Source organism: Streptomyces sp. NPDC002853 (genome assembly GCF_053591915.1).
Map to the genome: position 1 here is coordinate 57,672 of NZ_JBSFUS010000006.1, position 57,671 is coordinate 115,342.

General features: G+C 70.0%; 44 protein-coding genes (2 of these 44 cut by a window edge). 29 read left to right on the forward strand and 15 right to left on the reverse strand.

Going from position 1 to position 57,671, the window contains the following annotated elements:
- On the forward strand, positions 1 to 1,038 hold the 3' portion of the coding sequence (locus ACWD02_RS17515) for a M1 family metallopeptidase (protein WP_451210969.1). The gene continues 450 nt to the left of window position 1, outside the view; only the last 1,038 of its 1,488 coding nucleotides appear in the window; the start codon falls outside the window, past its left edge; it ends in the stop codon at positions 1,036 to 1,038.
- 170 nt (positions 1,039 to 1,208) lie between these two features.
- Positions 1,209 to 2,708, forward strand: a complete 1,500-nt coding sequence (gene hflX / locus ACWD02_RS17520; protein ID WP_451210972.1) for a GTPase HflX — start codon at positions 1,209 to 1,211, stop codon at positions 2,706 to 2,708.
- A gap of 117 nt (positions 2,709 to 2,825) precedes the next feature.
- Here the strand turns inward: hflX and ACWD02_RS17525 are convergent, their stop codons facing one another.
- Positions 2,826 to 4,046 carry a trypsin-like serine peptidase gene (locus tag ACWD02_RS17525; protein ID WP_451210975.1) on the reverse strand — a complete coding sequence of 407 codons (1,221 nt, stop codon included), beginning with the start codon at positions 4,044 to 4,046 and terminating at the stop codon, positions 2,826 to 2,828.
- Between the two features lie 228 nt (positions 4,047 to 4,274).
- Positions 4,275 to 5,510, reverse strand: a complete 1,236-nt coding sequence (locus tag ACWD02_RS17530; protein ID WP_451210978.1) for a trypsin-like serine peptidase — start codon at positions 5,508 to 5,510, stop codon at positions 4,275 to 4,277.
- Positions 5,511 to 5,840: 330 nt separating this feature from the next.
- Between ACWD02_RS17530 and ACWD02_RS17535 the strand changes: the two genes are divergently transcribed.
- The 5 genes from ACWD02_RS17535 to ACWD02_RS17555 all read left to right on the forward strand — a co-directional run bounded on the left by ACWD02_RS17535 (position 5,841) and on the right by ACWD02_RS17555 (position 14,511).
- A complete protein-coding gene (locus ACWD02_RS17535; protein WP_451210980.1) occupies positions 5,841 to 7,310 on the forward strand; it encodes a diaminobutyrate--2-oxoglutarate transaminase family protein in 1,470 nt (489 codons plus the stop codon).
- 98 nt (positions 7,311 to 7,408) lie between these two features.
- Positions 7,409 to 9,490: an IucA/IucC family protein gene (locus ACWD02_RS17540; protein ID WP_451210983.1), complete on the forward strand. Its 2,082-nt coding sequence runs from the start codon at positions 7,409 to 7,411 to the stop codon at positions 9,488 to 9,490.
- A gap of 36 nt (positions 9,491 to 9,526) precedes the next feature.
- A complete protein-coding gene (locus tag ACWD02_RS17545; protein WP_451210986.1) occupies positions 9,527 to 10,360 on the forward strand; it encodes a GNAT family N-acetyltransferase in 834 nt (277 codons plus the stop codon).
- Positions 10,361 to 10,418: 58 nt separating this feature from the next.
- Positions 10,419 to 12,428, forward strand: coding sequence for an IucA/IucC family protein (locus ACWD02_RS17550; RefSeq protein WP_451210989.1), 2,010 nt, complete (start codon positions 10,419 to 10,421; stop codon positions 12,426 to 12,428).
- Between the two features lie 40 nt (positions 12,429 to 12,468).
- Positions 12,469 to 14,511, forward strand: coding sequence for an ATP-dependent DNA helicase (locus ACWD02_RS17555; protein ID WP_451210992.1), 2,043 nt, complete (start codon positions 12,469 to 12,471; stop codon positions 14,509 to 14,511).
- A 123-nt stretch (positions 14,512 to 14,634) separates the two neighbouring features.
- On the opposite strand, the gene lexA is transcribed toward ACWD02_RS17555, so the two are convergent.
- Positions 14,635 to 15,417: a transcriptional repressor LexA gene (gene lexA / locus ACWD02_RS17560; RefSeq protein ID WP_363209982.1), complete on the reverse strand. Its 783-nt coding sequence runs from the start codon at positions 15,415 to 15,417 to the stop codon at positions 14,635 to 14,637.
- A 494-nt stretch (positions 15,418 to 15,911) separates the two neighbouring features.
- Between lexA and nrdR the strand changes: the two genes are divergently transcribed.
- Positions 15,912 to 16,466, forward strand: a complete 555-nt coding sequence (gene nrdR / locus ACWD02_RS17565) for a transcriptional regulator NrdR (protein ID WP_451210996.1) — start codon at positions 15,912 to 15,914, stop codon at positions 16,464 to 16,466.
- A gap of 133 nt (positions 16,467 to 16,599) precedes the next feature.
- On the forward strand, positions 16,600 to 19,497 hold the full coding sequence (locus tag ACWD02_RS17570; protein WP_451210999.1) for a vitamin B12-dependent ribonucleotide reductase: 2,898 nt from the start codon (positions 16,600 to 16,602) through the stop codon (positions 19,495 to 19,497).
- 111 nt (positions 19,498 to 19,608) lie between these two features.
- Here the strand turns inward: ACWD02_RS17570 and ACWD02_RS17575 are convergent, their stop codons facing one another.
- Positions 19,609 to 20,136: a TerD family protein gene (locus ACWD02_RS17575; RefSeq protein ID WP_451211002.1), complete on the reverse strand. Its 528-nt coding sequence runs from the start codon at positions 20,134 to 20,136 to the stop codon at positions 19,609 to 19,611.
- A gap of 193 nt (positions 20,137 to 20,329) precedes the next feature.
- Between ACWD02_RS17575 and ACWD02_RS17580 the strand changes: the two genes are divergently transcribed.
- The 5 genes from ACWD02_RS17580 (at position 20,330) to ACWD02_RS17600 (ending at position 25,453) form a co-directional block, all read left to right on the forward strand.
- The gene (locus tag ACWD02_RS17580; RefSeq protein ID WP_451211005.1) at positions 20,330 to 21,163 is read left to right on the forward strand and encodes an arylamine N-acetyltransferase family protein; all 834 of its coding nucleotides are present in this window, start codon (positions 20,330 to 20,332) and stop codon (positions 21,161 to 21,163) included.
- A 33-nt stretch (positions 21,164 to 21,196) separates the two neighbouring features.
- Entirely contained in the window at positions 21,197 to 21,802 is a 606-nt protein-coding gene (locus ACWD02_RS17585) for a YdbC family protein (RefSeq protein ID WP_451211008.1), read from the forward strand.
- A gap of 130 nt (positions 21,803 to 21,932) precedes the next feature.
- Positions 21,933 to 22,592, forward strand: coding sequence for a histidine phosphatase family protein (locus ACWD02_RS17590; RefSeq protein WP_451211011.1), 660 nt, complete (start codon positions 21,933 to 21,935; stop codon positions 22,590 to 22,592).
- Between the two features lie 12 nt (positions 22,593 to 22,604).
- Complete coding sequence (locus tag ACWD02_RS17595; protein ID WP_451211014.1) at positions 22,605 to 23,513, forward strand: ADP-ribosylglycohydrolase family protein; 909 nt, start codon at positions 22,605 to 22,607, stop codon at positions 23,511 to 23,513.
- Positions 23,514 to 23,683: 170 nt separating this feature from the next.
- Positions 23,684 to 25,453 carry a DUF4153 domain-containing protein gene (locus ACWD02_RS17600; RefSeq protein ID WP_451212017.1) on the forward strand — a complete coding sequence of 590 codons (1,770 nt, stop codon included), beginning with the start codon at positions 23,684 to 23,686 and terminating at the stop codon, positions 25,451 to 25,453.
- A 178-nt stretch (positions 25,454 to 25,631) separates the two neighbouring features.
- On the opposite strand, the gene ACWD02_RS17605 is transcribed toward ACWD02_RS17600, so the two are convergent.
- A complete protein-coding gene (locus ACWD02_RS17605; RefSeq protein WP_451211017.1) occupies positions 25,632 to 27,188 on the reverse strand; it encodes an MFS transporter in 1,557 nt (518 codons plus the stop codon).
- Positions 27,189 to 27,312: 124 nt separating this feature from the next.
- On the opposite strand from ACWD02_RS17605, the gene ACWD02_RS17610 reads away from it, so the two are divergent.
- From ACWD02_RS17610 to ACWD02_RS17620, 3 genes are all read left to right on the forward strand, one after another.
- Positions 27,313 to 27,927, forward strand: coding sequence for a TetR/AcrR family transcriptional regulator (locus ACWD02_RS17610; RefSeq protein WP_451211019.1), 615 nt, complete (start codon positions 27,313 to 27,315; stop codon positions 27,925 to 27,927).
- A gap of 47 nt (positions 27,928 to 27,974) precedes the next feature.
- Positions 27,975 to 28,676 carry a ribonuclease HII gene (locus ACWD02_RS17615; RefSeq protein WP_451211022.1) on the forward strand — a complete coding sequence of 234 codons (702 nt, stop codon included), beginning with the start codon at positions 27,975 to 27,977 and terminating at the stop codon, positions 28,674 to 28,676.
- A gap of 77 nt (positions 28,677 to 28,753) precedes the next feature.
- Positions 28,754 to 29,428 (forward strand): hypothetical protein, encoded by a 675-nt coding sequence (locus ACWD02_RS17620; protein WP_451211025.1) that lies wholly within the window; start codon positions 28,754 to 28,756, stop codon positions 29,426 to 29,428.
- Between the two features lie 206 nt (positions 29,429 to 29,634).
- Here the strand turns inward: ACWD02_RS17620 and ACWD02_RS17625 are convergent, their stop codons facing one another.
- Both ACWD02_RS17625 and ACWD02_RS17630 read right to left on the reverse strand, forming a co-directional pair.
- Entirely contained in the window at positions 29,635 to 30,273 is a 639-nt protein-coding gene (locus tag ACWD02_RS17625) for a hypothetical protein (protein ID WP_451211028.1), read from the reverse strand.
- A gap of 214 nt (positions 30,274 to 30,487) precedes the next feature.
- Positions 30,488 to 32,677 (reverse strand): RecQ family ATP-dependent DNA helicase, encoded by a 2,190-nt coding sequence (locus tag ACWD02_RS17630; protein ID WP_451211031.1) that lies wholly within the window; start codon positions 32,675 to 32,677, stop codon positions 30,488 to 30,490.
- Positions 32,678 to 32,810: 133 nt separating this feature from the next.
- Between ACWD02_RS17630 and ACWD02_RS17635 the strand changes: the two genes are divergently transcribed.
- The 7 genes from ACWD02_RS17635 to ACWD02_RS17665 all read left to right on the forward strand — a co-directional run bounded on the left by ACWD02_RS17635 (position 32,811) and on the right by ACWD02_RS17665 (position 43,650).
- Positions 32,811 to 34,259 carry a DUF4192 domain-containing protein gene (locus ACWD02_RS17635; RefSeq protein WP_451211034.1) on the forward strand — a complete coding sequence of 483 codons (1,449 nt, stop codon included), beginning with the start codon at positions 32,811 to 32,813 and terminating at the stop codon, positions 34,257 to 34,259.
- Positions 34,260 to 34,562: 303 nt separating this feature from the next.
- Positions 34,563 to 36,536 (forward strand): glycogen debranching N-terminal domain-containing protein, encoded by a 1,974-nt coding sequence (locus tag ACWD02_RS17640; protein WP_451211037.1) that lies wholly within the window; start codon positions 34,563 to 34,565, stop codon positions 36,534 to 36,536.
- A gap of 178 nt (positions 36,537 to 36,714) precedes the next feature.
- Positions 36,715 to 37,476, forward strand: coding sequence for an NUDIX hydrolase (locus ACWD02_RS17645; RefSeq protein ID WP_363209966.1), 762 nt, complete (start codon positions 36,715 to 36,717; stop codon positions 37,474 to 37,476).
- 225 nt (positions 37,477 to 37,701) lie between these two features.
- Positions 37,702 to 39,633 (forward strand): ABC transporter ATP-binding protein, encoded by a 1,932-nt coding sequence (locus ACWD02_RS17650; protein ID WP_451211041.1) that lies wholly within the window; start codon positions 37,702 to 37,704, stop codon positions 39,631 to 39,633.
- Between the two features lie 162 nt (positions 39,634 to 39,795).
- On the forward strand, positions 39,796 to 40,683 hold the full coding sequence (locus ACWD02_RS17655; RefSeq protein ID WP_451211044.1) for a FadR/GntR family transcriptional regulator: 888 nt from the start codon (positions 39,796 to 39,798) through the stop codon (positions 40,681 to 40,683).
- A 419-nt stretch (positions 40,684 to 41,102) separates the two neighbouring features.
- Positions 41,103 to 42,647, forward strand: coding sequence for an RNA polymerase sigma factor (locus ACWD02_RS17660; protein WP_451211047.1), 1,545 nt, complete (start codon positions 41,103 to 41,105; stop codon positions 42,645 to 42,647).
- A gap of 172 nt (positions 42,648 to 42,819) precedes the next feature.
- Positions 42,820 to 43,650: a serine protease gene (locus ACWD02_RS17665; RefSeq protein WP_451211049.1), complete on the forward strand. Its 831-nt coding sequence runs from the start codon at positions 42,820 to 42,822 to the stop codon at positions 43,648 to 43,650.
- A 169-nt stretch (positions 43,651 to 43,819) separates the two neighbouring features.
- Here ACWD02_RS17665 and ACWD02_RS17670 read toward each other — a convergent pair whose 3' ends face one another.
- Positions 43,820 to 44,047: a DUF7455 domain-containing protein gene (locus tag ACWD02_RS17670; protein ID WP_160507629.1), complete on the reverse strand. Its 228-nt coding sequence runs from the start codon at positions 44,045 to 44,047 to the stop codon at positions 43,820 to 43,822.
- A 440-nt stretch (positions 44,048 to 44,487) separates the two neighbouring features.
- Here ACWD02_RS17670 and ACWD02_RS17675 point away from each other — a divergent pair, with 440 nt between their 5' ends.
- The 3 genes from ACWD02_RS17675 (at position 44,488) to ACWD02_RS17685 (ending at position 48,937) form a co-directional block, all read left to right on the forward strand.
- Positions 44,488 to 46,611, forward strand: coding sequence for a DNA gyrase/topoisomerase IV subunit B (locus ACWD02_RS17675; RefSeq protein WP_451211052.1), 2,124 nt, complete (start codon positions 44,488 to 44,490; stop codon positions 46,609 to 46,611).
- A gap of 215 nt (positions 46,612 to 46,826) precedes the next feature.
- Complete coding sequence (locus ACWD02_RS17680; RefSeq protein WP_451211055.1) at positions 46,827 to 47,348, forward strand: DUF485 domain-containing protein; 522 nt, start codon at positions 46,827 to 46,829, stop codon at positions 47,346 to 47,348.
- Positions 47,345 to 48,937 carry a solute symporter family protein gene (locus ACWD02_RS17685; RefSeq protein ID WP_451211057.1) on the forward strand — a complete coding sequence of 531 codons (1,593 nt, stop codon included), beginning with the start codon at positions 47,345 to 47,347 and terminating at the stop codon, positions 48,935 to 48,937. Before ACWD02_RS17680 ends, ACWD02_RS17685 begins: the two co-directional genes overlap by 4 nt.
- Positions 48,938 to 48,954: 17 nt before the next feature.
- On the opposite strand, the gene ACWD02_RS17690 is transcribed toward ACWD02_RS17685, so the two are convergent.
- Genes ACWD02_RS17690 through ACWD02_RS17705 form a run of 4 tightly spaced genes read right to left on the reverse strand, consistent with a single transcriptional unit; the run spans position 48,955 to position 53,601 of the window.
- Positions 48,955 to 49,635 (reverse strand): response regulator, encoded by a 681-nt coding sequence (locus tag ACWD02_RS17690; protein WP_451211059.1) that lies wholly within the window; start codon positions 49,633 to 49,635, stop codon positions 48,955 to 48,957.
- Positions 49,632 to 51,326, reverse strand: a complete 1,695-nt coding sequence (locus tag ACWD02_RS17695; protein WP_451211061.1) for a sensor histidine kinase — start codon at positions 51,324 to 51,326, stop codon at positions 49,632 to 49,634. The genes ACWD02_RS17690 and ACWD02_RS17695 overlap by 4 nt, the downstream gene beginning before the upstream one ends.
- A gap of 28 nt (positions 51,327 to 51,354) precedes the next feature.
- A complete protein-coding gene (locus ACWD02_RS17700; RefSeq protein ID WP_451211064.1) occupies positions 51,355 to 52,302 on the reverse strand; it encodes a sucrase ferredoxin in 948 nt (315 codons plus the stop codon).
- A gap of 36 nt (positions 52,303 to 52,338) precedes the next feature.
- The gene (locus tag ACWD02_RS17705; RefSeq protein WP_451211066.1) at positions 52,339 to 53,601 is read right to left on the reverse strand and encodes a citrate synthase family protein; all 1,263 of its coding nucleotides are present in this window, start codon (positions 53,599 to 53,601) and stop codon (positions 52,339 to 52,341) included.
- 108 nt (positions 53,602 to 53,709) lie between these two features.
- Here ACWD02_RS17705 and ACWD02_RS17710 point away from each other — a divergent pair, with 108 nt between their 5' ends.
- Positions 53,710 to 54,894: a citrate synthase/methylcitrate synthase gene (locus ACWD02_RS17710; RefSeq protein ID WP_451211068.1), complete on the forward strand. Its 1,185-nt coding sequence runs from the start codon at positions 53,710 to 53,712 to the stop codon at positions 54,892 to 54,894.
- A gap of 223 nt (positions 54,895 to 55,117) precedes the next feature.
- Here the strand turns inward: ACWD02_RS17710 and ACWD02_RS17715 are convergent, their stop codons facing one another.
- Together ACWD02_RS17715 and ACWD02_RS17720 are read right to left on the reverse strand one after the other, a co-directional pair.
- Positions 55,118 to 55,354 (reverse strand): hypothetical protein, encoded by a 237-nt coding sequence (locus tag ACWD02_RS17715; RefSeq protein ID WP_451211070.1) that lies wholly within the window; start codon positions 55,352 to 55,354, stop codon positions 55,118 to 55,120.
- A 130-nt stretch (positions 55,355 to 55,484) separates the two neighbouring features.
- Complete coding sequence (locus tag ACWD02_RS17720) at positions 55,485 to 55,967, reverse strand: DUF6082 family protein (protein WP_451211072.1); 483 nt, start codon at positions 55,965 to 55,967, stop codon at positions 55,485 to 55,487.
- A gap of 385 nt (positions 55,968 to 56,352) precedes the next feature.
- On the opposite strand from ACWD02_RS17720, the gene ACWD02_RS17725 reads away from it, so the two are divergent.
- Positions 56,353 to 57,414 carry a CobW family GTP-binding protein gene (locus ACWD02_RS17725; RefSeq protein WP_451211074.1) on the forward strand — a complete coding sequence of 354 codons (1,062 nt, stop codon included), beginning with the start codon at positions 56,353 to 56,355 and terminating at the stop codon, positions 57,412 to 57,414.
- A 4-nt stretch (positions 57,415 to 57,418) separates the two neighbouring features.
- On the opposite strand, the gene ACWD02_RS17730 is transcribed toward ACWD02_RS17725, so the two are convergent.
- Positions 57,419 to 57,671, reverse strand: partial view of a DNA gyrase/topoisomerase IV subunit A gene (locus ACWD02_RS17730; RefSeq protein WP_451211076.1) — the final stretch only. 2,201 nt of this gene lie beyond the right edge of the window; the window shows 253 of its 2,454 coding nt (coding positions 2,202-2,454); its start codon lies off the right edge, out of view; its stop codon occupies positions 57,419 to 57,421.

Genomic DNA, 57,671 nt, shown 5'->3' on the forward strand with positions numbered 1-57,671 from the left:
CAGGACGGCGGCTGGGTGCCCACCGCCGACGGGCTCGCCATGGCCAATCAGGCCGACGCCGGGCACCGTGTGTTCCCGTGCAACGACCACCCCGCCGACAAGGCGATCTTCACGTTCCGTGTGACCACCCCGAAGGGGCTCACCGCCGTCGCCAACGGCCTGCCTGTCGCCACGGCGCACACGGGGCCCACCACGACCCGGGTCTTCCGCACCCACCACCCCATGGCGACGGAACTGGCGCAGGTGTCCATCGGCCGCTCCACCGTGGTCCACCGCTCCGGGCCGCACGGCCTCCTCGTACGCGATGTGGTGCCCACCAAGGACCGCAAGGCGATGGAGCGCTGGCTGAAGAAGACGCCGGACCAGATCCGCTGGATGGAGGAGAAGGTCGGCCGCTACCCCTTCGAGGCGTACGGCGTGCTGATGGCGCAGGCACGGACCGGCTTCGAACTCGAGACGCAGACGCTCTCCCTCTTCGAGAGCGACCTGTTCAAGCGGCCCGAGTTCCCCGAGTGGTACGTGGACTCGATCATGGTGCATGAGCTGGCGCACCAGTGGTTCGGCGACAGCGTGAGCCCGCGTTCCTGGTCCGATCTCTGGCTCAACGAAGGGCACGCCACCTGGTACGAGGCACTCTTCGCCGAGGAGAAGTCGAAGAAGCCCCTCCAGAAGCGGATGCGTGAGGCCTACCGGCAGTCGGACGGCTGGCGCGCGGCGGGCGGACCGCCGGCCGCGCCGAAGGGGCCCGCACCGGGCCAGAAGATCAGCATCTTCCGGCCGGTGGTGTACGACGGCAGTGCGCTGGTGCTCTACGCGCTGCGGCAGGAGATCGGGCAGGAGAACTTCGACCGCCTGGAGCGCGATTTCGTGCGCACCTACCGGGACGGGAACGCGACGACCGCGGACTTCGTCCGGCTCGCCTCGTCGACCGCGGGCCGCGATCTGAGCGGCTTCTTCGACGCCTGGCTGTACGGCGCGAAGACGCCGCCGATGCCGGGCCACCCGGACTGGCGTAAGGCGGCTCCGGCAGGGAAATAACCCGGGTGACGAGACGGGCCGTTCCGTGCAACCATCTTCAGGTCGGCGCCGCTGCGGCTCCGGGAAAACCCTTCGGGGGGATCTCAGGGACCGCACCGGCCGGCCCGGGGAATCTCGGGGCGGCCCCGAGCGTTGACCCCAATGAAGAATCCCATCGACGTAAGGATCCAATGACCTCCTCTTCTTCCCCTTCCCAGGACGCGCAGAGCCTCGCGCAGAACTACCCCGAAGGTCTTCGGGCCGATGCCCTGATGGAAGAGGACGTCGCCTGGAGCCACGAGATCGACGGAGAGCGGGACGGCGAACAGTTCGACCGCTCCGAGCGTGCGGCCCTGCGCCGCGTCGCCGGACTCTCCACCGAGCTCGAGGACGTCACCGAGGTCGAGTACCGACAGCTCCGTCTGGAGCGAGTGGTGCTCGTCGGGGTGTGGACCTCGGGCACAGTGCAGGACGCGGAGAACTCGGTCGCCGAGCTGGCCGCTCTCGCCGAGACGGCGGGCGCGCTCGTGCTCGACGGCGTCATCCAGCGCCGCGACAAGCCCGACCCGGCGACGTACATCGGATCCGGCAAGGCCCAGGAGCTGCGCGACATCGTCCTCGAGACCGGGGCGGACACCGTCGTGTGTGACGGTGAGCTCAGCCCTGGCCAGCTGATTCACCTGGAAGACGTCGTCAAGGTCAAGGTGGTCGACAGGACCGCCCTGATCCTCGACATCTTCGCCCAGCACGCCAAGTCCCGAGAGGGCAAGGCGCAGGTCGCCCTTGCCCAGATGCAGTACATGCTCCCGCGCCTCCGTGGCTGGGGTCAGTCGCTCTCCCGTCAGATGGGCGGCGGCGGATCCAGTGGCGGCGGCGGCATGGCGACCCGTGGTCCCGGTGAGACCAAGATCGAGACGGACCGCCGTCGGATCCGCGAGAAGATGGCGAAGATGCGCCGGGAGATCGCGGACATGAAGACGGGCCGCGAGATCAAGCGCCAGGAGCGCAAGCGCAACAAGGTGCCGTCGGTCGCGATCGCCGGTTACACGAACGCGGGCAAGTCCTCCCTGCTCAACCGCCTCACTGGCGCGGGCGTCCTGGTGGAGAACTCCCTGTTCGCCACCCTGGACCCGACCGTGCGCCGGGCCGAGACGCCGAGCGGCCGGATCTACACCCTGGCCGACACCGTCGGGTTCGTACGGCATCTGCCGCACCACCTCGTCGAGGCGTTCCGCTCCACGATGGAGGAGGTCGGCGAGTCCGACCTGATCCTGCACGTGGTGGACGGTTCGCACCCGGTGCCGGAGGAGCAGCTGGCCGCCGTGCGCGAGGTGATCCGTGACGTGGGCGCGACGGACGTGCCCGAGATCGTGATCGTCAACAAGGCGGACGCGGCCGATCCGCTGGTCCTCCAGCGGCTCCTGCGCAACGAGAAGCACGCGATCGCGGTCTCCGCGCGCACGGGCGCGGGCATCGAGGAGCTGCTCGCGCTGATCGACACCGAACTGCCCCGGCCCGAGGTCGAGATCGAGGCCCTCGTGCCGTACACCCAGGGTCAGCTCATCTCGCGGGCGCACGCCGAGGGCGAGGTGCTCTCCGAGGAGCACACCGCCGACGGCACGCTGCTCAAGGCGCGGGTGCACGAGGAACTGGCGGCGGATCTCACGCCGTACGTGCCGGTCGCGGGCTGAACGCAGGCCCGGACAGGCGCCGTTCACGCGGTACGCATGGCGAAGGCCCGCCCCCTCTCGTAGGGGGCGGGCCTTCGCCATGTCAGGTGCGAGGCGCGGCGGTCGCCCGCCGTGCGGCTACTTGGAGCCGTACTTCTCGCTCATCATGTCGTAGACCTGCTCGGCGCCCTTGCCGAGCTGCGGACCGGCAAGCCAGGTGTTCTCGGCCGGGCCGATCGAGGTGTTCGAGACCAGCTGCGTCTTGCCGCCGACCATCCGGAACCAGCCGCCACCGGACGAACCGCCGGTCATGGTGCAGCCGATGCGGTACATCGTCGGCTGGGCGGAGGTCAGCGAGAGCCGGCCGGGCTTGTCGATGCACTTGTGCATGATCTGGCCGTTGTACGGGGGAGCGGCAGGGTATCCCCAGGCGCCCATCGAGCTCACGCTCTGCGTCGAGGGCACCGAGAAGTCCACCGCGAGCGCGTTGCCGACCGTCTCCTCGAGGGACTTCGAGCCCTGCTCCGGCTTCACGTGCATCACGGCGTAGTCGTACGGTGCGCCGGCGCCGCCCGAGGAGGCGCCCTGGTCGATCCACTCGGCGGAGGTCGAGACCCAGTCGGCCCAGTACTGGCCGTAGGGGGCGACTTCCTGCGGGGCGGCGTTGCTCAGCTCGGCCTCGGACTTACCGAGGTCGTTGTAGGCCGGCACGAAGGTGATGTTGCGGTACCAGCCACCGGCCGAACCGGCGTGCACGCAGTGGCCCGCGGTCCACACCAGGTTGGACTTGCCCGGGTTGCGCGGGTCCTTCACGACCGTGCCGGAGCAGACCATCGAGCCCTCGGGGGAATCGAAGAAGATCTTGCCGACCGGGGCGGCGTTCTTGTGGTACGGGGTCTTCTCGCGCTTGGCCTGGACCGGCGCCGGCTCGGGGTCGGTGGCGCCCTGGTCGGAAGGCGCGTCCTTCGCGGCGATCGTCTTGTTCGGGTCCTTGGCCTTCGTCATCCGCTCGGGCTTCCAGAGGCCCTCGATGACGGGATTGACGAAGTCCTTGGACTCGCGGAGCCAGTCGTCCTTGTCCCAGTTCTTCCAGGCCCCGTCCTTCCACTTGTCCGGGTCGATGCCGTGGTCCTTCAGCTTGTCGGCGATGTCGCCGGGCAGCTTGGCATCGGAGCCCGTGTCCGTGTCGGAACCCTTGTCGGCGCCCTGCGCGGTGTCGGAACCGGCTTTGTCACCGGCCTTGTTGTCGCTGGGACCGCAGGCCGTGGCGGTGAGTGCCAGAGTGGCGGCGAGTCCGGTCGCGGCGAGTGCGAGACGTCGTCCGCGACTGCGCGCGTAGGGCGCACGAATGGAACGCATGCTGTTGTAACCCCCGAATTGAACGCGTGATTGCTGCAATTGCCATGTACTTGTCATGTGGGGGCGAGGGTGCTCCGGGAGCTCCCCGCCGACGCGACACCTCACTATGCCTGTGCGATCGAGGACGAATGACGGCGGGGTCGTGAAGGTTTGCGGCGACCCCGCCGTCGTACATCGAGTGGCCCCAACGTGGTGGCCCTTACGTGGTGGCCCCTACGTTGCGGCTCGCTACTTGTCGGCGTACTTCTTGCTCACCGCGTCGTAGATGCCCTTGGCACCCTTGCCGAGCCGCGGACCTGCCAGCCAGCCGGCCGTCACCGGGCCGATGGAGGTGTTGGACACCAGGGCGGGCTCGCCGTTCGAGCCCTTGGCGACCCAGCCGCCGCCGGACGAACCACCGGTCATCGTGCAGCCGATGCGGTACATCGTCGGGTCCGGCTTGCTGATCGAGAGCCGGCCCGGCTTGTCGGCGCACTGGAAGGCCTTCTGGCCGTCGAACGGCGGAGCCGCCGGGTAGCCGGTCGCCGTCATGTCGGCGATCTGCGGCACGGCCGGGGCGTTGAAGTCCACCGGGAGCGCCGAACCGACCTGCTCCTCCAGAGACTGACCCTCGCTGCCCTTCTCGGGCGTCACGTGGATGACCGCGTAGTCGTACGGCGCGCCCGTGCCGCCCGTCGGGCCACCCTTCTCGATCCACTGGTCGGAGGTCTGTGCCCAGTCGCCCCACCAGACGCCGTGCGGAGCCACCTCTTCCTTGGGGGCGTTCTGCAGCTCGGCGGCCGACTTGCCGCTGTTGTTGTACGAGGGCACGAAGGCGATGTTGCGGTACCAGCCGCCCTTCGCACCGGCGTGCACGCAGTGACCCGCGGTCCACACCATGTTGGACTTGCCCGGGTGCGCCGGGTCCTCGACGACGGTGGCCGAGCAGACCATCGAGCCTTCGGGGCCGTCGAAGAACAGCTTGCCCGAGGCCGGAGCGCTGGCGTCGTACGGCGTCTTCAGGGCCGCCGCCTCCACCGGCTCGGGCGTCGGGTCGGTCACGCCCTGGTCACCGGAGATGTCGTTGTCGTCAACACCGCGGTCGGGGTTCTTGTCCGCGTCCCGCATGCGGTCCGAGTCCCACAGGCCTTCGATGATCGGGTTGACGTAGTCGCCGGCCTCGCGGAGCCAGTCGTCCTTGTCCCAGTTCTTCCAGGCCCCGTCCCGCCACTTGTCCAGGTCGATGCCGTGCTCCTTGAGCCGGTCCTGGATGTCCTGCGGGATCTGGACCTTGCCGTTGCCGTTGTCGCCGTCGGCGGGCTGGGAGGCGGCCGGATCGTCGCCCGCGTTGTCCTCGCTGGGGCCACAGGCCGTCGCGGTCAGAACGAGTGCCGCGCCGATGGCGACGGCGGCCGCCACGGGGGAGGTCCTGCCGCGCGCGCTCTTCCCACGACGAGCGGTATTGAGCGGGCGTATGGGTCGCATAGTAGAGATTCCCCCTGGGCTTCGAGATCGTTCACATGCCGGACACCGCGTGCGGCGCGGAGCGTTGAGCACCGTACTCGCGTGGCGCTGCGCACCCCTGCCGCGGATGAACGGCACCCCACACTATGCCGGTGCCATAGGGGACAGCCGACGGAACGGCAACGGTTCCGTCACGGCAAGGATCTTCCGATTACCCGTGTTCCTCCGCAGCCCCCGTCGTTGGTACGTACGGGGGACTGGCGGCCTGCGTTCATCTCCCCTGCCAACTCGTCGGCGCGCTCGCCCAGATCGAGTGGGAAGCGCCCATTCCCAGCGGGAGGACCAACAGTCGTGGCCGTGACCGAGCCGGCGCCCGCGGCGGTTTCCGCGGGACCCTCCGCTTCCGTCGCTTCCGTGGGGCACTCCGCAGCACACGAGGGGATCCTGCGACGCCAGTCGGCGCGCGAATCGGCCGCGCGCACCTATGCGCGCGCCCTGCCGATCGTGCCGGTACGCGCGCGCGGCCTGACGATCGAGGGTGCCGACGGACAGCGCTACCTCGACTGCCTCTCGGGTGCGGGGACCCTGGCCCTCGGACACAACCACCCGGTCGTGCTCGAGGCGATCAGGAAGGTCCTCGACTCGGGGGCGCCGCTGCACGTCCTCGACCTGGCGACGCCGGTCAAGGACGCCTTCACCACCGAGCTGTTCCACACGCTGCCCCGCGAACTCGCCGACCGCGCGCGCATCCAGTTCTGCGGCCCCGCCGGCACGGACGCGGTGGAAGCCGCGCTCAAACTCGTGCGTACGGCGACCGGGCGCGACGGCATGCTCGCGTTCACCGGCGCCTATCACGGCATGACCGCGGGGGCGCTCTCCGCATCCGGCGGCGCACCGGACGTACGCGTGGCCCGCCTCCCTTATCCGCAGGACTACCGCTGCCCGTTCGGGATCGGCGGTGCGGACGGCGCCGAACTCGCGGCCCGCTGGACCGAGAACCTCCTCGACGACACCAAGTCGGGTGTGCCCCGACCGGCCGGGATGATCCTTGAGCCGGTGCAGGGGGAGGGCGGTGTGAATCCCGCTCCCGACGGCTGGATGCGCCGCATGCGCGAGATCACCGCCGCACGCTCCATCCCGCTCATCGCGGACGAGGTCCAGACCGGAGTCGGGCGCACCGGTACCTTCTGGGCCGTCGAGCACAGCGGTGTGGTTCCGGACGTGATGGTGCTCTCCAAGGCCATCGGCGGCAGCCTGCCACTGGCCGTCGTCATCTACCGCGACGACCTCGACGTCTGGCAACCGGGCGCCCACGCGGGAACCTTCCGCGGCAACCAGCTCGCCATGGCGGCCGGCGCGGCCACCCTCGCGTACGTCCGTGAGAACGGCCTCGCGGAACGCGCGGGGGTCCTGGGCACCCGCATGCTCACCCAGTTGCGGTCGCTCGCCACCGAGCACCCCTGTATCGGCGACGTACGCGGCCGAGGTCTGATGATCGGCGTCGAACTCGTGGACCCCGCTGCCGCGAGCGGGGCGGACCCGGCAAATCCGGGTGGAGTGCACCCGGCCGCTCCGAGTGGCACAGGCGCCTCGGACAGTGCCTTGATCCGAGCCCCGCGACCGCTTCCCGCCGCGCCCGAACTCGCCGCGGTGGTGCAACGCGAATGCCTGCGCCGCGGCCTCATCGTCGAGCTAGGCGGACGGCACTCCAGCGTCGTGCGCCTCCTTCCTCCTCTCACCATCACGGACGAGCAGGCGGCCGCGATCCTCGACCGCCTCTCCGACGCGATCTCCGCGGCGGCGCGTCCGCACCACGGATAGCCACACCGGACCCGGGCCGTCCCGCGGACGGCCAAGAGACATCAGCTCAGCTCCAGCCCGTCGCCCCGGAGCCCGAACGACTTCACAAGGAAGCTCTCTTGAACGCCACCCCCCCATCCGACGGTCCACCCCGCCCCCACGTGCCAGGCGCGTGCGGCAAGCATTCCTCGCTGGTGGCGGAGCCCGGTACGGTCCCCAGGCAGCAGGGAGGCCTGCAGACCGAGCAGCTGCGAGGCGCGACCGCCGATCTCCTGGAGCACCCCGATCCGCACACCGCCGCGCAGGTCGCGGCCATCGAGAACCTCCTGCGCTGCTGGGTACGCGAGAACGACTTCCCCGCCCCCGAGCACGGCGCCCTGCGCATCCCGCTCAAGGCCAGCGGCACCGCGCTCCTCGTCCCCGTGTACTACTGGTCGGCCACCGGCTGGCATCGCTTCGGCCTCCCCTACCTGGAGGACGGCCCCCAGAGCGCACCCCCGGCCGACGCCGTCACCGTGGCCGCCTTGTTGGGCCGCGAAACGGGCCAACGCAGCGGAACCCAGGACTCGGACGCCGAGCCCGGCCGCCCGGGCTCAGGCAGCGACGCAGACGCAGGCAGCGACATGGCCTCTGGCAGCGACACGGCCTCCGGCAGCGACACGGACTCAGGCATGGTCGCAGGCCCCGCAGGCCCCGCAGGCACAGCGCGCCCCGCCGGTGGCGGTGGGGAGGGTGATGAGCGGGTCGAGGGCGGGGACCTCGTCGGCCGTGTCGCCGACTCCGTGCGGCGCACCGCCACCTTCATCGCCGACCGCCGGAACAACCCCGGCGACGAGCCCGACCTCTTCCTCGCCGCCGAACAGTCCCTGCTCCTCGGCCACCCCCTGCACCCCACCCCGAAGAGCCGCGAGGGTCTCTCCGACACCGAATCCCGTCTCTACTCACCGGAGTTGCGCGGTGCCTTCGCGCTGCACTGGATCGCCGTCGACCCGTCGGTGCTCGCCGCGGACTCGGCCTGGACCGAGCGAGGCCGCACCCTCCCGGCCGAGCAGCTCACCGCCCGCCTCGCGGGTCCGGACCTGCCGCTGCCAGAAGGCCACGCCGCCCTGCCCCTGCACCCGTGGCAGATGCGTGAGCTCAGGCACCGCCCCACGACCGCCGCCCTCCTGGAAGCAGGCCTTCTCAAGGACCTCGGCCCGCACGGCGCACCGTGGTACCCGACCTCCTCCGTGCGCACCCTCTACCGCTCCGGCGCCCCGGCCATGCTGAAACTCTCGCTCGGCCTGCGCATCACCAACTCCCGTCGTGAGAATCTCCGCAAGGAACTACACCGAGGCGTCGAGGTCCACCGTCTGCTGCGCAGCGGCCTCGCCGAGCAGTGGCAGGCGGTCCACCCGGGCTTCGACGTGATCCGCGACCCGGCCTGGCTCGCGGTGACCGGCCCCGACGGCGCGCCCGTGACCGGGCTCGACCTGATGATCCGGCACAACCCCTTCGGCCCCGGTGACGACGCCACCTGCATTGCGGGACTCGTCTCGCCCAGGCCCTCACCGCACGCCACGGGGCACGACCGTCCCCCGATGCGCTCCCGGCTCGGCGAGATCGTCACCCGCCTCGCCGGCCGGACGGGCCGCCCCCGCGGAGCCGTCGCCACGGAGTGGTTCCTGCGCTACCTGCAGCACGTCGTGCGCCCCGTGCTCTGGCTGGACAGTGAGGCAGGCGTCGCCCTGGAGGCCCACCAGCAGAACACCCTGCTGCTGCTCGACTCCGACGGCTGGCCCGTGGGCGGTCGCTACCGCGACAACCAGGGCTACTACTACCGCGAGTCCCGACGCGCCGAACTCGACCGCAGGCTCCCCGGCATCGGCGAGCACAGCGACACCTTCGTGTCCGACGAGGTGGCGGACGAGCGCTTCGCCTACTACCTCGGCATCAACAATGTCCTCGGACTCATCGGAGCGCTTGGCGCCCAACGCCTGGCCGACGAGCGGCTGTTGCTCGCCGCCTTCCGACGCTTCCTCGGTGACATCGTCTCCGGCCCGGCCGCGCTGAGTACGCCGCTTCCTGCCCTGCTTCTCGACTCACCCGTCCTGCGATGCAAGGCCAACCTGCTGACCCGTCTCCGCGGTCTCGACGAGCTCGTGGGCCCCGTCGACACCCAGTCCGTCTACGTCTCCATCGCCAACCCCCTTCATTCCTGAGGAACATGACCCGCTTTTTCTGAGAGGAGCGACGCCGTGCCTCCGCCTCCCCCCGATGCGAGCACCGACGCCGGTACCGAGTCCGTCGCCGAACCCGCCACTGAGTCCTGTGCCGCCGACAGGGCAGATGTCCAGGACACCTTGGACCTGCGCCTCCCGGATGAACTCATCGCCATGTTCGGTGCGAGCGGCGCGGCCGAAGCGCCGGGTGCGTACGCCGGACGCATCGAGGTCGGCGCGCGCACGGCAGTCCGTGCCCCGGCCCCGTCAGCCGCCTCGTCGGCCGCCTCGTCAGCCGACGACCTGCTGGACAACGTCGCCGACTGGGGCCCCGCGACCACCTCAGCCGGTGTCTTCCAACTCGTCCCCGTGCGTATTGAACGCGATCTCCCCCTCATCAGCCGGTGGATGAACGACCCTGCCGTGGCGGCATTCTGGGAGCTGGCCGGCCCCGATTCCGTCACGGAGACGCATCTGCGCGACCAGATCGACGGTGACGGGCGCAGCGTCCCCTGCCTCGGTGTCCTTGACGGCACGCCGATGAGCTACTGGGAGGTCTACCGCGCGGACCTCGACGCCTTGGCCCGGCACTATCCGGCCCGCCCGCACGACACCGGTCTTCACCTCCTCATCGGCGGTGTCGCCGACCGTGGCCGAGGGCTCGGCACCTCTCTGCTGAGAGCCGTCGCCGACCTTGTGCTCGACCGCCGCGTCTCATGCGCACGCGTCATCGCAGAACCCGACCTTCGCAACACCCCCTCCGTCTCCGCATTCCTGAGCGCCGGTTTCCGCTACGCCTCCGAAGTGGATCTTCCCGACAAGCGGGCGGCGCTCATGGTCCGTGACCGGGCCCTGCGCGCAGTGCTCTGACCCGCTCACTCTTGGTACACCGCTCGACCTGATCCGGTTCCCTCCCTGAGGAGTCCCCGTGCCGAATCCGTCCGTCCCCCCGACATCCCGAGAGCCGTTCGCTCTCTATGACCCGCCCGAACTGACCGCGGACAGGTGGGCGACGGCCGGGCGCCGCCTCCTCGCCAAGATGGTCGGCGAGTTCGCCTACGAGGAGATCATCGAGCCGGTTCCCACCGGGCCGCGAGACCCCGGCCCCGCCGCACCAGGCGACCTGGTCAGCTACAGCCTCCGGCTCGACAGCGATAGCGACAGCGACAGCGACGACAGCGACGACAGCGACGACAGCGACGACGGCGACGAGAACGGCGACGGTCACGGCGCTTCCGCCGCAGGCGAGAGCGACGGTCACGGCGCTTCCGCCGCAGGCGAGCCAGGCGAAGCCCGGCCGCAGACAGCCCCCCGCCTCCACTTTCGTGCCCGCCGAGGCTCGTATGGCAGCTGGCGCGTCGACCCGGCCAGCCTCGCCTTGACCGAGGGCGAGGGAACAGCACCGCTCCCCTTCAGTGACCCCCTCCGCTTCCTCACCCGGGCCCGCCGCACGCTGGGAATCGACGGCGCCACGCTCGGCCACCTCATCCGCGAGCTCACCGTCACACTCACCGCCGACGCCCGGCTCGACCAGACCGCCCTCACCGCGGCGCAGCTCGCCGACCTCGGCTACGCCGAACTCGAAGGACATCAGACCGGACACCCCTGGCTCGTCCTGAACAAGGGCCGCATCGGCTTCTCCGCCAGCGACGCCGCCCGCTGGGCGCCCGAGGCCCGCCTCACCGCGCAGCTCCCATGGATCGCGGTTCATGCCGACCTCGCCGCCTACCGAGGCGTCGCGGGCCTGGACACGGCGGAAAAGCTCTACACGCGCGAACTAGCCCCCGCCACACGGGCATTCTTCGCGGAGGTTCTCACGGCACGCGGGCTCGACCCGCACGCCTATCTCTACTTGCCGGTGCATCCGTGGCAGTGGGACGACGTCGTGCTGCCCCTCTTCGCCCCCTCCGTGGCCGAGGGCGCGATCGTGCCGCTGCCCACCGACGGTGATCTGCGGCTGCCCCAGCAGTCCATCCGTACGTTCCTGAATCTGTCCCGTCCCGATCGGCACACCGTCAAGCTGCCGCTGTCGGTCCTCAACACCCTCGTGTGGCGCGGACTCCCGACCGAGCGCACTCTCGCCGCACCCGCCGTCACCGCGTGGATGCACGCCCTGCGTGACGCCGACCCCTTCCTGCGCGACGAATGCCGGGTGATCCTGCTCGGCGAGGTCGCTTCGGTGACCGTCGAGCATCCCTTGTACGACGGCCTTCCTGAGGTCCCCTACCAATACAAGGAACTGCTCGGGGCGATCTGGCGCGAGCCGATCACCCGGTATCTTGCCCCGGACGAGCGCGCCCGTACGCTCGCCTCCTTGTTGCACACCGATCCGGACGGGAAAGCCTTCGTCGCCGAGCTGGTCGAGCGCTCCGGGCTCACTCCCGAGGCCTGGCTGCGTCACCTCTTCGGTGCTCTGCTCCCTCCGCTGCTGCAATTCCTCTACCGGTACGGCACTGTGTTCTCCCCTCACGGGGAGAACGCCATCGTCGTTTTCGACGACAAGGATGTCCCCGTCCGTCTCGCGGTGAAGGACTTCGTCGACGACATAAATGTCAGCGCCGAGGCTGTTCCCGAACACGCGTCGATGCCGGACGACGTCCGCGACGTCCTGCTCACCGAACGCCCGGACTTCCTCACGCAGTTCATCCATGCAGGGCTCTTCGTGGGTGTCTTCCGTTACCTGGCCCCGCTCTGCCACGAACAGCTGGGTGTCCCGGAGACGACCTTCTGGTCCCTCGTCCGCGCCGAGATCCTCCGCCATCAGGCGCGGGCCCCCCAGCTCAAGGAGCGGTACGAGATGTTCGACCTGCTCACGCCGCGCATCGAGCGCCTGTGCCTCAACCGCAACCGGCTGCACCTCGACGGGTACCGGGACCGTCCCGAACGGCCCCACGCCGCCGTGTACGGGAGCGTCCCGAACCCTCTGCATCAGCCTTGATCGAGGGATTGTCAGTGGAGACCCGTAGGGTGGTCGCGCTATGACAAAGCCCTCCCTTCCCGAGCTCCTGCACGCCGCCGTCACCGCCGTCGGCGGCACAGAGCGCCCTGGCCAGGTGACGATGGCCGAGACCGTCGCCGAGGCGATCGACGACGGTTCCCATCTTCTGATCCAGGCCGGCACCGGCACGGGCAAGTCCCTCGGATACCTGGTGCCCGCGCTCGCGCACGGTGAGCGTGTCGTGGTCGCGACAGCCACCCTCGCGTTGCAGCGCCAGCTCGTGGAGCGTGATCTGCCGCGGACGGTGGACGCCTTGCATCCGCTGCTGCGCCGCCGCCCCCAGTTCGCCATGCTCAAGGGCCGCTCGAACTACCTGTGTCTGCACCGCCTCCATGAGGGCGTGCCGCAGGAAGAGGAGGACGGGCCGGGCCTCTTCGACCAGTTCGAGGCCGCTGCCCCCACCAGCAAGCTCGGCCAGGATCTGCTGCGGATGCGCGACTGGGCGGACGAGACCGAGACCGGCGACCGGGACGACCTGACTCCGGGAGTCTCCGACCGTGCCTGGTCCCAGGTCTCGGTCTCCTCCCGGGAGTGCCTGGGCGCCTCGAAGTGTGCGTACGGAGCGGAGTGCTTCGCAGAGGCGGCACGGGAGCGGGCCAAGCTCTCCGAGGTCGTCGTCACCAACCACGCGCTCCTCGCGATCGACGCCATCGAGGGCGCCCCCGTCCTTCCTCAGCACGAAGTGCTGATCGTGGACGAGGCCCACGAACTGGTCTCCCGGGTGACCGGTGTCGCCACCGGAGAGCTCACCCCTGGCCAGGTCAACCGAGCCGTGCGCCGAGCCGCCAAGCTCGTCAACGAAAAGGCGGCAGATCAGCTCCAGACCGCTTCCGAGGGCTTCGAGCGGGTGATGGAGCTGGCACTCCCCGGCCGCCTCGAGGAGGTCCCGGAGGACCTCGGATACGCGCTGATGGCTCTGCGCGACGCCGCCCGTACGGTCATCTCGGCCCTCGGCTCCACCCGCGACAAATCGGTCCAGGACGAGGACGCCGTACGCAAACAGGCCCTCGCCTCCGTAGAGACGATCCACGACGTGGCGGAGCGCATCAGCAACGGCTCAGAGTGGGACGTCGTCTGGTACGAGCGGCACGACCGCTTCGGAGCCTCGCTGCGGGTCGCCCCCATGTCCGTGTCGGGCCTGCTCCGCGAGAAGCTCTTCAGCGACCGCTCGGTCGTCCTCACGTCCGCCACCCTCAAGCTCGGCGGCGACTTCAACGGCGTGGGCGCTTCCCTGGGGCTCGCCCCCGAGGGCATCGAGTCCGAGGACGCCCCGGCCTGGAAGGGCCTCGACGTCGGTTCGCCCTTTGACTACCGCAAGCAGGGAATCCTGTACGTCGCCCAGCACCTGGCCCGGCCGGGCCGTGAAGGCACGCGCAGCGACATGATCGACGAGCTGGCCGAACTGATCGAGGCGGCAGGCGGTCGAACGCTCGGCCTGTTCTCCTCCATGCGCGCCGCTCAGAACGCCGCCGAGGAGCTCCGTGGCCGTCTCGACATGCCCATCCTGCTGCAGGGCGAGGAGACGCTGGGCGAGCTGATCAAGCACTTCGCGGCGGACACGCGGACCTGCCTGTTCGGGACGCTTTCCTTGTGGCAGGGCGTCGATGTGCCGGGCGCGAGCTGCCAGTTGGTGGTCATGGACAAGATCCCCTTCCCTCGCCCCGACGACCCCCTGATGAGCGCTCGCCAGAAGGCGGTGGACGACGGCGGTGGCAACGGCTTCATGGCCATCGCCGCGACCCACGCGGCGCTCCTGATGGCGCAGGGCGCGGGCCGGCTGGTGCGGGCCTCCGCGGACCGTGGGGTGGTCGCCGTCCTGGACCCCCGGCTCGCGACCGCGCGCTACGGCAGCTATCTGAGGGCTTCGCTCCCCGATTTCTGGTACACGACGGACCGCAATCAGGCCCGCCGCTCCTTGGCCGCGATCGATGCGGCAGCCAAGGCGGACCCCAAGCCGAACCCCAAGCCTGACCCCAAGACCAATCCCCAGACGGACGGTGAGGACGAGGCTGCCGAGGCGTAAGGGACGGCCCGGGCGTGAGACCCGGGCCACCATCTCTTACACCCCGTCCGGTGGGCGGCCGCAGACGCAGCAGGGCCCCGGAACCGGCGCAGTTGGTTCCGGGGCCCGGTCGGGGGCGGAGGCTCACACTCGCCGCAGCACCGCCACCACCTTGCCGAGGATCGTGGCCTCGTCACCGGGGATGGGCTGGTACGCGGAGTTATGAGGCAACAGCCACACGTGACCGTCCTCGCGCTTGAACCGCTTCACCGTGGCCTCGCCGTCGAGCATGGCGGCGACGATGTCGCCGTTCTCGGCGACCGGCTGGCGGCGGACCGTCACCCAGTCCCCGTCACAGATGGCCGCCTCGATCATCGAGTCGCCGACGACCTTGAGGACGAAGAGCTCACCGTCGCCGACGAGCTGCCGGGGGAGCGGGAAGACGTCCTCCACCGACTCCTCGGCGAGGATCGGGCCACCGGCCGCGATGCGGCCGACCAGTGGGACGTACGAAGCGGCGGGCTTGCCTGCCGTGTCCGTGGGCTGGCTGCTCGGCTGGTCCGAGCCACGCACCTCGTACGCCCGGGGGCGGTGCGGGTCGCGGCGCAGGAAGCCCTTGCGCTCCAGGGCCATCAGCTGGTGAGCGACCGATGAGGTGCTGGAGAGGCCTACCGCCTGCCCGATCTCCCGCATGGACGGCGGGTACCCCCGCCGCTGCACCGAGTCCCTGATGACCTCGATGACACGGCGCTGCCGGTCGGTGAGCCCTGAGCTGTCGGCGCGGATGCCAGGAGGTCGGCCCGGTAGGGAGCGTGTGGGCTTGGGGCCCTCCTGGTTCGTGGCTGCGTCATTCATGGCATGCACCGGCTCGAGTCGGCTCTGGCGGTCCTGGGCAGTGATGGTGGCGCTGTCTGCGGTGGTGGTCACGTCTGTCGGCCCCTCTCGAGATGTTCTCCCTAGTTAGCCAACGGTAGTTGCTTTCGAAAGGTTGCGCCAAACACACGTTCGAGTGAAAAATCGCAGATCGCCTGTTCTGATCATGCGTCTGGGTGTATGGCTAACGTTCGAGCCGACTGGCATTTCGGTTCATTACGGTACGCTTCACCGCCAGGGCCGCGGCCCCCTCGGTGGGGCTCCCATACTGCCACTCGGCACCCGGTCAACCCCGCACCGCCCCCTTCCCGTGCGGCGCGCGAGGCGGGCTCGTACCCTTCCCGGCGGGCCGTGGGCGCGCGACACGCGATGGGGCCGGATTTACGGTCAAACCCCAGATCTAGTGGTTGGATTGCAACCACGGCCCAGAAGTTGTGGTCCCCGGTCTTTCCAGGCCTTGGGCATCGCCTATGCTTGGGGCTGCTTCGAGGGCCTCACGGGCCTGTTGAGGCCTACGAGTCGTGTCGTGAAGGAGGGTTGGGAGTTCCATGCACTGCCCCTTCTGCAGGCACCCCGACAGTCGCGTGGTCGACAGTCGCACCACCGATGACGGCACGTCGATCCGCAGGCGCCGTCAGTGCCCCGACTGCTCCCGTCGTTTCACGACCGTGGAGACGTGTTCGCTGATGGTGGTCAAGCGCAGCGGCGTGACCGAACCGTTCAGCCGTACGAAGGTGATCAACGGCGTACGCAAGGCGTGCCAGGGGCGTCCGGTGACCGAGGACGCGCTCGCCCAGCTCGGCCAGCGGGTCGAAGAGGCGGTGCGGGCCACCGGAAGTGCCGAACTGACCACGCACGACGTCGGTCTGGCCATACTCGGTCCGCTGCAGGAGCTGGACCTCGTGGCCTATCTGCGCTTCGCGTCCGTGTACCGGGCGTTCGACTCGCTCGACGACTTCGAGGCTGCCGTCGGGGAACTGAGGGACCAGCGGGACAAGCGGCTCGACGAAGAGCCGCAGGGCGCCGGCGGGGAGCCCGGCGCGAAGGATTGCGGGCCCGGAGGGACTGTCGAAGTCCCGGTGCCCGCCACTGCCGCCGACTGACCGGCTGAACGGCCGACGGCGGCACACACAGACCTGTTGCGGAGGCCTCGCGGCTTTCGCGGCACCAGACAACACCGTGTCACGGGAACATCGTGGCACTTCAGGGCGTTTTAGCCTGATACAGGGAGGCGGCATGACCGAGACGACGAGCGGCCCGGCACGAGGTTCCCGAGCCAAGGGATCCAAGGCCAGCAAGGGTCTGCGTATCGAGCGCATCCATACGACGCCCGGCGTGCATCCGTACGACGAGGTGGTCTGGGAGCGCCGAGACGTCGTCATGACCAACTGGCGCGACGGCTCGGTCAACTTCGAGCAGCGTGGCGTCGAGTTCCCCGACTTCTGGTCGGTGAACGCGGTCAACATCGTCACCAGCAAGTACTTCCGCGGGGCCGTTGGCACCCCGCAGCGCGAGACCGGCCTCAAGCAGCTGATCGACCGCATCGTGAAGACCTATCGGAAGGCCGGCGAGGACTACAGCTACTTCGCCTCGCCCGCCGACGCCGAGATCTTCGAGCACGAGCTGGCGTACGCCCTCCTGCACCAGATCTTCAGCTTCAACTCGCCGGTCTGGTTCAACGTCGGAACGCCCCAGCCGCAGCAGGTCTCCGCCTGCTTCATCCTGGCCGTCGACGACTCCATGGACTCGATCCTCGACTGGTACAAGGAAGAGGGGATGATCTTCAAGGGCGGCTCAGGCGCCGGCCTGAACCTGTCCCGCATCCGTTCCTCCAAGGAACTGCTGTCCTCTGGTGGCAACGCCTCGGGACCGGTCTCCTTCATGCGTGGTGCCGACGCGTCCGCAGGAACGATCAAGTCGGGTGGCGCCACGCGCCGCGCGGCCAAGATGGTCATCCTCGACGTCGACCACCCCGACATCGAGGGCTTCATCGAGACCAAGGTGAAGGAAGAGGAGAAGATCCGCGCCCTGCGTGACGCGGGCTTCGACATGGACCTGGGCGGCGACGACATCACGTCCGTCCAGTACCAGAACGCCAACAACTCGGTCCGCGTGAACGACACGTTCATGAAGGCGGTCGAGGAGGGCGGCAAGTTCGGCCTGACGTCCCGCATGACGGGTGACGTCATCGAGGAGGTCGACGCCAAGTCGCTCTTCCGCAAGATGGCCGAGGCCGCCTGGGCCTGCGCCGACCCCGGCATCCAGTACGACGACACCATCAACGCCTGGCACACCTGCCCGGAGTCCGGCCGGATCAACGGCTCGAACCCGTGCAGTGAGTACATGCACCTGGACAACACGTCCTGCAACCTCGCCTCGCTGAACCTGATGAAGTTCCTCAAGGACGACGGCAAGGGCAACCAGTCGTTCGACTCCGAGCGCTTCTCCAAGGTCGTCGAGCTGGTCATCACGGCGATGGACATCTCCATCTGCTTCGCGGACTTCCCGACGCAGAAGATCGGCGAGAACACCCGCGCCTTCCGCCAGCTGGGCATCGGTTACGCCAACCTCGGCGCCCTCCTGATGGCCACCGGCCACGCGTACGACTCCGACGGCGGCCGCTCCCTGGCCGGCGCCATCACCTCCCTGATGACGGGTACGTCGTACAAGCGTTCCGCCGAGCTCGCCGCGGTCGTCGGCCCCTACGAGGGCTACGCCAAGAACGCCACGCCGCACAAGCGCGTCATGAAGCAGCACGCCGACGCGAACGCCACGGCGCCCCGCGTGGACGACCTGGACTCGCCGATCTGGGCCGCCGCCACGGAGGCCTGGCAGGACGTGATCCGCCTCGGCGAGAAGAACGGTTTCCGTAACTCCCAGGCGTCCGTCATCGCCCCGACCGGCACCATCGGTCTCGCGATGTCCTGCGACACCACGGGCCTGGAGCCCGACCTCGCCCTGGTGAAGTTCAAGAAGCTCGTCGGTGGCGGCTCGATGCAGATCGTCAACGGCACCGTGCCGCAGGCCCTGCGTCGCCTGGGTTACCAGGAGGAGCAGATCGAGGCGATCGTCGCCCACATCGCCGACCACGGCAATGTGATCGACGCCCCCGGCCTGAAGCCCGAGCACTACGAGGTCTTCGACTGCGCGATGGGCGAGCGTTCCATCTCCGCGATGGGCCACGTCCGGATGATGGCGGCCATCCAGCCGTGGATCTCCGGAGCGCTCTCCAAGACGGTCAACCTGCCGGAGACGGCGACCGTCGAGGACGTCGAAGAGGTCTACTACGAGGCCTGGAAGATGGGCGTCAAGGCGCTCGCCATCTACCGCGACAACTGCAAGGTCGGCCAGCCCCTCTCCGCCAAGAAGAAGGAGCAGGAGAAGGTCGAGGTCACCGAGAAGACCGAGGACACGATCCGTGCCGCGGTCGAGAAGGTGGTCGAGTACCGTCCCGTGCGCAAGCGCCTTCCCAAGGGCCGCCCGGGGATCACCACCTCCTTCACCGTGGGTGGCGCCGAGGGTTACATGACCGCCAACTCCTACCCGGACGACGGTCTCGGCGAGGTCTTCCTGAAGATGTCCAAGCAGGGCTCGACCCTCGCGGGCATGATGGATGCCTTCTCGATCGCCGTCTCCGTGGGCCTGCAGTACGGCGTTCCGCTGGAGACGTACGTCTCGAAGTTCACGAACATGCGCTTCGAGCCGGCCGGCATGACGGACGACCCGGACGTGCGGATGGCGCAGTCGATCGTCGACTACATCTTCCGCCGCCTGGCGCTGGACTTCCTGCCCTTCGAGACGCGCTCCGCGCTCGGCATCCACTCGGCCGAGGAGCGTCAGCGTCACCTGGAGACGGGTTCGTACGAGCCGTCCATGGACGAGTCGGACGTCGACGTCGAGGGCCTGGCCCAGTCCGCCCCGCGGCAGCCCGAGGTCCTGAAGGCGGTCGCCGAACCGAAGGCCGAGGCCGAGAAGCCCGCTCCGCAGCAGGCGCACACCAGCGCCGAGCTCGTCGAGATGCAGCTCGGCATCCAGGCCGACGCGCCGCTGTGCTTCTCCTGCGGCACGAAGATGCAGCGGGCCGGCTCCTGCTACATCTGCGAGGGCTGCGGCTCGACCAGCGGTTGCAGCTGACCCGGCCGGGAGCTCCCGGCACCAGCCGTGAGTGAAGCCTGACCGTCCAGGGCGGTGACGTCGAGAGATCGGCGTCACCGCCCTTGGCGTTTCCCGGTCCGGGCGTGGTGCTCAGATCTCGGTGCCCATCACCGCGGCGAAGGACGTCGGGTCGGCGTCGAACCCGCGGATCATCTCGCGGAAGGACCATGCGCCCGACTCGTCGCGGTTGAACTCCGCGATCGTCGCAGCGGTGTGCCCGGAGACGGCGGAGAGATCGCTCTGCGCGAGGTCGGTGTGCCCCTCGCGGATGCGCACCCCGGTGTTCGGGATGTCGCCGAACACCTTGCGCGCCTCGTTGGGCTGTATGGCGACGCCGACCACCACGCGCGCGTAGGCAACCGCGAGCCGGTCGAGCTCCAGGGTCATGACCTCGTCGAAGCCGAAGCCCTGGCCCGTCTTGCTGTCCCTGTTGAGGGTGATCGTCCCGTCGGGGGCGCGGCTGTCGAAGTGCACCAGGTACACCGGGCTGTCGTACGGAGCGTGCGCGGCGTAGGTCGCGGCGATGATGTCGAGATCATGCGCGGGCGCGCCGACCGGGCTGGGGTCCCATTTGAGCCCGACCTCGACCTTCTTGATCCCCTTGCTGACACTGCTCACGGAGCTCCACCTCGTCGTACTCGTCGTCATCCCGGCTGCCGCTGCCGCACCACGCATGTCCGGACGGCATGTCTTACGGACACGCTACGGCGTATGACTGACATCACTGAAGTTTCCTGATCGGTAAGGCTGTTGGGGCTGACGCGGACATTCCAGGTGGCGTGCCCCTGCGCGCGCGTAGATCATTGCCCTCATGACATGGAACGGGGAAGAACTGGACATCGAGGCCTACTTGGCCAGGGTCGGTCATGAAGGGGAGGCGAAGCCTGACTTCGACACCCTCCGTGCGCTGCACCGTGCGCATGTGGCGTCGATCCCCTTCGAGAACCTGGAGATGATGCTCGGACGATCCGTGCCGCTGGATCTGGGCGCTCTGCAGGACAAGTTGGTGCGACAGCGCAGAGGCGGCTACTGCTACGAGCAGAACCTTCTGTTCGCGGCGGCTTTGGAGCGGATCGGTTTCGCCGTCACGGGGCTCGGTGCCCGGGTCAGGGCGGGTGCCTCGTCGCGGCGCGCGGTGACGCACATGCTCCTGAAGGTCGAGGCGGATGGTCGGCAGTGGCACTGTGACGTCGGTTTCGGCGCCGAGGGCCTGATCGAACCGATCCCTCTGGGGGACGAGGGCGACGTACGGCAAGACGTGCGACAAGGAGAGTGGCGGTTCGGGATCGTCCAAGAGGCAAACGGTGCGCGGGTGTTGCGGACCGAGCACGCGGACGGCTGGTTCGACCTCTACGAATACACGCTGGAAGAACGTCTTGCCGTCGACTACGTAGTGATGAACCACTACACATCGACCCACCCCTTGTCGTCGTTCATCCGCCGCCCGGTGATCCAGAAGGCCGCTCCCGAGGTGCGGCGCACCTTGGTCGGCGAGCGCCTGACAGTGACGCGACCGGACGGCACATCGGACGAACGGGACGTATCCGCGGAGGAGTTGGGGAACCTCCTCGACCGTGAGTTCGGTATTGAACTGACCGCCGATGATCGCGCCGGGCTGATCCGGGCGCACTACGCCGGAGCGTGACCCGGGCCACGTTCCGCGCCGTACGATGGCGCGGTGCTGGTCAAGTGGATTCGCTGCACCGTGGTGGACCGACGGGGGTTCGAGCGGGGACAGCGGAAGTGGGCGGGGCTTCTGGGGGAGCCGGGGTTCCGGGGACAGGGCGGGGGGTGGAGTCGGGAGCGGCCGGGCGTGGCGCACGTCTTCGGCTTCTGGGAAAGCCGGGCCTTCTACGACTCCTTCATGGCGCGCTCGCATGACCGGCTCGCCGCCACGCAGTCGGGCACCTTCAAGGACATCCAGATCAAGCTCTTCGACCATCGTTTCGACGTGAAGACGGGCTTCGAACCGCGCTTCACGGACGCCGACGTGGTGCGGGTGGCGCACTGCCGGGTCCGCGAGGCGCGGGTGGAGCACTTCGCGCTCATGCAGGAGAAGGTCTGGAATCCGGCGATGGCGGGCTCTCCGGGGATGGTGCGCGGGCTCTTCGGGGAGGCACCCGGGCATGAGTTCCTGGTGCTCTCCATGTGGCTTTCGGCCGCCGAGCACGGCAAGTACCGCAGGGAGCGCGTGGAGCGCCTCTTGCTGCGGGCCCAGACGGAGGCCGACGTCGCCGCGCTCGCCGGTGACGTCGTGGAACTGGAGCCGTCGTGGACGGTGTGACACCCCACATGCGGTGACCTGCGGTTTTGCTGCCGTGAGCGGAAGCGGCGGCGGCAATCGCGTACGCCGGATGGAGCCCCGGCGGCCGACCGGTTGAGCCGCGGGGGAGGGGCCGATCTAGGGTTTCCGTATGGCACGTCCGCAGCGCATCTTCCTTGTCCGGCACGGCGAGTCGGCCGGAAACGCCGACGACACCGTGTACGAACGCGAACCCGATCACGCGCTGGCGCTCACCGAGAAGGGCTGGCGCCAGGCGGAGGAGACGGGTGAGCAGCTACGGGAGGTCGTCGGCCGGGAGCGGGTGAGCGTGTACGTCTCGCCCTACCGACGTACCCACGAAACCTTCCGGGCCCTGCGGCTCGACCCCGATTTGGTGAGAATCCGCGAGGAGCCGCGCCTGCGGGAGCAGGACTGGGGAAACTGGCAGGACAGGGACGACGTCAGGCTGCAGAAGGCCTACCGGGACGCGTACGGGCACTTCTTCTACCGCTTCGCCCAGGGTGAGTCAGGGGCCGACGTGTACGACAGGGTGGGCGCGTTCCTGGAGAGTCTCTACCGGAGTTTCGAGGCCCCGGACCATCCCCCGAACGTCCTTCTTGTCACCCATGGCCTGACCATGCGGCTCTTTTGCATGCGCTGGTTCCACTGGTCGGTGGCGGAGTTCGAGTCGCTGTCCAACCCCGGGAACGGCGAGATGAGGACGCTGGTGCTCGGCGACGACGGCAAGTACACACTGGACCGGCCATTCGAACGCTGGCGCGAACCCGAGCCCTACGGCGTCACCGGATAGAGTGGCAGGGCGATGACCGCTGACTCCTCTCCCGACCGGCGCCTGGCCCGCGCTCTGGCCAGCCTGCGTGGACTGGCGGTGGGGGACGCGCTGGGCTCACAGTTCTTCGTGCCCGCGAACTACCCCCTGCTGAAGCGCCGCGAAGCGCCCCAAGGTCCCTGGCAGTGGACCGACGACACCGAGATGGCCTGTTCCGTGCTCGCGGTCCTGATCCGGCACGACCGGATCGACCAGGACGCCCTGGCCCTGTCCTTCGCCGAGCACCACGACTTCGACCGCGGCTACGGCCCTGCCGTGAACCGGCTGCTCAGGCAGGTCCGGGAGGGCGGGGACTGGCGTGAGCTGGCCTCCGCGCTGTTCAAGGGGCAGGGCTCCTGGGGCAACGGGGCGGCCATGCGGATCGCCCCGCTCGGTGCCTGGTACGCGGACGATCCCGAGCAGGCGACCCACCAGGCGGAGATCTCCGCCTACCCCACGCACCAGCACCGTGAGGCGGTCGTGGGAGCCATGGCGGTGGCCGCTGCTTCGGCGCTCACGGCCGACCCCGCGGGGCCGCCCGCGCCGAAGGCGTTGCTCGACGGCGTGATCGACCTCGTGCCCCGTAGCGCAGTGGGAGCGGGGCTCCGTCGCGCGCGGGACATGCTCGACTACGGGGACGCGGCGACGGTCGCCGCGGTCCTCGGCTGCGGCCGCCGCACGACGGCACACGACACGGTGCCGTTCGCGCTGTGGTCGGCCGCTCGTGGCCTGGGTGACTACGAGCGGGCCATCTGGTCCACCGCGCAGGTGGGCGGCGACATGGACACGACCTGCGCCATCGTGGGCGGAGTGGTCGCTGCCGGCGAGGGCGGAGCGCCCTCCGACGCGTGGCTGGAGCGGACCGAGGCATTGCCCGGCTGGGTGCCGGTCACGGCAGGCTGACTTCGCTTTTTACGGCGGGCTGACCTGGGCGGTCGCGGCGGGCTGACCTCGGGGTTCCTGTGCGACTGTCACGGTCATGCCACAGCATGGCCGATGTGGGGGCCGTCGTGGGCTGCCCGGCTACTCTTTCCGGCAGGCCGCGAGTTGATCATGGCTTGCGCCTCAAAGAGATGCCGGTCGCCCGGCGGCCCCGCCACGCGTGCGTGCCGTCTGCTGCACGTGCGGGCCGGCCGGGAGGGGGTCCCGTGTCCGATTCACCGTCCACACCTGAGCCATCAGATGTGGAGGATTCACCAGCACAGCCGGTAGGAGATCCAGCCAGAAAGCCGCCGGCAGTGCGGCGAGCGGACGGCGACAGCCACGGCGAGGCGCCCGAGGAACCCCAGGACGCCGTGCCCCGGCCGCGCCCCGCGGGGGACGGCCCAGGGCCTCGTCCCGACTGGGCGTACCCGGAGGGCGCATACAGGCACGAGCCGTTGTTGGCCGGCCTGCGTTCCGAGCCGCCCGCCCCGGTCCGCGCGGGGACGCTCGGCGCGGTGCTCGCGACCGGCCTGCTGAGCATGCTGCTGCTCGGCGACGGGCTCGCGCTCAACCTGCTGATCGTCGCCGTGCCCGCCGCGCTCGCCGCGTACTTCGCCGCCGAGCAGGCCGGTCGTAGGCCGCGCCCATGGACGCTGGCCTGGGCCATCGGCGGCCTCGCGCTGCTTGCCGTGCCCGCGCTGCGGGACGCGGGCTGGCCCTCGTTCCTCGCCATCGTCGGCGCCGTCGGCCTCGGCTCGCTCGCGCTGCACGGCTGCCGTACCTGGCCCGGCGTGCTGCTCGGCCCGATCGGTCTCTTCGAAGCGGTGCTCTCCGGCCTCGGCTGGGGCTGGCGCGGGATGCGGGACCGTGCGAGCGGGTCCAGGAGCGGTCCCGTACTGCGGGCGGTCGCGGTGACCGCCGTGTTGCTGCTGGTCTTCGGCGCACTGTTCGCGGGGGCCGACGCCGCTTTCGCGGGGCTGCTCGGCGATCTGATGCCCGACGCCTCCGTTGCCGACGGGCCGTGGCGTCTGCTGCTCTTCGCGGCCGGTGTCGTAGGGGCGCTCGCCGCGGCGCACACCGCTGCCGCGCCCGTGCGGTGGGACCGGCTCGTCGTGAGTCCTGGACGGGAGCGGGGCCGCGTCGAGTGGGCGCTGCCGCTGATCGTCCTGAACCTGCTGTTCGCGGCCTTCAACGTGGTGCAGCTTGCCGTGCTCTTCGGGGGCTACGACGCGGTCCTGGAGAAGACCGACCTGTCGTACGCCGCGTACGCACGCCAGGGCTTCTGGCAGCTGCTGCTCGCCACGCTGCTCACCCTGGTCGTCATCGTCCTCGCCCTGCGCTGGGCACCGCGAGGCGGGGCGCGTGACCGAGGTCTGGTGCGCGCCGTGCTCGGCACGCTCTGCGCCCTCACACTCGTCGTCGTCGCGTCAGCGGTGCGGCGCATGGACATGTACGTCGAGGCGTACGGCCTCACCAGGCTGAGGGTGTCGGTCGTGGCCGTCGAGCTCTGGCTCGGCCTGGTCATCGTGCTGATCATGGCGGCCGGGGTGTGGGGCGCGCGGTGGTTGCCGCGCGCCGTTGCGGCGAGCGCGGCCGCCGGTGTACTGGCCTTCGGGCTCCTCTCGCCTGACGGACTCATCGCCGAGCGCAATGTGCAGCGCTACGAAGACACCGGGAAGTTCGACCTGGAGTACGCGCGAGGGCTGTCCGCCGATGCTGCTGCTGCTTTCGACGGGCTGGCGGAACCGCTGCGTTCCTGCGTCCTCGAGGGCATCGAGACGAGCCTCGGTCCCGAGAGGGGCCCTTGGTACGCCACCAGCCTGGGGGAGGCGCGGGCCAGGGAGATCCTCGACGACCGGCCGCCCGAGGCACCCTCGTCGGGCTGCACAGACCAGGGCGGGGAGACCTCGTACCGCTGAGTCGTGCGCGGTCGGGGGCGCCGGTCTTCTGGGCAGCGAGAGTGCGGCAGTGGTCTTCCACGGCGGCGAGTGCCGGGTCGCTCTCCCGCCGCCGCGGGCGACCCGGCACCGCGGGCGGTCCGGCACTGCGGGCGGCCCGCCGCGGGCGACCCGGCACGTACGCGTGGGGGCCTGCCTGTCAGCCGCCCGCCGGACCCGCCGCGCTCGCCGTACCGGACAGCGCGTCCATGTCGCTCTTGCGTACCCGGACCACCACCAGCGCGATGACCAGGGCGAGCAGGGCCATGGCGACGGCCGGTATGAAGGCCGTCGAGATCCCCTCGGACAGCACTTCGTGCCCCCAGGGCGCGGGCAGTTCGCCGGTCTTGGCGAAGGCGGCCTTCTGTTCCGGCGAGGCGTTCGCCATGAAGTCCGCCATCTGTTCCTTGCCCTCGTCGCGGCTCGCCGTGCCGAACACCGTGGTCAGGATGGAGAGGCCGAGCGAACCGCCCACCTGCTGCGTCGCGTTGAGCAGCCCTGATGCCGCGCCCGCCTCGTGTTGGGCCACTCCGGAGACGGCTGTCAGTGTCAGGGTCACGAAGTTCAGACCCATGCCGAAGCCGAACAGGAGCATCGGGCCGAGCACACCGCTCACGTACGAACTGTCCGGGCTGATGAGGGTCTGCCAGCCGAGTCCGAGGGCGACGAGGGCCGATCCGATCACCATGAACGGCTTGGGGCCGAGGGTCGGAAGCAGCCGTTGGGAGATGCCGGCGCCCGCCACGATCGCGACCGTGACCGGCAGGAAGGCGAGGCCCGCCTCGATCGGTGTGTAGCCCAGGACGTTCTGGACGAAGAGCACGATGAAGAAGAACATGCCGAACATCGCCGCGGCCAGGCTCAGCATGATCACGTACGAGCCGGAGCGATTGCGGTCGGCGAACATCTTCAGCGGAGTGATCGGTTCCTTCGCCCGGCTCTCGATCAGGGCGAAGGCGAGGAGCAGCACGATCGCCGCGCCGAACGACCCCATGGTGAGGCTGTCGCTCCAGCCGTCCTCGGCCGCCCGGATGAACCCGTAGACCAGGGAGGCCATGCCGAGGGTCGACGTGAGGGCGCCCGCGATGTCGAAACGGCCCGGATGGCGCTCGGACTCGCTGATGTAGAGCGGGGTGAGGAAGGCGATCAGGATGCCGATGGGCACGTTCACGAACAGCACCCAGCGCCAGTCGAGCCACTCGGTGAGCATGCCGCCGGTCAGCAGGCCGATGGCGCCGCCGCCCGCGGAGACGGCTGCGAACACCCCGAAGGCGCGGTTGCGCTCGGGGCCTTCGGGAAACGTCGTGGTGATGAGGGCCAGGGAGGTTGGCGACGCGATCGCGCCACCCACGCCCTGCAGGGCGCGCGCCGCCAGCAGCTGCCAGGGCTCCTGCGCGAATCCGCCCAGGAGCGAGGCGAGGGTGAAGACCAGGATGCCGGTCATGAAGACCCGGCGGCGGCCGAGGATGTCCCCGGCCCGGCCGCCGAGAAGCAGCAGGCCGCCGAAGGTGAGGGTGTAAGCGCTGACGACCCAAGTGAGGTCGGTGGTCGAGAATTTGAGCGCGTCCTGAATGTGCGGGAGCGCGATGTTCACAATCGTCGCGTCGAGGACCACCATGAGTTGGCAGGCCGCGATGACGGTCAGGGCTATACCGGGCCGGCCTTCTCGGCGGGCGGCACCGGGCTTCTGACCTTTGGCTAACTGAGAGGTTGTCACTATGGGTCCCCCACAAGTGCGTTAGTGAACGCTCCCGTTCACTGTCCCGTCAACGGTAGTGACTCCCCATCAGTGAACGCAACCGTTCACTGACACTGCCTCGAACTCCAACGGAGAGATGTCGATGGTTACTTCGCGCTGGAGCGCCGCACCCGCTCAGACGGCCTCCCTGCGCCGCCGGGGCCCCGTCCTCGAACGGGCGATCCTCGAGGCCACGCTCGAACAGCTCAGCACCGTCGGCTGGGCCGGCCTGACGATGGAGGGCGTGGCCGCGGGCGCGCAGACCGGCAAGGCCGCCGTCTATCGCCGCTGGCCCTCCAAGGAGGACCTCGTCGTCGACGCGCTGCAGGCCGGCCTTCCGAAACTCGACTCCGCACCGGACTGCGGAGGGGTCAGGGAGGACCTCCTCCAGCTGTGCAGCCAGATGCGTGAGGCGATGTTCTCGCGGCCCGGGTTCGCTCTCCGCGCGGTCCTTCACGAGTGCGACACGGTGACGGCCGAGCGGTTTCACGGCGTGATCTTCGACGGGGTCATCGGGCCGAGCGTGGGATTGATCCAAGAGGTCGTACGCCGCGGGGTCGAGCGCGGAGAGGTCCGTCCCGAGGCCACGAATTCCTACGTATGCGAGGTCATTCCGGCGATGATGATGTACCGATCCAAGGTGTGCGGGAGCGAATGGGGGGACGAGGAGTTCGCCGACCTGATCGATCAGGTCATGGTTCCGCTGCTTCGTCGGTAGACCTGGGTGTCGCTGGCGGCATGTGGCGGCGTACGCTGTCAGGCGCCATGCCGTACGAACCACCCACCCACACCGTCGAGCGCTCCCTTCGCGCTACCACCGGAGCGAAGATCGTTGCCGGAGTCGACGAAGTCGGGCGCGGCGCGTGGGCGGGACCGGTCACCGTATGTGCGGCGATCACGGGACTGCGCAGGCCGCCCGAAGGACTCACCGACTCCAAGCTGATCACTCCCAAGCGGCGCACCACGCTCGCGGGGGAGCTGGAGAGCTGGGTCACGGCCTATGCGCTGGGGCACTCCTCGCCCGAGGAGATCGACGACATGGGGATGACCGCCGCGCTGCGGCTCGCCGCGGTGCGCGCCCTGGAGGCGCTTCCGGTGCGTCCGGAAGCGGTGATCCTCGACGGGAAGCACGACTATCTCGGGATTCCCTGGCGGGTTCGTACGGTGATCAAGGGCGACCAATCCTGTGTGGCCGTCGCCGCGGCGTCGGTGATCGCGAAGGTTCGGCGCGACAAAATGATGGCCGAACTGGGTATCGAACATGCAGACTTCGGTTTTGCGGCCAACGCCGGCTATCCGTCGCCGGTGCACAAGGCCGCGCTGGCGGAGCGGGGGCCCACCCCGTACCACCGGATGTCGTGGGCGTATCTTGATGCGCTGCCCCAGTGGCGGCATCTCAAGAAGGCCCGCAGCTGGGCGGATGGAAGCGTTCCGGAGATCGAGGGCCAGCTCGGCTTCGATTTCTGACGCTTCCGGCAGTTCCCATCGCACTCCAGTGCCACCCGCCGATGCCACCCGCACCGGCGTTTGATAAATAACAACGCATGCCTCTCAGTCCCGAGGAGCCTCAGATTCACGAGAGTGCCCAGGGTCCCCGCGTGACCCCGGCCAGTGGCCGCATCACGCCGACCCCCCGCCCCGTACCCGGCCCGCGTCCCGCGGCCGCGCCGCGTCCTGGCCGACCGGGCCCCGCCCGGCCGACGCCGCCGGCGCAGCGCACGTCGCGTGAGCCGGCCGCCAAGCCCGGGCCGTCCGCCCCGGCTGTTTCCGTATCGTCCGTCGCTCCCGCCGGTGTCCCCGCGGGCCCCGCGACGGACGCCGGTACTTCGGTTCCGCAGATCCAGCTGATCCCGGCTCCCGTCGAGGGGGCGCTCGACGCCGCCGAGGAAGCCGTTGACCTGCTGCTCGACTCGGGCCGCGCTCCGGGTGAGGTGCTGGTGATCACCACCGGCGACCCGCACCCGTGGGCCACGCACGAGCTGTCGTTCGGCGAGGTCTCCTACTGGGCTCAGCACGACGCGGGTGACGACGTCTTCTACGCGGACGCCGCCGCCCTGGACCGTGCCGTGTCCCGCCCCGTGGTCGTCGTCGCCATCAACGGCGGCAGCGAGGAGATCGCTGTCGGCGCGCTGCCGACGGCGCTCGCCCGGGCCGGAACCCTGCTGATCGTCTGCGGTGACCCGCAGCGGATCAACGCGATGCTGGGCGCGGGCGTCTGACGCTCGCTGTCCGACATCCGCGCCACGGCTTCGGCTGCCTGACGTTCGTCGTCAGGTGGACGAAGTCGCGGCGTGGGGCGACCGGTTTCGGTGACATGGCGAAGTGAGCTGCGAGCTGTGGTGTCGCGCATAGCGCGACGCTGCCGGTCGGCGCGCGCCGGTCCATGCCTGTGGCCCGCTTCGCGGCGGGTGGTGCGGCGGACGCCTCAGCGTGCCGCCGCTCGGCGCAGGACGTCGGACGCCGCGCCGCCGGTGCGTGGTGGCGGCGGATCGGTGTCGGCGAAGGTCTCGGGCTGTGATCCGGTGCTCGGCCGACGGCCGCCGCGCCCCTCGCCGAGCACCTGCCAGCCGTCCCGGGTCAACGTGATGTAGGCGCCGCACCGCAGCCCGTGCAGCGTGCAGGCGTCACGCAGCCCCCACATCCACGCCCCGTCCTCCTGCGTCCAACGCGCGTCACCGTCACGGCAGTAGAGCAGGACAGCCGTACGCACCGGTGTGCGGCGGCGCAGATCGTGCGGGATGATCCGGCGCAACTGCGCGAGCAGGGCGTTACGGAAGACCCAGCCGTCCGCCGCGCTCGGCCGACGGGTGAACGAGGCGCTCGCCCGCAGCCGTTCCTCCGGATCGAGAACGGCGACGACGGCTGTCGCGGGCGTCGGACGATGCCGGGCGTGCAGGCCGCTGACGACCTCACGTGGGTTGCGCAGCAGGGGGATCCCCGCGGCTGACCACTCCGCGGGCTCCAGCATCCGGGCCAGTCGGTTGGCGGAATCGGCGGACATCTCAGCCGACGTCGAGGAATCCGGCATCGATGCCGCAGCGGACGGAGCGAATCCGAAGGTCACGGTCCTCCCTTCGGCTACGCGCCCAGAGGGCGGGGTCGGACTGGGGGAGCGCACCGCGGCACAGTGCTGCCGGGCCACGGAGAGCCGCGCGGGGAGCGCTACCAATTCTTCCCGTCGGACTGCCTTGCGGCAACGAGCAATTGGGAACGCCGACCGGTATCTGGTGATGCGCCTTCTATATCCCTGCCCACGGCGCCCCCCATTGACGCTTTCGTCAGCCCTGTACAGCCAGGACCAGCGGCAAGACCCCCTTGGCTCCGGCTCGGCGGAGCATGCGCGCGGCCACCGCCAGGGTCCAGCCGCTGTCCGTCAGATCGTCGACGAGCAGCACGGGGCCACCCGCTTCCCGGAGCGCCGCTTCGAGCTGGGGCGGCACGGTCAGCGTCCCGTCGAGGGCGCGCAGACGCTGGGCGCTGTTGCTCCTCGGAACGTGCGTCGAATCGGCTCCTGCGGCGTACTCGATGGAGCCGAGGAGGGGCAGGCGGCCGATCTCCGCGATCCGCGCACCCAGCGACTGGATGAGCTGGGGCCTGGTGTGCGAGGACATGGTCACGACGCCGGCCGGTCGCGGCTGCGCGTCGGCGCTGCCCGATGCCCAGCCGCCGGGACCTTTCGCCCAGTCGGCGAGGACACCGACCACAGCGTTCGCCACGTCGTCGGGCACCGGCCCGTCAGGGGCCTGCGGCGAGAGCATCGGGCGGAGCCTGTTGCCCCACCCGATGTCCGAGAGGCGCCCCAATGCCCGGCCCTGCGAGGCCTGTTCCCCGGCGGGGATGCGTCCCTTCAGGTCGACGCCGATCGCGGCGAGCCCGGTGGGCCACATCCTGCGGGGCTCCACATCGACGCCCGCACGGACCAGTTCGCCCTTCGCCGTGTCGAGCGCCCCGGACGACACGGCATCGGTGAAGCGCGCTCCCGCGCAGTTGTCGCAGCGGCCGCAGGGGGCGGCTGCCTCGTCGTCCAGCTGCCGTCGCAGGAACTCCATCCGGCAGCCGGGAGTCGTGGCGTAGTCACGCATCGCCTGCTGTTCCGTCTGTCGCTGCTTGGCGACCCAGGCATACCGCTCGGCGTCGTACGCCCAGGGCATCCCCGTGGAGGTCCAGCCGCCCTTGACGCGCCGGACCGCTCCGTCCACGTCGAGGACCTTGAGCATGGTCTCCAGGCGTGACCGGCGCAGCTCGACCAGGGGCTCCAGGGCGGGCAGCGACAGGGGCCTGCCCGCCTGCGCCAGCACGTCCAGTGTGCGCCGGACCTGCTCCTCGGGCGGGAAGGCGAGCGAGGCGAAGTAGTTCCAGATCGCCTCGTCCTCCTTGCCCGGAAGGAGCAGCACCTCCGCATGATCAACACCTCGGCCCGCGCGACCGACCTGCTGGTAGTACGCGATCGGGGAGGAGGGGGAGCCGAGATGCACCACGAAACCGAGGTCGGGCTTGTCGAAGCCCATCCCCAGGGCGGAGGTGGCGACCAGGGCCTTCACGCGGTTGGCGAGCAGATCCTCCTCTGCCTGCTGGCGGTCCGAGTTCTCCGTCTTTCCGGTGTACGAGGTGACGGTGTGCCCGCACTGCCGGAGGAAGGCGGTGATCTCCTCGGCTGCGGCGACGGTGAGCGTGTAGATGATTCCTGAGCCCGGCAGCTCGTCCAGGTGGTCGGCGAGCCAAGCCAACCGGTGTGCCGCATTGGGAAGTTGCAGGACGCTTAGGCTCAGGCTCTCGCGGTCGAGGGGCCCGCGAAGCACGAGCGCGTCCGAACTGCCACCGGTGCCCAGCTGTTCGGCCACGTCAGCCGTCACGCGCGCGTTGGCCGTCGCGGTGGTGGCCAGGACGGGGACGCCAGGGGGGAGGTCGGCGAGCATCGTGCGCAGCCGTCGGTAGTCGGGCCGGAAGTCGTGGCCCCAGTCCGAGATGCAGTGCGCCTCGTCGACCACGAGCAGGCCGGTCGCGGCGGCGAGCTTGGGCAGGACCTGGTCCCGGAAGTCCGGGTTGTTCAGCCGCTCCGGGCTGACGAGGAGGACGTCCACGTCGCCGGAGGCGACCTCGGCCTGGATGGTCTCCCACTCCTCGGTGTTGGAGGAGTTGATCGTGCGGGCGCGGATGCCGGCTCGCGCCGCCGACTCCACCTGGTTGCGCATGAGCGCGAGCAGCGGGGAGACGATCACGGTGGGGCCGCTGCCCCGCTCCCGCAGCAGTGCCGTCGCGACGAAGTACACGGCGGACTTTCCCCAGCCCGTGCGCTGGACGACCAGTGCCCGTCGTTTGTCGGCGACGAGCGCTTCGATCGCGCGCCACTGGTCCTCGCGCAGCCGTGGGCCGTCTGGCGCAGACGCCTCGCCGCTTGCGGGCGCGGGGCCGCCGACGAGGCGGGCGAGTACGGCATCGGCCGCCGTGCGCAGATCTTCGTTGCTCATGCCCCCATGCAACCCGATGGGTCTGACATTAGGCGAACGGGTCCGCTGAGCTGTGGATAACTCTTGGCGTGCCCCTGACCGTACTTATCCACAGGACAAACCGGAAGCTGGTCATCCGCGGGAGAGTCGGCGCATGACGAATCACAGCGAGCAGAACAACCCGATCGACTCGAGCAGCTCCACCAACTCCATCAGCTCCAGCAACTCCAGCAACTCGGCTGAGCGAACGGCGTCCATCGACGAGACGACGGTCACCCTGCGCACCCCGGCCGAACTCGCGGACGCCCTGCCGTATTTGCTCGGGTTCAGGCCCGAGGAGAGTGTCGTCCTCATCGCCCTGCACGGCGAGCGGGGGCGGTTCGGCGGCCGGGTGCGCCTCGGTATTCCCGGGCGTGCGGAGGATTGGCCGCCCATCGCGGAGCAGCTCGCCCAGTGCCTGGTGGGTGGCTGCGAGCGGCGTGGCGCCCGACCTGACGGCATCGTGGCCTTCCTCTGCGCGGAGCCGGACGGCGCCGAGACCGGCCGGCAGGTCATGGAGCGCCTGCGACCACTGGCGCAGGTACTCCGCACCGCCTGCGGAAGGCTCGACGTCCCAGTGTTCGAGGTCGTGTGCATCTCGGCGGGCACCTTCTGGACCTACTGCTGCCCGAACAAGCAATGCTGCCCGCCGGAGGGCGTGCCACTGCTGCGTCCCGGCACCTCGGTCCTGGCAGCCGCCACGGCATACGCCGGCGTCCAAGTAGGCGTCACCCCGCGAGAGATGCGGGCGCGATTGTCCCCCTGGGAATCCGTCGCCGCAGTTGACCAGGAAGCCGCGCTCGACGCGGCGGGCATGGCGCTCGTGCACCGGATGCTGGGCAAGGACGGGCGCGCAGCGGTCGCCGCCGACACGCTTGACCTGGCCCGACGGATCATGGCGCGCATGGTTGCCGCGCCGGCGGTCGGTGACAGGCTTGAGGCGGACCTCCAGGACGACGAGCTCCTCGCGCACGACGAGGCCGCCGCGCTGATCCTCGGTCTGCAGGACCGTACGACGCGAGATCGGGCCGCGGAGTGGATGGAAGGCGATGTCGCGGCATCGGCGCTACGTCTCTGGCGGGTCCTGGCCCGCCGCTGCGTCGGGGCCTACAAGGAGCACGCGGCGGCACCGCTGTCGCTCGCGGGCTGGGTCGCATGGTCCCTGGGCGACACCACGGAGGGCCAGGAAGCCCTCGCCATGGCGCTGTGCGCCGATCCGAGCTACACCTTCGCGCAACTCCTGCACCATGCCTGCACCGGAGATCTGGACCCCGAGCCGATCCGCCGTTGCTTGCGTACGGAGCGAAGCGACCGGAGTGCCACGGGAGTGCAGACCGAACTGCCACTCTCCTTGGAGCCTTCGGAGCCTTCGGAGCCTTCGGAGCCCGCAGAGCCTTCGGACCCCGAAGGTGAGCCGGTGGCTGAGCCGGTCGGTGTCGCCCCTCGACGCCGCCGCCCCGCACGCCCGAAGGGCGGCACCGGCGCACGGGTCGCCGACAGGCCGGCCACGGGGCCACAGAACCGTCGCCGCACCATCCGTCGCACGGCGAGGAACGACACGTGAACGCAGGTGTGTGGCACCCGGGGGTAGGCGCCGGGCAGGCGCCGGCCGTGCTGCCGTACGGGTCGGGCCAGGGCCGGGCGAGTGGCTTCCCCTCCGGTAGGCGTGACTTGCGGCGGTGCAGGTCCGTTCACCTGAGTGGCGGTACCTGTGCCTGGGTCGATCCGCCGTACGACCCCCGACTTCCCGTAGCGCGGACAGCGCAGAAGAGGCCGTCTCATGCCCCTGCCCGCCCCGTCCCCCGTCTCCGGCAGAGGGGGACCCCAGCGGCCCGTGCTGGGCTCCCCGCCCCCACCCGGCGGATCCATGCGGGCTCCCGGGCCGCGTCGCCTGGCGCAACTGCCGCCCGCACACACCACGCTGATCTGTGTCGCCCTGCCCGCGCTCGCCATCTCGACGGACCAGGGCCAGTTGACCGGCCGCGGACTCGAGGGGTTCTACCGCGCGGGGCGCAGGCTGCTGTCCCGCTGTCAGCTACGCGTGGCGGGGCGCGAGCCGATCGCCGTGCAGGCACGGATGCTCTCGGCCGACCATGCCCGCTTCACGGCGACGCTGCGGCCCGCCGCGGACGGCGGCCCGGACCCGGACGTGATCGTCGAGCGAACGCGGTATGCGGACGGCACGGAGCGGATCACCCTGCGCAGCGCCGCCGCCCGGCGCCTGCGACTACCGGTGGAGGTGTCGCTCGGCACGGATCTGGCGGAGCTCGGAGCAGTCGCCTCCGGCAACACCGGCCCCGAACTGCCCCCCACGGTCCACGACTCCGGAATGCGCTGGTCCGCGCCTTCGGGCAACTGTGTGGTCACTGCACACCCGGCGCCCGCGGACGCGCTGGCCTCGGCGGGACTGCTGCGCTGGGAGGTGGAGCTGGCGCCGGGCGGCACCTGGAGCCTGGAGCTGCGCGTGCGCCCGGAAGGCGCGGGCCCGGCGAGGGCGATCGGGCACGGGACGTCGCGCTCCCTCGCCACGGCGCGGGCCGCGGGCGACGACCCCAGGGCCCACGCCCTGCTGGACCGGTCCGTGGAGGATCTCCAGGCGTTGCTGCTGCGGGACCCCGAGCACCCGACCGACGTCCACCTGGCCGCGGGGGCGCCATGGCGCTGCGGGCTCGCGCCGGCCGAGGCCCTCGCCGCCGCCCGGATGGCCCTGCCGCTCGGCACCGGGATCGCCGTGGGGACACTGCGTACGCTGGCCCGCCGTCAACTCGCGGGCAAGGGACCACGGGTGGGCATGATCCCCGGGCCGCTGCGAAACGTGGGGCCGCATCTGCCGCCCGGGTGCACGGGGGTCGAGGCGACGCTGCTCTTCCCGGTGGTGTTGGCGGAGGCGTGGCGCTGGGGATTGCCGGCTCAGGAGACGGAGGAGTTGCTGCCGGCGGCCGAGCGCTGCCTGCGGTGGCTGCTTGCCGCGGTGGGCGACGGGGGGCTCCTGCCGGACCCGTACCCGGGTGGGCCCGCGCGCTGCGAGACCCAGGCCCATGCCCACCGGGCCGCGCTGCTCGGCGCCGACCTGCTGGATGCCCACGGCCGCCCGGGCGGTGCCGGCCTGCGGCAGTGGGCGGAGCGGCTGCGAGGCACCTTCCAGGAGGACTTCTGGGTGGAGGACCGGGCGGGTGGCCGACCCGCCGCGGCCTGCCTGGCCGACGGTCGCCCCGTGCCGCTGCTCACCGGCGGAGCCGCGCACCTCCTCGACACGGGGCTGCTCGGAGCGGGCGTGCTCGCGCCAGGGCTGCTGGACAAGGTGCGGACGGAGCAGCTCGCCCGGCTGCTGGGCGGGCCCGCCATGGATTCGGGGTGGGGGCTGCGGAGCCTGGGGGCCAAGGAAGCCGCGTACAACCCTTTCGGCCATCGTGGCGGGGCCGTCCGTGTCCACGAGACGGCGGTCGCCGTCGCGGGTCTGGCGGCCGCGGGCTACGAGAAGGAGGCGAGCGGGCTGCTGCGAGGGGTGATGGCGGCGGCCGAGACGTTCGGCTACCGGCTGCCTGAGATGTACGCGGGGGAGCAGCGCACGGAGGGCGGTGCTCCGTTGCCGCACCCCGCGGCCTGCCGCCCGGCGGCCACCGCTGCGGCTGCCGGGGTGCAGCTCCTCACCGCGCTCGCCGGGATCCGGCCCGACGCCCCGTCGGGCACGGTGACGCTGAGCCCCGTCCGCAGCGCACCCCTGGGGGAGCTGGGCCTTACGGCGCTGCGCGTCGCGGGCGCCCCGTTCTCCGTGCGCGTCAGCCGACTCGGCCTCGCCATGGTCGAGGAAGCGGCCGACGGGCTGCAGCTGGGGGTGTGACTGGCGGCCCAAGGGGGGACGGCGCTGCGGTGGTGTGGTGAACGAGGCAAGGACCTGCGGCCGGTGTGGCTCACGTACGACGGGTGTGGCTCAAACCCGACGTGAGGGCCGGTGAATCCGGTCGGGATCGGATGCCGGAGGAGCTGTTTATCGTCAGGCAGACGACTATGATCGCGGCATGTCGCCCTACGACCCGTCGGCCTTCCCGCCGTTTGCTGTCACCGTCGATCTGGTCGTGCTGACCGTGCGTCGGCATGCGCTCTGCGCGCTTGCCGTACGCCGGGGCGAGTCGCCGTTCCAGGGGCGTTGGGCGCTGCCCGGCGGATTCGTGCGCGACGACGAGGACCTGTCGGCGGCCGCCGCGCGCGAGTTGGTGGAGGAGACGGGGCTGTGCGCGCACGATCCGGACTCCCCGGCCCAGGCGAACGGCGCGCACCTGGAACAGCTGGCCACGTACGGCGATCCCAAGCGTGATCCACGGATGCGGGTCGTCAGCGTTGCCCACCTCGCGCTCGCTCCCGATCTCCCCGCCCCGCGGGCCGGCGGCGACGCGAACAGCGCGCGCTGGGCGCCGGTCGAGGCACTGCTCAACCAGGGTGGATACGGACGCGAGGACGAGCAGGCGGCGCCGCTCGCCTTCGACCACGCACAGATCCTGGCGGACGGCGTGGAGCGCGCACGTTCGAAGATCGAGTACTCCTCCTTGGCGACGGCCTTCTGCCCGCCCGAGTTCACGGTCGGCGAGCTGCGCCGCGTGTACGAGGCCGTGTGGGGCGTGGTGCTCGACCCGCGCAACTTCCACCGCAAGGTGACCGGCACGCCGGGTTTCCTCGTCCCCACCGGTGGCACGACCACGCGCCAGGGCGGTCGCCCCGCTCAGCTCTTCCGGGCGGGCGGCGCGACGCTGCTCAACCCGCCGATGCTGCGCCCCGAAGTCTGAGGCTCGCGCCGCGGGTCGCCCCGAGGGACGCTTCGCTGGTCGCCCCACCGGTCACCTGTCGGCCATCCGTCGGTCCGGCGGCGTGATGGACACCCGCGGCCCCCACCCTGACCGAAATGCCAGAAATATCGCGTTATCTTGCTGATGTACCCACGGGGTTCGTCCGTCCCCGACCCGGCGGACGAACCTGGCCGTCGAGCGGTCGCACATCCCGCGAGAGAAGCGATGATCCAGGCCATCGGACTGACAAGCAATCCCCGCCAGGAGCTGCCGCCTGCCGTCGACGACGTGTCCTTCGAGGCGCGAACAGGCCGTGTCACGGCACTGCTCGGCGCGCAGGGCGCCGGTAAGACGACGGCGCTGAGGCTCATGCTCGAACTCCAACAGGGCCGAGGTATCACTTACTTCAGAGGGCGTCCGCTGCACCGCATCACCTATCCTTCGCGCGAGGTGGGCGTACTCCTGGGTGAGGTTCCCGGACACCCCGGCCGTACGGTCCGAGGTCAGCTGCGCATGCTGTGCGCGGCCGCCGGTGTGCCCGTCCAGCGCGCCGACGACGTACTCGAAGTCGTCGGTCTGGTGAGCCTTCGCGATCAGCGCCTCGGCACGCTCTCGCGCGGCATGGACCGTCGTCTCGGCCTCGCCTGCGCGCTCCTCGCCGACCCGCACACACTCGTCCTGGACGACCCTGCCGACGGGCTCTCGGCTCGTGAGGGCGGTTGGCTGCACAGCGTTCTGCGCGCGCACGCCGCCCAGGGCGGGACCGTGCTGTTCTCCACGGCCGACCCCAAGGAAGCCGCGCGCACCGCCGATCGCGTCGTGACGCTGGAAGCGGGCCGGCTGGTGGCCGACCAGGAAGCCAGGGAGTTCGCCCGCACCCGGCTACGCCCCCGGGTCGCGGTACGCAGCCCGCACGCGGCACGGCTCGGCGCGCTTTTGTCCAAGGAGGCCCGCGCCCGGCAACGCTCCATCGAGGTGGTGAAGGAGGACGGCAACCGGCTCTCGGTGTACGGCAGTAACTGTGCCGACATCGGGGAGACAGCCTTCCGTCACGGAATCCTCGTCCATCAACTCGCCGACGAGATCGGGGATGCGGGGCCTGCGGCGGCTGAGGTTGCCGCGCCTTCTCCCACGGCAACTGTCACGCCGGCCGAAGCCGAAGCCGAACCCGAACCCGAACGGGGACCCGAACCGGAACCCGAACCCGAAGCCAAGGCCTCCCCCCAGGCCGAGACCACGCCCGCGGAAGAGCCCGCCCCCGCGGCCAAGAACCTCATCCCGCTCGCCCCCACGGAACCGGCCACCACCACCGTCACCGCCGCCGTCACCCCCCAGCAGGCCCCCGCGGCGCCATCCCAGTTGCCGCCCCCCATCTCCGTCCGCCCTGCCCGCAGCCCCCTACGCCCCCTGCGCTACGAACTGCGCCGCGCCGCTGGTGTGGGCACCGGCTACCTCTCCACGGCCGCCGTCCTCGCTGTCTCCGCCGTGATCTGTGTCTTCCTCGCCCGGAGTGGGCACACGCCGCAGCCCTACCTGCTGGCCGCCTGGCCCCAGGAACTTCCCTTGCCGCCCGCGGCGCTTGGCGCCGGACTGCTCGGCGCCCTCGCCTTCGGTGAAGAGTTCCGCCACCCCGCCCTGGCCGCCGACCGGGGCACCGTCCCCCGCCGCTTGGGGCTGCTCAGCGCCAAGTTGGCCGTCGCGGCCGCCACCGCGCTCCTGCTGAGCCTGCTTGTGCTGATCTCCGACGCCGCTCTCCTGCACCTTGTATACGGAGAAGAGGTCGCGAAAGTTCCCGCCGACTGGCTTTCGCTGAGCGTGAGTTGGTTCGCCCTGGTCGGTGGCTGTGCCTGGGCGGGGGTTCTCGCCGGAGGAGTCTTCCGGTCCACGACCGCCGGTCTCGCCGCGGTTCTCGCGGTGCCGATCGTCGTCGTGCCGCTCGTACAAAAGGCCTTGGAGGGGCCGTCTGTGCGATCGGCGGCGGGGCTCCCCGGGAGGCTGCGCGACCTCGCGCTGGTGCAGTGGCCCTTCGGTGTCGAGCGATATCTGGCCGGTGGAGTCCGGATGGTCGCTCAACCTGTGGGCAGTGCGCTGATGTTGTCGGTGACCGCTCTGCTCTGCGCGTATCTGCTCACAGGGATGCGTGGCAGGGCTCGATGACAACCGTCCGTCGGTTCCGTTCACGTGCTGCGCACAACTCCCCCGGAGAACGCCCATTTCTTTCCGATAAGGCGTCAATTGCGGCGGGGTAAGCGATCACCCTTTCGTGTGCTTTTCACCAAAGACCTCAAGGGACTTGGGAGCCACGCCGACAAAGGTTCCGTGAGTACCCTTGCGCACACCATGATGACCGCCGCCCGCTCCGCAGACTCCGGCCTCGCCGGCCCGGGCGATCTCGACCGCTACCCCTACGCCGAGGCCCCGGGTGCCGACCGCGTCGGTGCGCCCTCCTGGGACAGCGCCGACCACGACCTCGGCCGCGTGGGACGACGCACCGCCGGCAGTCGCGGCCGTGGACTGCACGGCCAACTCGTCCAGCAGCTCGGCCAGATGATCGTCTCCGGAGACCTCGGAGCCGACCGCCCGCTGGTCCCCGAGGAGATCGGCCAGCGGTTCGAGGTCTCCCGCACCGTCGTCCGGGAATCGCTGCGCGTACTCGAGGCGAAGGGTCTGGTCAGTGCCAGGCCCAATGTCGGCACGCGCGTGCGCCCCGTCAGCGACTGGAACCTCCTGGACCCGGACATCATCGAGTGGCGCGCGTTCGGGCCGCAGCGTGACGACCAGCGCCGCGAACTCAGCGAGCTGCGCTGGACGATCGAGCCCCTCGCCGCGCGGCTCGCCGCGGGCCACGGCCGCGAGGAGGTGCAGCAGCGGCTCGCCGACATGGTCGAGATCATGGGCCACGCCCTGAGCCAGGGCGACGGGATCACCTTCTCCCGCGCCGACGCGGAGTTCCACTCGCTGCTCATCCAGCTCGCGAGCAACCGCATGCTGGAGCACCTGTCGGGCATCGTCTCGGCCGCGCTCCAGGTCTCGGGCGGCCCGATCACCGGCTGCGACCGCCCCACCGAGGCGTCCCTGGTGCACCACTCGCGCATCGCCGACGCCCTCGGCGCGGGTGACGGCCCCGGCGCCGAGGCCGCCATGCGCCAGCTGCTCACCGTCCACCCGGAGGTGGAGCGCGTCGTGCCCGCCCCCCGCGAGCACTGACGGCCGGGTCTGCGTTCGTACGGCCGGCTGATGCGCCTCGCGGCCCGACCTCATCACTCCGTTGGCGCGGTGGCGTCGCCGGGCTTCTGCGGGTTCCTCGGGGATCCGGCAGGGACCCGGCGACGCGGTCGTTGCGGGTCGGAGGGCCGTCAGGACTCAGGTCTGCACACCTCTGACCGTATCTGGCCGCTTTTGAGCGCATACGGGGTGTGACTCGGGCCACGTAGATTGGGCGTAACGCTCGTCGGGGCAGCGCGATGACCTAAGAGGTGATAGCCGAGGAAGGAATACAGCAGTCGTTCGCGGCGCTGTGTAGCTCCCCGGCCCCGCCTGCGCCGTCGGCCCATCCCTAGTCGTCGGTCGTCGGTCCTGGTCCACAATGGACGGGGCCGGAAGCCGTTTTCCAACGTTCCGAGAGGTTGTTCGTGTCGGCCAGCACATCCCGTACGCTCCCGCCGGAGATCGCCGAATCCGTCTCTGTCATGGCGCTCATCGAGCGGGGAAAGGCTGATGGGCAGATCGCCGGCGATGACGTGCGTCGTGCCTTCGAAGCTGACCAGATTCCGGCCACTCAGTGGAAGAACGTTCTGCGCAGCCTCAACCAGATCCTCGAGGAAGAGGGTGTGACGCTGATGGTCAGTGCCGCGGAGCCGAAACGCCCCCGCAAGAGCGTCGCAGCGAAGAGCCCGGCCAAGCGCACCGCGACCAAGACCGTCGCGGCCAAGACGGCCACGGCGAAGCAGGCCACCGCGTCCGCCGCCCCCGAGGCGTCGGCCGCGGATGTCGCCGCTGAGGACGCGCCCGCGAAGAAGGTCGCCGCCAAGAAGACGACGGCGAAGAAGGCCGTCGCCAAGAAGACCGTCGCCAAGAAGGCGACGGCCAAGAAGACGTCCAAGCAGGACGACGAGATGGTGGACGACGAGGCCACTGAGGAGACGTCCGCCAAGGGCAAGCCCGGTGAGGGCGAGTCCACGGAGGAGGGTCCCCAGGCAGGCTTCGTGCTGTCCGACGAGGACGAGGACGACGCCCCGGCCCAGCAGGTCGCCGCGGCCGGTGCCACCGCCGACCCCGTCAAGGACTACCTGAAGCAGATCGGCAAGGTCCCGCTGCTCAACGCCGAGCAGGAGGTCGAGCTCGCCAAGCGCATCGAGGCCGGCCTGTTCGCCGAGGACAAGCTGGCGAACGCCGACAAGCTCGCCCCGAAGCTCAAGCGCGAGCTGGAGATCATCGCCGAGGACGGGCGCCGCGCCAAGAACCACCTCCTGGAGGCCAACCTCCGTCTGGTGGTCTCCCTGGCCAAGCGCTACACCGGCCGCGGCATGCTCTTCCTGGACCTCATCCAGGAGGGCAACCTCGGTCTGATCCGCGCGGTCGAGAAGTTCGACTACACCAAGGGCTACAAGTTCTCCACGTACGCCACCTGGTGGATCCGTCAGGCGATCACCCGCGCGATGGCCGACCAGGCCCGCACCATCCGTATCCCGGTGCACATGGTCGAGGTCATCAACAAGCTCGCGCGCGTGCAGCGCCAGATGCTCCAGGATCTGGGCCGCGAGCCCACCCCGGAGGAGCTGGCCAAGGAACTCGACATGACCCCCGAGAAGGTCATCGAGGTCCAGAAGTACGGCCGTGAGCCGATCTCCCTCCACACCCCCCTGGGTGAGGACGGCGACAGCGAGTTCGGTGACCTCATCGAGGACTCCGAAGCGGTCGTTCCGGCCGACGCGGTCAGCTTCACGCTCCTTCAGGAGCAGCTGCACTCCGTGCTCGACACCCTGTCCGAGCGTGAGGCGGGCGTGGTCTCCATGCGCTTCGGTCTCACGGACGGCCAGCCGAAGACCCTCGACGAGATCGGCAAGGTCTACGGAGTGACGCGTGAGCGCATCCGTCAGATCGAGTCGAAGACGATGTCGAAGCTGCGTCACCCGTCGCGTTCGCAGGTCCTGCGCGACTACCTCGACTAGTCACCAGCGCTCCACGAAGAAGACCCGAGGCCTCACGCGAGGCCTCGGGTCTTCTGTTTGTCCGATGCGCCCGAGGCGCCCGCCGTGACGCGGACGCGCGTGGCGCGGGTGCGCGGCGTGACGCACTGGATCACTGTGGGTGTTTCACGAGAACCCAGAGTGAGGAGATCGCATGCCTCGTCCTTTCGCCCGAACCTTCACGGCGACGCTGGCCCTTGTGGCCCCGGTGGTGGCGCTGCCGTTGGCCTCCACGACCCCCGCGGCCGCCGACAGCGTCGTCGTCGGGGGCGGCCCGGTGCGGGTGGCCGACAGCCCCTGGGTGGTGGCGCTGTCCAGCCGTGACCGGTTCGGGGGTACGCGCTCGGGGCAGTTCTGCGGGGGCGTGGTGGTCGGTCGCTCCACGGTCCTCACGGCGGCCCACTGTCTGGGGGAGGAAGTCCTGGGGGTACGGCTGGGCGAGATGAGTGACCTGAAGGTGATCGCCGGCCGGGACGACCTGGGGAGAGCGCAGGGCCGCGAGATTCCGGTACGTGAGGTGAAGGTCAACCCGGAGTACGACAGCTCGTCGAACGCGGGCGACTTCGCGGTGCTGTCGCTGGCCAACCCGCTTCCGCAGGGCTACGTCATCGGTATGGCGGCCGCGGGGGACCAGGCGTACGAACCCGGCACACGCGCGGCGGTCTACGGGTGGGGTGACACCACGGGATCGGGCGACTACGCACGGACGTTGCACTCCGCGCAGGTGCGCGTACTGCCTGATGCGACCTGCCAGGACGCTTATCCCGGCAATTCTGACGGAAAGTACTCGGCCGCATCCATGCTGTGCGCGGGGGAACTTGAGGGCGGGCGGGACGCCTGTCAGGGGGACAGCGGTGGTCCGCTGGTCGCGCGCGGGCGGCTGATCGGCCTGGTGTCGTGGGGGAGCGGCTGTGGGCGGGCCGGGAGCCCCGGGGTCTACACGCGTGTCTCGAGCGCCGCACGGGCGATGCCTCTGCGCGGCTGAACGTGCGGGAGTTGTGCGTGTGGGGGGTGTGGGGCGCCGCGAGAGACCGCCGAGAAGGCGTCTGGGCGCCCCTCTAACGCGAGCGGGCGGCCGGCCCTGGGGTTGGCAGGGTCGGCCGCCCGGTCACCGGCCTGGTGTGCGCCGGATCGCTCGTCGTGGGGGCGAGGTGTCAGCGATCCTCGTCGTTGGTCTCCGGGACGGCCGTCAGCCGCTCCGTCTCGTCCTGTATCTCAGCGGCGATCTTCTTGAGTTCCGGCTCGAACTTGCGGCCGTGGTGGGCGCAGAAGAGCAGTTCACCGCCGCTCAACAGGACGACGCGCAGGTATGCCTGGGCGCCGCAGCGGTCGCAGCGATCAGCGGCCGTCAGGGGGCTCGCGGGGGTCAGAACAGTAGTCACGTCGCCTCTTCTCTAGCTCGACGAGCTGTCGTACCAGGGTCAACATCCAACCAGGCCGAAAACGTTCCCGCTCGTGGCTTTTCCTCGAAGTTTTTTCCGAGGCGGCTGTCTGCTGCCGGTTGGCGGCGAATGTGCCGTATTACGTCTCTAACGTGTCGTACGGTTTCGCGCTGTCTGTCAGGTCGGTCGTCCGCCGGCTGGGTTGCCGGTTGTTCATGAGGACGTGCCCGGAGCCTAAATGGTTCATGCCTGGAAGGGAACGTGACGTTCGCTTCACTCAATCGAGGGATCGAACAAGCGTGCGGCACTGGACTAGTGTGAGTAGTGACGAGGGTGGCGTTACAACGGCTCTACCAGGCCTCGGTACCCTCTGAGCGGCAACCGAAGCCGGGGCCTTACCCCAAGAGGCCCCTTTTGAAATTCAGCGAGGAGCGAACCGCGTGACCGCCGAGACGTCCGTGCCGTCCACAGCGTTGCTGACCGGAGCAGACCGGGACGGTTCCAACTACACCGCGCGGCACCTGCTCGTCCTGGAGGGGCTCGAGGCCGTTCGCAAGCGTCCTGGCATGTACATCGGGTCGACGGACAGCCGCGGCCTGCTGCACTGCCTCTGGGAGATCATCGACAACTCCGTCGATGAGGCCCTGGGTGGCTACTGCGACCACATCGAAGTCATCCTCCACGACGACGCCTCCGTAGAGGTCCGGGACAACGGCCGAGGCATCCCGGTGGATGTCGAGCCCAAGACCGGCCTCTCCGGAGTCGAGGTCGTCATGACCAAGCTCCACGCCGGCGGAAAGTTCGGCGGTGGCGCCTACGCCGCCTCCGGCGGCCTGCACGGTGTGGGTGCCTCCGTGGTGAATGCCCTGTCCGCGCGCCTCGACGTGGAGGTGGACCTCCATGGGCACACCCACGCGATCAGCTTCCGGCGTGGCGTGCCCGGGGCCTTCGCCAAGCCCGGCCCCGACGCCGACTTCGACTCGTCGGCCAAGCTGCGCAAGACCAAGAAGATCCCCAAGACGCGCACCGGCACGCGCGTGCGCTACTGGGCCGACCGCCAGATCTTCCTCAAGGACGCCAAGCTCAGCCTCGAGACGCTGCACCAGCGTGCCCGCCAGACCGCGTTCCTGGTGCCGGGCCTGACCATCGTCGTGCGCGACGAGTACGGCCTCGGAGAGGGCGGTACCAAGGGCGAGGAATCCTTCCGCTTCGACGGCGGCATCAGCGAGTTCTGCGAGTACCTGGCCCAGGACAAGGCCGTCTGTGACGTCCTTCGCTTCACTGGGCAGGGCACCTTCAAGGAGACCGTCCCGGTCCTCGACGACCACGGCCAGATGTCCCCCACCGAGGTCACCCGCGAGCTCGCCGTGGACGTCGCGCTGCGCTGGGGCACGGGTTACGACACGACGCTGCGGTCCTTCGTCAACATCATCGCCACCCCCAAGGGCGGCACCCACATGACGGGCTTCGAGCGCTCGCTCACCAAGACGATGAATGAGGTGCTGCGCACCCAGAAGGTGCTGCGCGTCGCCGAGGACGACATCGTCAAGGACGACGCCCTGGAGGGGCTGACCGCGGTCGTCACGGTCCGTCTCGCCGAGCCGCAGTTCGAGGGTCAGACCAAGGAGGTGCTCGGCACCTCGGCGGCCAACCGCATCGTCTCCAACGTCATCGCCAAGGAGCTCAAGGCGTTCCTGACGTCCACCAAGCGCGACGCCAAGGCGCAGGCGCGCGCCGTGATGGAGAAGGCTGTCGCCGCCGCCCGTACGCGCATCGCGGCCCGGCAGCACAAGGACGCCCAGCGTCGTAAGACGGCCCTCGAATCGTCCTCGCTGCCCGCGAAGCTGGCCGACTGCCGCAGTGACGACGTGGAGCGCAGTGAGCTCTTCATCGTCGAGGGCGACTCGGCGCTCGGCACCGCCAAGCTGGCGCGGAACTCCGAGTTCCAGGCCCTCCTGCCGATCCGCGGCAAGATCCTCAACGTTCAGAAGGCGTCCGTCACGGACATGCTGAAGAACGCCGAGTGCGGCGCGATCATCCAGGTCATAGGGGCGGGGTCGGGCCGGACCTTCGACATCGACGCGGCGCGCTACGGCAAGATCATTCTGCTCGTCGACGCCGATGTGGACGGCGCGCACATCCGGATCCTGCTGCTCACCCTGTTCCAGCGCTACATGCGCCCGATGGTGGAGGCGGGCCGGGTCTTCGCGGCCGTGCCGCCCCTGCACCGGATCGAGCTGGTGCAGCCGAAGAAGGGCCAGGACAAGTACGTCTACACGTACTCGGACAACGAGCTGCGCGAGACGCTCCTGGAGTACCAGCGCAAGGGGATCCGCTTCAAGGACTCCATCCAGCGCTACAAGGGCCTCGGCGAGATGGACGCCGATCAGCTGGCGGAGACCACCATGGACCCCCGCTACCGCACCCTGCGGCGGGTCAACATCGGCGACCTGGACGCCGCCGAGCAGGTCTTCGACCTGCTGATGGGTAATGACGTGGCGCCCCGCAAGGAGTTCATCACGAGCTCGGCGGCGACGCTGGACCGTTCGCGCATCGACGCGTAGCGCTCGCGCGACGCAGCGGTGTGTGCCGCTCGCGCGGTACGCATCCCACCGTGGGTGGAGCCTCTCTTGGCTCCACCCACGGCGCGTTTTCGGGGGCCATTGATGCGGTCCTTCACCTGATGGGGTGAAGAGCAGGGAGAGAAGAGTCAGGGATCTTCCCGTTCTGTCCATCCTTGGGCACGCGGCCGAACAAGGCTGCGGACAAGGAGAGTTCGGTGGAGAAGCACGACGGGCGCGATGCGGGGCAGGCGCGGACCGGCGGTCCGAGGGATCCCTGGTACGACGCGCTTGCGTCCGGCTGGGGCGAGTTGGACGGCACGGGCGCGCCGGCGCCCGTGGTGGCGCCCCGGGCCGCACCGGAGCGGATCGCGAGCGCGGCCGACATCTATCTGGAGGTCCAGCGCAGCGCTGCTTTCCAGGAGGTACGCGGCCGGTATCGGCGGTTCGTCTTCCCCGGGGTTGCCGTCTTCTTCACCTGGTACGTCGCGTACGTCGTGACCGCGACGACGGCCCCGGGGCTGATGGCGCGACCCGTCGCGGGGTCCGTGAACGTCGCCATGCTCGCCGGCCTCGGCCAGTTCCTCACCACCTTCCTGCTGACCTGGGCGTACGCCCGCCACGCCAGGCTGCGCAGGGATCACGCGGCGCTCGATCTGCGCTGGGCCGTGTTCGAGCAGAAGCGGGAGCAGGAACTGGCCCGGGGGAGCGAGCGACTGGTCCGGGGGAGCGAGCGATGACCGGCGACCACCAGACGCTCGCCCTGCTGCTGTTCGGCGTGTTCGTGGCCGTCACGCTCGCCATCACGACATGGGTGAGCCGCAACCGGCACGGTTCCGCGGAGGAGTTCTACGCGGGCGGGCGGCTCTTCTCGCCCATGGAGAATGGATTCGCCATCGCGGGCGACTACATGTCGGCCGCCTCCTTCCTCGGCATCTCCGGGCTGATCGCTCTCTTCGGGTACGACGGGCTGCTCTACTCGGTGGGTTTCCTCGTCGCCTGGCTGGTCGTGCTGTTCCTGGTGGCCGAACTGGTGCGCAACTGCGGCCGGTTCACGCTTGCCGATGTCGTGGCCGCACGGATGAGGGAGCGGCCCGTGCGCATCGCGGCGGGAACTTCCTCGGTGACCGTGTCCGTTCTCTATCTGGTGGCGCAGATGGTGGGTGCGGGCTCACTGGTCGCGCTGCTGCTCGGGGGGACGAGCGGGGCGGCGCAGGCCTGGACGGTGATCGGCGTCGGTGCGCTCATGGTTATCTATGTGTCGTTGGGAGGGATGCGGGCCACCACCTGGATCCAGATCGTCAAGGCGGTCCTGTTGATGTGCGGCGCGATCGCGCTGACCGTGCTCGTGCTCGTGCGTTTCCACGGTGACTTCGACCAGTTGCTGCGGACCGCCGCCGATCGCAGCGGGCACGGCAGCCAGTTCCTCGCGCCCGGGTTGAAGTACGGCGGCGACTGGACCTCGCGCCTGGACTTCATCAGTCTCGGACTCGCGCTCGTCCTCGGCACGGCCGGACTGCCGCACATCCTTTCCCGCTTCTACACGGTGCCCACCGCGCGGGCCGCCCGCCGCTCCGTCGTCTGGTCCATCGGCCTCATCGGCAGCTTCTACCTGATGACGATCGTGCTCGGCTTCGGCGCCGCCGCGATCGTGGGCTCCGATGCGGTGCGGGGATCGAACGCCGCGGGGAACACGGCGGTTCCGCTGCTCGCGCTCGATCTGGGAGGCGGCGCGGACTCCACAGGCGGAACGGTTCTTTTCGCGATCGTCGCCGCGATCGCCTTCGCCACGATCCTCGCCGTCGTCGCCGGGATCACGCTCGCCTCCTCGGCATCGGTGGCCCACGACCTGTACGCGTCGCTGCGGCGCAAGCACGCGAAGCCGCGCAGCGAGGTGGCGGTGGCGCGCCTCGCGGCCGCCGGGGTCGGTGTGGTCGCGATCGGCTTGGGGCTGCTCGCCCGGGATCTCAACGTGGCATTCCTGGTGGGCCTGGCCTTCGCGGTCGCCGCGTCCGCGAATCTGCCCGTGCTGCTCTTCTCGCTGTTCTGGCGGAACTTCACCACGCGGGGAGCTGTCTGGTCGGTCTACGGCGGCCTGGTGCCCTCCTTGGTGCTCGTCGTGCTGTCACCCGTGGTCTCCGGGGGGCCGAGTTCCCTCTTCCCGGGAGTGGACTTCCAGTACTTCCCGCTGGAGAACCCGGGGCTCGTCTCCATCCCGCTGGGCTTCCTCGCCGGATGGCTGGGCACCGTCACCTCGTCGGAGCCCGCGGACGAGGCCAAGCACGCGGAGACCGAGGTGCGGTCGCTCACCGGGGCGGGAGCGGCGTAACCGCCCTCCACGGGCCGCTAGGAGGCGCTGGACGCCCATACGTAGCGGTGCTCCGGGCGGCCCGTGTCGCCGTACTTGAGGCTGAGCCGGACGCGGCCCGAGCGCTCCAGGAGCTTCAGGTAGCGCTGGGCCGTCTGACGGCTCAGCCGGGTGCGGTCGGCCAACTCCTGGGCGGACAGCGGCCCTTCCGCGCCCATCAGGGCCCTGCGGACCAGTTCGGCCGTGGTGGGGGAGTGCCCTTTGGGCAGCTCCGGCGCCGGAGTCGCCGAGAGGGCGCCGAAGATGCGGTCGACCTCGGCCTGCTCGGCCTCGCCCCCGCCGTCCAGCGTGCGGCGCAAGGTCGCGTACGCGTCGAGCTTCGCGCGAAGTCCCGCGTACGAGAACGGCTTGACCAGGTACTGCAGGGCTCCGTGGCGCATCGCGGCCTGCACGGTGGCGACGTCGCGCGCGGCGGTCACCATGATCACGTCGGTCTGATGGCCGCGCTCACGCAGCGTGCGGACCACCGCGAGTCCCGTGTCGTCCGGCAGGTAGTGGTCGAGGAGCACCAGGTCGACGGGGAGGTCCTCGATGAGCCTCAGTGCCTCGGCCGCGCTGTGGGCCTTCGCGGCCACCCGGAAGCCGGGAACCTTCTCCACGTAGGCGGCGTTGACGTCCGCGACCCGGACGTCGTCGTCCACGACGAGTACCTCGATCATCGTGTCTCCTCCGTGGGGGCCGTCTCGGACGTCAGGGCCAGTTCGGACGTCGGGGCCAGTTCGGACGTCGGGGCCAGTTCGGCCTGTGCGAGTGCTTCTGGCAGTACGACGGTGAACTCGGCGCCCCCTTCGGGGGAGGCGTCGGCCCGTGCGCTGCCGCCCTGCCGCTCGGCGAGCCTGCGCACCAGTGCGAGCCCGATGCCCCGCTTGCCGTGTGCCGGAGGCTCCTTGGTGGACCAGCCCTCCGTGAAGATCGTCTCGCGCTGTCCGGGCGGTACGCCGGGACCGGTGTCGCTCACCCGCAGTACGACGGAGCGCCCCTCGGTGCGCACATCGACCTCCACGCGCGCGTGGAGGGTGCCTGCCGCGGCATCGAGCGCGTTGTCGACCAGATTGCCGACGATGGTGACCAGACCGCCGGGATCGATCAGCCGGTCGGGCAGCGCGGTGTCGCGGGGGACGGCGAGGACGACCCCGCGCTCCGCGGCGACCGTGGCCTTGCCCACCAGGAGAGCGGCGAGCAGGGGGTCGCCGATCTTCTCCGTGATCTGCTCGGCGGTCACCCGGTGCGCCCCCGCCACTTCGCCGACGAACTCCGCCGCTTCCTCGTACATCTCGAGTTCCAGGAGGCCGAGCAGGGTGTGCATGCGGTTGGCGTGTTCGTGGTCCTGGGCGCGCAGTGCGTCGATGAGGCCGCGGGTGGAGTCGAGTTCGCGGCCCAGCTGCTCCAGCTCGGTGCGGTCACGCAGGGTGGCGACCGCGCCGCCGTCGTCCGTGGGCATGCGGTTGGCGACCAGGACACGCTGGCCGCGGACGGTCAGGAGGTCGGTTCCGGTGACCCGCCCTGCGAGCACGTCGGTCGTACGCCCCGGGCCGAGCGCGGTGTCGAGCGGCTGCCCGATGGCTTCCGCCCCGAGGCCGAGGAGACGCTGGGCCTCGTCGTTGAGGAGGCGTACGCGGCCCGCGCGGTCCAAAGCCACCACGCCTTCGCGGATACTGTGCAGCATCGCCTCGCGTTCCGCAAGGAGTGCCGAGATATCGGAGAAGGCCAGGTCACGGGTCTGCCGCTGCACCCTGCGCGAGATCAGATAGGCGGCAAGGGCGCCGACGGCGAGCGCCCCGCCCGCGTAGGCGAAGAGCCCGGGGATCGCGTGGATCAACCGGGCGCGGACACTGTCGTACTCGATGCCCACGGAGACGGCTCCCACGATGTCCCCGTCGATGTCCCGCAGCGGCACCTTGCCGCGGGCCGAGCGGCCCAGGGTGCCGTCGTCGATCTCCATGACCTCGTCCCCGGCGAGCGCCTCGCTGGGGTCGGTGGAGACTATGCGACCGATCTGGCCATGATCGGTGTGGGACCAGCGCACGCCGTCCTTGTTCATGATCACGACGTACTCGGCGCCACTGGCACGCCGGATGCGTTCCGCTTCCGTCTGCACGGGCCCGTCGACCGCCGGCTTCGAGGAGCGCAGGTCCTCGGCGAGCTGTGGCTGGGCGGCCGTGGTCTGGGCGATGGCGAGCGCGCGGCGCATCGCCTGGTCGTCCAGTTGATCGCTGAGCGGCGCGAGGAAGAGCCCCGTGGCGAGCACGGCGACCCCGGCGGCGATGGCCAGCTGCATGAGCAGCACCTGCGAGAACACGCGCCGCGGCAGGCCGAGACGGAGTCGTCGGGCAGGGGAGGTCGGGCTCATGTGTACGAACGGTACGGCGAGCGGAGGGCTACTCCGAAGTCACTGTGGCGGGGATCTCCTGTGCGGCTCCGCCCCCGATCAGCCGTACCGCCACGACATCCATGCGCACCGGGGCCGCCAGTGCCGCGCCGCAGCTCTCCGGCCTGGGCGGCTGGGAGGCGCCCTGGGCGACCGTCACGCGCCAGCGCCGCCCGTCGGTGTGGACCACCGTCACGTCCCAGCGTGGGGCCGTGCCGTCCGTGCTGGCGACGCTCAGGACGCCCGCGGCGTCCTCGCCCGTTGTGGCACGCACGGCGAGCTCGGCGGCCTGTCCGGGGCGCTCCCAGGCGGAGCTGCCCCGGCAGCCCTTGGTGACGACGCGCCCCGTACGCACCCCTTCGAGGATCTCCTTGACGGCGGTCTGATCGGAGCGGCCGTACGCGTAGCCGTAGGGCAGGATCAGCAGCGTGGGGGAGAAGCGGTGACCACCCAGATGAGTGACTTCCCAGGCGCCTTGTTCACCTGACGTGGCGAGTTCGGCGGCGAGCGGCCTGCCCAGGAGCGCGCAGCAGCGGTCACGCTTGCCGTTCGTGCAGACCAGGGCGAGCGGGTCGCCGGTGTGCGGGGTGCCGAATCCGCCGTGGTCGCCCGCGCCGAGAGCCGCGAAGTCGAGGCCGAGCAACTCCTGCGGCCTGTCCGTGACGTGTGCGCGCAGCCAGGTGTTGCCGGGCGCGGTGTGCGCCACGTACACCCGTCGGCGTGCCGAGGGGTGGCTGTCGGCGTGACGGCCGGGGCGGCGGATGAGCGCGACACGTACGCCGGTCCCCTCGGCGGCGGCCTCCAGAGCACGGCCCGTCTCCGGATCCAGGTGGCTCGAAGTGAGCGCCCTGGCGCCCCACGGGCCCGGCTGCTCAAGGAGCAACCAGGTCTTGGCGGTGGCCGCGGTCCCCGCGAGAGGCTCGTCCAGGTCCCGCGAAGCGGTGGTGCACTTACTCACAGAGGTGAGCCTAACCTGCGCCGGGTCTGGGCTGATTCATCCCCCGTCGGGCGTGGGCATGGCCTGGGGCGGACGCAGTCCGACGTACTGCCCGCTGGGACGCATGCGCAGGGGACGTTCCCCGTACTCCTCCAAGGCGTGCGCGATCCAGCCGGCCGTGCGCGCCACGGCGAAGATCGTCTCGCCCGCTTCGGCGGGCATTGCGGAGGAGGCGGTCAGGACGGCGAGGGCCAGGTCGACGTTGGCGTGCAGGTCCGTGTGGCGGGCCGTGGTGGCCACCACGTCGCGGGCCGCGGCGAGGGCGGGGCCCGCCTCGGGGATGGTCTCCAGAAGCGCGAACAGGGCTTGTGCGCGCGGATCGTCCCCGGGGTAGAGCCGGTGGCCGAGGCCCGGGACGCGGCGGCCCGCGCGAAGCTCGTCGGCCACTACGGGGGCCGCGCTGCCGCGGTCGAGGACGTCCAGGAGCATGCGGTGCGCGAGGCCGCTCGCCGCGCCGTGCAGGGGGCCCTCCAGGACGCCGAGGCCTGCCGACACGGCTGCGTACGGGTGGGCGCGGGCCGAGGCGGCGACGCGGACGGCGAGCGTCGAGGCGGCGAGGTCGTGGTCGACGAGCAGCGCGAGCGCGGTGTCGAGGGCGTGCAGCGAGGCTTCCCGGGGCTGCCTGCCGCTCAGCCGTGCCCATAGGCGGCGGGCCAGGGGGCCCTCGTCCCGGTGGGCGCGGCTCAACGGGGGCAGCGCCGTGACGAGCGTGGGGATGAGGGTGCGTGCGGTGCCGATGACGGCTTCTTCGGAGAGGTCGAAGCGGAGCGGATCAGCCGCGGCGGCCGCGATGGCGGCCACGCGGAGGCGGTCGGTCGGGCCGCTGTGCTCGGGGAGTGCGCCGACGGCACGGCGTGCGGCTTCGGCGGTCTCCTCGGGGGCGGTGAAGCGGATTCCGGGGCGCATGGCGCCCGTCCACAGCCACTCGGCGACCTCTTCGTAGGAGCGCGCCAGGGAGAGGTCCGTCGCGTCGACGCCGCGGTAGTAGTAGCGGTCCTTGTCGATGAGCGTGATGCGGGTGCGGACGGAGAGTTCGCTGCCCGTGGAGGTGGCGGCGGGTTCACGGCGGTTCTTGCGGGCGAGCGACTCGACTTCTTTCGCGTCGAAGGTGCTGCCCCGGGAGCCGGGGCCACGGCGGCTGCTGAGCTGGCCGCGGCTCACGTAGGCGTACACGGTCTCCGGCTTTACGCCGAGCAGTTCCGCGGCTTCCCGGGTGCTCAGGCGTCGGCCTTCCTTGGGGGCGGCCTCTTGATCCGTCATGGGCGACACCGTATCCATTCCGTCGTACATTGCTCCAATCAATATTGACAGTGAGTCAGTCAAGCATGGACAGTCGAATCAAGTCCAGGGAGGAAGTCGAGGAAGAACATGCCGATCAATGGCTCCACCACCACCCCCACCAGCCCCACCGGCCCCGTGGAGGTTCCCCGCGGGCTCGCGGGCGTCGTCGTGACCGAGACCCGGCTCGGGGACGTCAGGGGATACGAGGGCTTCTACCACTACCGTCAGTACTCGGCCGTCGAGCTCGCGCAGAGCCGCGGCTTCGAGGATGTCTGGCACCTGATGTTCCACGGCGAGCTGCCGGATGCGGGGCAGCGGGCCGCTTTCGCCGCGGAGACGGCGGCCCTGCGCCACCTGCCGGATGAGGTGCGTGCCGCGCTGCCCGCCATAGCCCGCGCCAGCGCCCTGTCGGGGCCACTCGCCGGGCTGCGTACGGCGCTGTCGCTGTTCGGCGCGGCGAAGGGCTTCCGGCCGGTGTACGACATTGACGCCGACCGGCGCCGTGCCGACGCGCTCGCCGCGTCCGCTGTCGTGCCGACCCTCCTCACGGCGCTGTACCGGCTCGGTCAGGGGCTCGACCCCGTGGAACCGCGCGAGGACCTTTCCTACGCGGCCAACTACCTCTACATGTTGACGGGTTCGGAACCGGATCCGGGTCGTGCGAGGGCGATCGAGCAGTACTTGATCTCAACCATTGATCACGGCTTCAACGCGTCGACGTTCACGGCGAGGGTGATCACCTCGACGGGGGCGGATGTCGCGGCCTGCCTGGTGGGGGCCGTGGGTGCGCTGTCGGGTCCGCTGCACGGTGGGGCTCCGAGCCGCGCGCTCGACACGCTGGACGCCATCGGCACGCCTGATCGCATCGACGGCTGGATCCGCGAGCGGGTCCTCGCGGGGGACCGCATCATGGGCTTCGGCCACCCCGTGTACCGCACGGAGGACCCGCGTTCGCGCATGCTGCGGGGGATCGCGCGGCAATTCGGCGGGCCGATGGTGGAGTTCGCGGTCGAGGTCGAACGCCAGGTGGAGGCGATCCTCGCCGAACTGAAGCCGGGCCGCGAGCTGCACACGAACGTGGAGTTCTACGCGGGCGTGGTCATGGAACTGTGCGGCCTGCCACGGGAGATGTTCACGCCTACGTTCGCGGCGGCGCGGGTGGTGGGTTGGGGGGCCAACGTGCTGGAGCAGGCGGAGGACTCGAAGATCATTCGGCCGGCGGCGCGGTATGTGGGGGTGGGGGCGCCGGTTCCGGTTCCGCCGGGGGCGTGAGGTACGAGAGGTCCGGCACCGAGGCGGTGCCGGACCTCTCGATCAGTGGTGCCGCGTCCTTAATCCGCCTGGTTCCGCGGCGGCGGATCGGAGGGTGGGGCAGGGGGCCCGGAAGGCGGGCCTTTGTGGCTTTTGCGTACGCTCATCACGGTTGCGGCCGCCGTCACTGAAGCCGCTACGGCCATGATGACGCTCGTTATGGTCACGAGACTCATGTCGCTGCTCAGACCTCCGGGATGTCTGCCTTGGCGCGGATGAGTGTTTCGCGGCTGACCACCACGATTCGCTCATAGTCGGCGCGTGCGGCGTCGGGTGGCAGCTCACCATCGAGCCTGTCCGTTGCCTCCGTGCCGATCACGGCGAAATTACCGTCGGTCAGCTCAAAGATGTCGGGGCATGTCTCCCCGGAGAGACTGCCTCTGGCGCGTGGGGGCACACCGAGGCGACGCACGATCTTCAAGGGAATCCCAGTCCTTGTTGGAGCAGTAGGGGCGAGAACGGGGTCACCGTAGCGGCTCGTCGCCCCTGTGCATTGCGCTCCTTGAGCCAACTGGACCCACCCGTAGGGATGTTCGCCCGGCTGTCGGGCTCTACTCGGGCGGAGGTTCGCCCACCACCCACCACTCTTCGGTGTCCGGGTCCTCCAAGTCGCGGATGAGACCGTCCATCATGAGACCCACTCTGGCCTCGTCCGAGGAGTCTTCGAGGCTCGCTCGATGGTGACGGGTCGCCTCCCAGTACTCACGGAACACGGGGTTGCGGCAGATGACCCGAAGATGCCCGTGGAGCCCTTCCCAATTGACGATTCCGGTGCGGTAGGCGAGGAGGGCATTTGTGTACATGGCGTTGGCGAAGAGGTACTGACGCCGTGCCGTGGGCGGCGCCTCCACGGTGCTGAGCACAGCGGCCAGATCCGGATCGTCCATTGCCTTGCTGAGCAGGTAGAACTGCAGGTGCTGCTGCTGGGCCAGCTCGGTGGGGCGGTTCTGGGGCTGCTCGACGCGTTCGATTCGCGAACGTAGTTCCTCGTACCTCCGCTGCTGTGCGACCAGCAGCGCACAGATGGCGGTCACACACGCGAGCCCAGCCACCGTGGCCGAGCCCGCCCCCCGTATCCAAATATTCTGTGTGGCCATGTCAACCCCCGAATCAGGCGACCGTCCGCCGGTCGTCGGGTGCGGGTCGACAGGGAGCGGACCGGCGAGCGGTGGGCGGCGCGCTTGCCGCCCCCCAGGATGCCGAGCGGCTCTGATCGGCTGGGAGGCGGACTGGGAGCGCACGGAAGGCAGCAGTGGTCGCATGTCCCGGCGCCGTGCCAGATGTGTGCCCCGCCTGCGCCGCTAACAATCGTTCACTTCGCGGGGTTTCTACGCGCTCGTATGCTGGGGCAGCAGTCATTCGTCGTACGAGAGCCGGTGCCCGCGCCGGTGCACGCGTCAGTGTGAAAGGGGTCGCACGTTGACTCAGCCGGGTGCCGGGCAGATCCCGGTCATCGTCCTCACCGGTTTCCTGGGTTCGGGGAAGACGACCCTGCTCAATCACCTGCTGCACCGCAGCGGTGGCAGCCGTATCGGAGCGATCGTCAATGACTTCGGGTCCATCGAGATCGACGCCATGGCCGTGGCCGGGCAGCTCGGGGACTCCACCGTTTCGCTCGGCAACGGATGTCTGTGCTGTGCCGTGGATGCCAGTGAGCTCGATGAGTATCTGGAGCGGCTCGCCCGGCCCTCCGCCGCGATCGACGTCATCGTCGTCGAGGCCAGTGGGCTTGCCGAGCCGCAGGAGCTCGTGAAGATGGTGCTCGCCAGCGAGAATCCGCACATCGTGTACGGCGGGCTCGTCGAGGTCGTTGATGCTGTTGAGTTCGACTCGACCCGGCAGCGGCACCCCGAGGTCGACCGGCATCTCGGGATCGCCGACCTCGTTGTCGTCAACAAGGTTGATCGGGTGGCAGAGAGCGAGCGGGAGCGGGTGCTCGGTGTCGTCCGCGGGCTCACCGATCGTGCCGCCGTCGTCCCCGCCTCTTACGGACGCGTCGACGTCGAGCTGCTCCTTGACCGGAAGCCCGTGGGTGAGCGCCTCGGACAGCTCTCCTTCGACGACCTGCATCAGCATGAGCATGACGCGGGCGGCGACCACCATGGCCATCTGCACTCCGCCTACGAAAGTCTCTCCTTCTCCTCCGAAGTGCCCATGAGCCCCCGCCCGTTCATGGCCCTACTCGACAGTCGGCCCGAAGGGCTCTACCGCATCAAGGGGTACGTCGATTTCGGCGCCGACGACCCGCGCAACAAGTACGCCGTGCACGCCGTGGGGCGTTTTCTGCGGTTCTACCCGGAGCCGTGGGCCGCGAATGAGGCCCGGCTGACCCAGCTCGTGTTCATCGGGTCCGGCATCGACGTACCCGCCCTGGAGAAGGAGTTGGAGGCCGCGCGCGCGTACGCCCCACAGGCCGGTGCCGATGAGCACGGGATGTGGGGCGTACTGCGGTACGTGCAGGAGCCAGAGCCGGCGGAGTAGCCGGCTACGCCGGGCCCGCCACCGCCGCCACCGGCTTCGCCAGGGAGACGCCCGAGCCGTCGCGGCGCGGGTCGATCTCCGGCAGCTCCGCAGGCAGACCACTGCGCTGGGCCGCGAGCGGTGGCGTCGGGCCCGCCCACGCGAAGCTCAGGCAGTCCTCGCCCTTCAGGAAGCGCTGGACGCGTACGCCCCCCGTGGCGCGGCCCTTGCGGGGGTACTGGTCGAACGGCGTCACCTTGGCCGTCGTCTGCACCGAG

Excerpts from the sequence above, each read along its gene's own strand:
- hflX (WP_451210972.1), top strand. The coding sequence starts at position 1,209 with ATGACCTCCTCTTCTTCCCCTTCCCAGGACGCGCAGAGCCTCGCGCAG.
- ACWD02_RS17525 (WP_451210975.1), bottom strand. The coding sequence starts at position 4,046 with ATGCGTTCCATTCGTGCGCCCTACGCGCGCAGTCGCGGACGACGTCTC.
- ACWD02_RS17530 (WP_451210978.1), bottom strand. The coding sequence starts at position 5,510 with ATGCGACCCATACGCCCGCTCAATACCGCTCGTCGTGGGAAGAGCGCG.
- ACWD02_RS17555 (WP_451210992.1), top strand. The coding sequence starts at position 12,469 with ATGACAAAGCCCTCCCTTCCCGAGCTCCTGCACGCCGCCGTCACCGCC.
- nrdR (WP_451210996.1), top strand. The coding sequence starts at position 15,912 with ATGCACTGCCCCTTCTGCAGGCACCCCGACAGTCGCGTGGTCGACAGT.
- ACWD02_RS17570 (WP_451210999.1), top strand. The coding sequence starts at position 16,600 with ATGACCGAGACGACGAGCGGCCCGGCACGAGGTTCCCGAGCCAAGGGA.
- ACWD02_RS17580 (WP_451211005.1), top strand. The coding sequence starts at position 20,330 with ATGACATGGAACGGGGAAGAACTGGACATCGAGGCCTACTTGGCCAGG.
- ACWD02_RS17590 (WP_451211011.1), top strand. The coding sequence starts at position 21,933 with ATGGCACGTCCGCAGCGCATCTTCCTTGTCCGGCACGGCGAGTCGGCC.
- ACWD02_RS17595 (WP_451211014.1), top strand. The coding sequence starts at position 22,605 with ATGACCGCTGACTCCTCTCCCGACCGGCGCCTGGCCCGCGCTCTGGCC.
- ACWD02_RS17600 (WP_451212017.1), top strand. The coding sequence starts at position 23,684 with ATGCCGGTCGCCCGGCGGCCCCGCCACGCGTGCGTGCCGTCTGCTGCA.
- ACWD02_RS17610 (WP_451211019.1), top strand. The coding sequence starts at position 27,313 with ATGGTTACTTCGCGCTGGAGCGCCGCACCCGCTCAGACGGCCTCCCTG.
- ACWD02_RS17615 (WP_451211022.1), top strand. The coding sequence starts at position 27,975 with ATGCCGTACGAACCACCCACCCACACCGTCGAGCGCTCCCTTCGCGCT.
- ACWD02_RS17620 (WP_451211025.1), top strand. The coding sequence starts at position 28,754 with ATGCCTCTCAGTCCCGAGGAGCCTCAGATTCACGAGAGTGCCCAGGGT.
- ACWD02_RS17630 (WP_451211031.1), bottom strand. The coding sequence starts at position 32,677 with ATGAGCAACGAAGATCTGCGCACGGCGGCCGATGCCGTACTCGCCCGC.
- ACWD02_RS17635 (WP_451211034.1), top strand. The coding sequence starts at position 32,811 with ATGACGAATCACAGCGAGCAGAACAACCCGATCGACTCGAGCAGCTCC.
- ACWD02_RS17640 (WP_451211037.1), top strand. The coding sequence starts at position 34,563 with ATGCGGGCTCCCGGGCCGCGTCGCCTGGCGCAACTGCCGCCCGCACAC.
- ACWD02_RS17645 (WP_363209966.1), top strand. The coding sequence starts at position 36,715 with ATGTCGCCCTACGACCCGTCGGCCTTCCCGCCGTTTGCTGTCACCGTC.
- ACWD02_RS17650 (WP_451211041.1), top strand. The coding sequence starts at position 37,702 with ATGATCCAGGCCATCGGACTGACAAGCAATCCCCGCCAGGAGCTGCCG.
- ACWD02_RS17665 (WP_451211049.1), top strand. The coding sequence starts at position 42,820 with ATGCCTCGTCCTTTCGCCCGAACCTTCACGGCGACGCTGGCCCTTGTG.
- ACWD02_RS17685 (WP_451211057.1), top strand. The coding sequence starts at position 47,345 with ATGACCGGCGACCACCAGACGCTCGCCCTGCTGCTGTTCGGCGTGTTC.
- ACWD02_RS17690 (WP_451211059.1), bottom strand. The coding sequence starts at position 49,635 with ATGATCGAGGTACTCGTCGTGGACGACGACGTCCGGGTCGCGGACGTC.
- ACWD02_RS17695 (WP_451211061.1), bottom strand. The coding sequence starts at position 51,326 with ATGAGCCCGACCTCCCCTGCCCGACGACTCCGTCTCGGCCTGCCGCGG.
- ACWD02_RS17705 (WP_451211066.1), bottom strand. The coding sequence starts at position 53,601 with ATGACGGATCAAGAGGCCGCCCCCAAGGAAGGCCGACGCCTGAGCACC.
- ACWD02_RS17710 (WP_451211068.1), top strand. The coding sequence starts at position 53,710 with ATGCCGATCAATGGCTCCACCACCACCCCCACCAGCCCCACCGGCCCC.